Source organism: Ligilactobacillus equi DSM 15833 = JCM 10991, from assembly GCF_001435735.1.
GTDB classification, from domain to species: Bacteria; Bacillota; Bacilli; order Lactobacillales; family Lactobacillaceae; genus Ligilactobacillus; species Ligilactobacillus equi.
Map to the genome: position 1 here is coordinate 1 of NZ_AZFH01000067.1, position 57,671 is coordinate 57,671.

Annotated in this window: 57 protein-coding genes (1 of these 57 running past the window's edge); 18 read left to right on the forward strand and 39 right to left on the reverse strand. The window is 39.2% G+C overall.

Features of this window, described 5'->3' with window-relative positions; translation table 11 throughout:
* A partial coding sequence (locus FC36_RS12475) for a hypothetical protein (RefSeq protein WP_235805806.1) occupies positions 1-251 on the forward strand: 251 nt, incomplete at its 5' end.
* Positions 252-326: 75 nt separating this feature from the next.
* On the opposite strand, the gene FC36_RS05670 is transcribed toward FC36_RS12475, so the two are convergent.
* Positions 327-1,322, reverse strand: coding sequence for a nucleoid-associated protein (locus FC36_RS05670; protein ID WP_056986761.1), 996 nt, complete (start codon positions 1,320-1,322; stop codon positions 327-329).
* Positions 1,323-1,480: 158 nt separating this feature from the next.
* Between FC36_RS05670 and FC36_RS05675 the strand changes: the two genes are divergently transcribed.
* The 4 genes from FC36_RS05675 to treR all read left to right on the forward strand — a co-directional run bounded on the left by FC36_RS05675 (position 1,481) and on the right by treR (position 6,073).
* On the forward strand, positions 1,481-1,729 hold the full coding sequence (locus FC36_RS05675) for a hypothetical protein (protein ID WP_023860392.1): 249 nt from the start codon (positions 1,481-1,483) through the stop codon (positions 1,727-1,729).
* Positions 1,730-1,826: 97 nt separating this feature from the next.
* Positions 1,827-3,941 carry an AAA family ATPase gene (locus FC36_RS05680; RefSeq protein ID WP_056986762.1) on the forward strand — a complete coding sequence of 705 codons (2,115 nt, stop codon included), beginning with the start codon at positions 1,827-1,829 and terminating at the stop codon, positions 3,939-3,941.
* Between the two features lie 175 nt (positions 3,942-4,116).
* On the forward strand, positions 4,117-5,079 hold the full coding sequence (locus tag FC36_RS05685; protein ID WP_023860390.1) for a ribose-phosphate diphosphokinase: 963 nt from the start codon (positions 4,117-4,119) through the stop codon (positions 5,077-5,079).
* A gap of 250 nt (positions 5,080-5,329) precedes the next feature.
* Positions 5,330-6,073, forward strand: coding sequence for a trehalose operon repressor (treR, locus tag FC36_RS05690; protein ID WP_023860389.1), 744 nt, complete (start codon positions 5,330-5,332; stop codon positions 6,071-6,073).
* Positions 6,074-6,110: 37 nt separating this feature from the next.
* On the opposite strand, the gene FC36_RS05695 is transcribed toward treR, so the two are convergent.
* The 7 genes from FC36_RS05695 to FC36_RS05725 form a co-directional block, all read right to left on the reverse strand.
* Positions 6,111-7,184, reverse strand: coding sequence for an ABC transporter substrate-binding protein (locus FC36_RS05695; protein ID WP_025020422.1), 1,074 nt, complete (start codon positions 7,182-7,184; stop codon positions 6,111-6,113).
* Positions 7,181-7,996 carry an ABC transporter permease gene (locus FC36_RS05700; RefSeq protein ID WP_023860387.1) on the reverse strand — a complete coding sequence of 272 codons (816 nt, stop codon included), beginning with the start codon at positions 7,994-7,996 and terminating at the stop codon, positions 7,181-7,183. Before FC36_RS05700 ends, FC36_RS05695 begins: the two co-directional genes overlap by 4 nt.
* The gene (locus FC36_RS05705; RefSeq protein WP_023860386.1) at positions 7,986-8,801 is read right to left on the reverse strand and encodes an ABC transporter permease; all 816 of its coding nucleotides are present in this window, start codon (positions 8,799-8,801) and stop codon (positions 7,986-7,988) included. Before FC36_RS05705 ends, FC36_RS05700 begins: the two co-directional genes overlap by 11 nt.
* Positions 8,802-8,804: 3 nt before the next feature.
* On the reverse strand, positions 8,805-9,890 hold the full coding sequence (locus FC36_RS05710) for an ABC transporter ATP-binding protein (protein WP_025020421.1): 1,086 nt from the start codon (positions 9,888-9,890) through the stop codon (positions 8,805-8,807).
* Between the two features lie 206 nt (positions 9,891-10,096).
* Positions 10,097-10,912 (reverse strand): hypothetical protein, encoded by an 816-nt coding sequence (locus tag FC36_RS05715; protein WP_025020420.1) that lies wholly within the window; start codon positions 10,910-10,912, stop codon positions 10,097-10,099.
* Between the two features lie 89 nt (positions 10,913-11,001).
* The gene (locus FC36_RS05720; RefSeq protein ID WP_025020419.1) at positions 11,002-11,940 is read right to left on the reverse strand and encodes a hypothetical protein; all 939 of its coding nucleotides are present in this window, start codon (positions 11,938-11,940) and stop codon (positions 11,002-11,004) included.
* 38 nt (positions 11,941-11,978) lie between these two features.
* Entirely contained in the window at positions 11,979-12,611 is a 633-nt protein-coding gene (locus FC36_RS05725) for a hypothetical protein (RefSeq protein WP_025020418.1), read from the reverse strand.
* 402 nt (positions 12,612-13,013) lie between these two features.
* Between FC36_RS05725 and FC36_RS05730 the strand changes: the two genes are divergently transcribed.
* Positions 13,014-13,475: a LytTR family DNA-binding domain-containing protein gene (locus FC36_RS05730; RefSeq protein ID WP_025020417.1), complete on the forward strand. Its 462-nt coding sequence runs from the start codon at positions 13,014-13,016 to the stop codon at positions 13,473-13,475.
* Positions 13,476-13,478: 3 nt separating this feature from the next.
* On the forward strand, positions 13,479-14,159 hold the full coding sequence (locus FC36_RS05735) for a LiaF transmembrane domain-containing protein (protein ID WP_023860380.1): 681 nt from the start codon (positions 13,479-13,481) through the stop codon (positions 14,157-14,159).
* 181 nt (positions 14,160-14,340) lie between these two features.
* On the opposite strand, the gene FC36_RS05740 is transcribed toward FC36_RS05735, so the two are convergent.
* The 6 genes from FC36_RS05740 to rsmG form a co-directional block, all read right to left on the reverse strand.
* Positions 14,341-14,925, reverse strand: coding sequence for a DJ-1 family glyoxalase III (locus FC36_RS05740; RefSeq protein ID WP_025020416.1), 585 nt, complete (start codon positions 14,923-14,925; stop codon positions 14,341-14,343).
* Positions 14,926-15,017: 92 nt separating this feature from the next.
* Positions 15,018-15,752, reverse strand: a complete 735-nt coding sequence (locus FC36_RS05745) for a DUF1129 family protein (protein WP_023860378.1) — start codon at positions 15,750-15,752, stop codon at positions 15,018-15,020.
* Positions 15,753-15,763: 11 nt separating this feature from the next.
* The gene (gene ychF / locus FC36_RS05750) at positions 15,764-16,864 is read right to left on the reverse strand and encodes a redox-regulated ATPase YchF (protein ID WP_023860377.1); all 1,101 of its coding nucleotides are present in this window, start codon (positions 16,862-16,864) and stop codon (positions 15,764-15,766) included.
* A 21-nt stretch (positions 16,865-16,885) separates the two neighbouring features.
* Positions 16,886-17,074: a DUF951 domain-containing protein gene (locus tag FC36_RS05755; RefSeq protein ID WP_025020414.1), complete on the reverse strand. Its 189-nt coding sequence runs from the start codon at positions 17,072-17,074 to the stop codon at positions 16,886-16,888.
* A gap of 5 nt (positions 17,075-17,079) precedes the next feature.
* Positions 17,080-17,868 carry a ParB/RepB/Spo0J family partition protein gene (locus FC36_RS05760; protein ID WP_025020413.1) on the reverse strand — a complete coding sequence of 263 codons (789 nt, stop codon included), beginning with the start codon at positions 17,866-17,868 and terminating at the stop codon, positions 17,080-17,082.
* A gap of 17 nt (positions 17,869-17,885) precedes the next feature.
* Positions 17,886-18,623, reverse strand: a complete 738-nt coding sequence (gene rsmG, locus FC36_RS05765) for a 16S rRNA (guanine(527)-N(7))-methyltransferase RsmG (RefSeq protein WP_023860374.1) — start codon at positions 18,621-18,623, stop codon at positions 17,886-17,888.
* Positions 18,624-18,906: 283 nt separating this feature from the next.
* Here rsmG and FC36_RS05770 point away from each other — a divergent pair, with 283 nt between their 5' ends.
* Positions 18,907-19,611 carry a hypothetical protein gene (locus tag FC36_RS05770; protein WP_023860373.1) on the forward strand — a complete coding sequence of 235 codons (705 nt, stop codon included), beginning with the start codon at positions 18,907-18,909 and terminating at the stop codon, positions 19,609-19,611.
* Between the two features lie 196 nt (positions 19,612-19,807).
* On the opposite strand, the gene FC36_RS12255 is transcribed toward FC36_RS05770, so the two are convergent.
* The 4 genes from FC36_RS12255 to adhE form a co-directional block, all read right to left on the reverse strand.
* Complete coding sequence (locus tag FC36_RS12255) at positions 19,808-19,945, reverse strand: hypothetical protein (RefSeq protein WP_164478243.1); 138 nt, start codon at positions 19,943-19,945, stop codon at positions 19,808-19,810.
* A gap of 41 nt (positions 19,946-19,986) precedes the next feature.
* A complete protein-coding gene (locus FC36_RS12605; RefSeq protein WP_263640275.1) occupies positions 19,987-20,109 on the reverse strand; it encodes a hypothetical protein in 123 nt (40 codons plus the stop codon).
* Positions 20,110-20,160: 51 nt separating this feature from the next.
* Positions 20,161-21,981, reverse strand: coding sequence for a glutamine--fructose-6-phosphate transaminase (isomerizing) (glmS, locus tag FC36_RS05775; RefSeq protein WP_035191419.1), 1,821 nt, complete (start codon positions 21,979-21,981; stop codon positions 20,161-20,163).
* 225 nt (positions 21,982-22,206) lie between these two features.
* Positions 22,207-24,879, reverse strand: a complete 2,673-nt coding sequence (gene adhE / locus FC36_RS05780) for a bifunctional acetaldehyde-CoA/alcohol dehydrogenase (protein ID WP_056986763.1) — start codon at positions 24,877-24,879, stop codon at positions 22,207-22,209.
* Between the two features lie 313 nt (positions 24,880-25,192).
* Between adhE and FC36_RS05785 the strand changes: the two genes are divergently transcribed.
* From FC36_RS05785 to FC36_RS05810, 6 genes are all read left to right on the forward strand, one after another.
* Positions 25,193-27,247, forward strand: a complete 2,055-nt coding sequence (locus FC36_RS05785) for a BglG family transcription antiterminator (protein ID WP_025020412.1) — start codon at positions 25,193-25,195, stop codon at positions 27,245-27,247.
* Between the two features lie 125 nt (positions 27,248-27,372).
* The gene (locus FC36_RS05790) at positions 27,373-29,166 is read left to right on the forward strand and encodes a PTS mannitol transporter subunit IICBA (protein ID WP_023860369.1); all 1,794 of its coding nucleotides are present in this window, start codon (positions 27,373-27,375) and stop codon (positions 29,164-29,166) included.
* A 17-nt stretch (positions 29,167-29,183) separates the two neighbouring features.
* The gene (locus FC36_RS05795; protein ID WP_023860368.1) at positions 29,184-29,627 is read left to right on the forward strand and encodes a PTS mannitol transporter subunit IIA; all 444 of its coding nucleotides are present in this window, start codon (positions 29,184-29,186) and stop codon (positions 29,625-29,627) included.
* 2 nt (positions 29,628-29,629) lie between these two features.
* On the forward strand, positions 29,630-30,760 hold the full coding sequence (locus tag FC36_RS05800; RefSeq protein WP_025020411.1) for a mannitol-1-phosphate 5-dehydrogenase: 1,131 nt from the start codon (positions 29,630-29,632) through the stop codon (positions 30,758-30,760).
* A gap of 102 nt (positions 30,761-30,862) precedes the next feature.
* Positions 30,863-31,240: a hypothetical protein gene (locus FC36_RS05805; protein ID WP_025020410.1), complete on the forward strand. Its 378-nt coding sequence runs from the start codon at positions 30,863-30,865 to the stop codon at positions 31,238-31,240.
* Entirely contained in the window at positions 31,230-31,916 is a 687-nt protein-coding gene (locus FC36_RS05810) for a DUF805 domain-containing protein (RefSeq protein WP_056986764.1), read from the forward strand. Before FC36_RS05805 ends, FC36_RS05810 begins: the two co-directional genes overlap by 11 nt.
* A gap of 97 nt (positions 31,917-32,013) precedes the next feature.
* On the opposite strand, the gene FC36_RS05815 is transcribed toward FC36_RS05810, so the two are convergent.
* From FC36_RS05815 to jag, 6 genes are all read right to left on the reverse strand, one after another.
* The gene (locus tag FC36_RS05815) at positions 32,014-33,429 is read right to left on the reverse strand and encodes a basic amino acid/polyamine antiporter (RefSeq protein WP_025020407.1); all 1,416 of its coding nucleotides are present in this window, start codon (positions 33,427-33,429) and stop codon (positions 32,014-32,016) included.
* Positions 33,430-33,563: 134 nt separating this feature from the next.
* Positions 33,564-33,824 carry a PspC domain-containing protein gene (locus tag FC36_RS05820; RefSeq protein ID WP_025020406.1) on the reverse strand — a complete coding sequence of 87 codons (261 nt, stop codon included), beginning with the start codon at positions 33,822-33,824 and terminating at the stop codon, positions 33,564-33,566.
* A 19-nt stretch (positions 33,825-33,843) separates the two neighbouring features.
* Positions 33,844-34,863, reverse strand: a complete 1,020-nt coding sequence (locus FC36_RS05825; protein WP_025020405.1) for a DUF4097 family beta strand repeat-containing protein — start codon at positions 34,861-34,863, stop codon at positions 33,844-33,846.
* Between the two features lies 1 nt (position 34,864).
* Positions 34,865-35,476 carry a DUF1700 domain-containing protein gene (locus tag FC36_RS05830; RefSeq protein WP_023860363.1) on the reverse strand — a complete coding sequence of 204 codons (612 nt, stop codon included), beginning with the start codon at positions 35,474-35,476 and terminating at the stop codon, positions 34,865-34,867.
* Positions 35,473-35,790, reverse strand: coding sequence for a PadR family transcriptional regulator (locus FC36_RS05835; RefSeq protein WP_025020404.1), 318 nt, complete (start codon positions 35,788-35,790; stop codon positions 35,473-35,475). The genes FC36_RS05830 and FC36_RS05835 overlap by 4 nt, the downstream gene beginning before the upstream one ends.
* A 147-nt stretch (positions 35,791-35,937) precedes the next feature.
* Positions 35,938-36,699 carry an RNA-binding cell elongation regulator Jag/EloR gene (gene jag, locus FC36_RS05840; protein ID WP_025020403.1) on the reverse strand — a complete coding sequence of 254 codons (762 nt, stop codon included), beginning with the start codon at positions 36,697-36,699 and terminating at the stop codon, positions 35,938-35,940.
* A gap of 146 nt (positions 36,700-36,845) precedes the next feature.
* On the opposite strand from jag, the gene FC36_RS05845 reads away from it, so the two are divergent.
* Positions 36,846-38,759 carry a M13 family metallopeptidase gene (locus FC36_RS05845; RefSeq protein ID WP_025020402.1) on the forward strand — a complete coding sequence of 638 codons (1,914 nt, stop codon included), beginning with the start codon at positions 36,846-36,848 and terminating at the stop codon, positions 38,757-38,759.
* 5 nt (positions 38,760-38,764) lie between these two features.
* Positions 38,765-39,412: an HD domain-containing protein gene (locus tag FC36_RS05850; RefSeq protein WP_035187809.1), complete on the forward strand. Its 648-nt coding sequence runs from the start codon at positions 38,765-38,767 to the stop codon at positions 39,410-39,412.
* 39 nt (positions 39,413-39,451) lie between these two features.
* Here the strand turns inward: FC36_RS05850 and FC36_RS05855 are convergent, their stop codons facing one another.
* The 10 genes from FC36_RS05855 to FC36_RS05900 all read right to left on the reverse strand — a co-directional run bounded on the left by FC36_RS05855 (position 39,452) and on the right by FC36_RS05900 (position 49,365).
* Positions 39,452-39,979: a GNAT family N-acetyltransferase gene (locus FC36_RS05855; RefSeq protein WP_025020400.1), complete on the reverse strand. Its 528-nt coding sequence runs from the start codon at positions 39,977-39,979 to the stop codon at positions 39,452-39,454.
* 6 nt (positions 39,980-39,985) lie between these two features.
* Positions 39,986-40,717: a DUF475 domain-containing protein gene (locus FC36_RS05860; RefSeq protein WP_035191416.1), complete on the reverse strand. Its 732-nt coding sequence runs from the start codon at positions 40,715-40,717 to the stop codon at positions 39,986-39,988.
* A 171-nt stretch (positions 40,718-40,888) separates the two neighbouring features.
* Complete coding sequence (locus tag FC36_RS05865) at positions 40,889-42,010, reverse strand: PTS sugar transporter subunit IIC (protein ID WP_023860356.1); 1,122 nt, start codon at positions 42,008-42,010, stop codon at positions 40,889-40,891.
* 363 nt (positions 42,011-42,373) lie between these two features.
* A complete protein-coding gene (locus tag FC36_RS05870; protein WP_025020399.1) occupies positions 42,374-42,763 on the reverse strand; it encodes a DUF956 family protein in 390 nt (129 codons plus the stop codon).
* 23 nt (positions 42,764-42,786) lie between these two features.
* Positions 42,787-43,701: a PTS system mannose/fructose/sorbose family transporter subunit IID gene (locus tag FC36_RS05875; RefSeq protein WP_023860354.1), complete on the reverse strand. Its 915-nt coding sequence runs from the start codon at positions 43,699-43,701 to the stop codon at positions 42,787-42,789.
* Between the two features lie 20 nt (positions 43,702-43,721).
* On the reverse strand, positions 43,722-44,531 hold the full coding sequence (locus tag FC36_RS05880; RefSeq protein WP_025020398.1) for a PTS mannose/fructose/sorbose transporter subunit IIC: 810 nt from the start codon (positions 44,529-44,531) through the stop codon (positions 43,722-43,724).
* A 15-nt stretch (positions 44,532-44,546) separates the two neighbouring features.
* A complete protein-coding gene (locus FC36_RS05885) occupies positions 44,547-45,533 on the reverse strand; it encodes a PTS sugar transporter subunit IIB (RefSeq protein WP_023860352.1) in 987 nt (328 codons plus the stop codon).
* Positions 45,534-45,574: 41 nt separating this feature from the next.
* Positions 45,575-46,072, reverse strand: a complete 498-nt coding sequence (locus FC36_RS05890; RefSeq protein WP_023860351.1) for a PTS sugar transporter subunit IIB — start codon at positions 46,070-46,072, stop codon at positions 45,575-45,577.
* Positions 46,073-46,074: 2 nt separating this feature from the next.
* Entirely contained in the window at positions 46,075-46,458 is a 384-nt protein-coding gene (locus tag FC36_RS05895) for a PTS sugar transporter subunit IIA (RefSeq protein WP_023860350.1), read from the reverse strand.
* Between the two features lie 153 nt (positions 46,459-46,611).
* Positions 46,612-49,365, reverse strand: coding sequence for a sigma-54-dependent transcriptional regulator (locus FC36_RS05900; RefSeq protein ID WP_025020397.1), 2,754 nt, complete (start codon positions 49,363-49,365; stop codon positions 46,612-46,614).
* Positions 49,366-49,530: 165 nt separating this feature from the next.
* Between FC36_RS05900 and FC36_RS05905 the strand changes: the two genes are divergently transcribed.
* On the forward strand, positions 49,531-50,523 hold the full coding sequence (locus FC36_RS05905; protein WP_025020396.1) for a WxL protein peptidoglycan domain-containing protein: 993 nt from the start codon (positions 49,531-49,533) through the stop codon (positions 50,521-50,523).
* 104 nt (positions 50,524-50,627) lie between these two features.
* Here FC36_RS05905 and FC36_RS05910 read toward each other — a convergent pair whose 3' ends face one another.
* Complete coding sequence (locus FC36_RS05910) at positions 50,628-51,125, reverse strand: hypothetical protein (RefSeq protein ID WP_023860347.1); 498 nt, start codon at positions 51,123-51,125, stop codon at positions 50,628-50,630.
* Positions 51,126-51,198: 73 nt separating this feature from the next.
* Positions 51,199-53,289 (reverse strand): putative ornithine decarboxylase, encoded by a 2,091-nt coding sequence (locus tag FC36_RS05915; protein ID WP_082614596.1) that lies wholly within the window; start codon positions 53,287-53,289, stop codon positions 51,199-51,201.
* A gap of 116 nt (positions 53,290-53,405) precedes the next feature.
* Here FC36_RS05915 and FC36_RS05920 point away from each other — a divergent pair, with 116 nt between their 5' ends.
* Positions 53,406-53,624, forward strand: coding sequence for a hypothetical protein (locus FC36_RS05920; RefSeq protein WP_025020395.1), 219 nt, complete (start codon positions 53,406-53,408; stop codon positions 53,622-53,624).
* 23 nt (positions 53,625-53,647) lie between these two features.
* Here FC36_RS05920 and FC36_RS05925 read toward each other — a convergent pair whose 3' ends face one another.
* The 3 genes from FC36_RS05925 to FC36_RS05935 form a co-directional block, all read right to left on the reverse strand.
* A complete protein-coding gene (locus tag FC36_RS05925) occupies positions 53,648-54,760 on the reverse strand; it encodes an aminotransferase (RefSeq protein ID WP_025020394.1) in 1,113 nt (370 codons plus the stop codon).
* An 18-nt stretch (positions 54,761-54,778) separates the two neighbouring features.
* Complete coding sequence (locus tag FC36_RS05930) at positions 54,779-56,248, reverse strand: amidase family protein (protein ID WP_025020393.1); 1,470 nt, start codon at positions 56,246-56,248, stop codon at positions 54,779-54,781.
* Positions 56,249-56,322: 74 nt separating this feature from the next.
* Positions 56,323-57,671 carry the 3' portion of a PilZ domain-containing protein gene (locus FC36_RS05935; protein WP_023860342.1) on the reverse strand. The gene runs 739 nt beyond the window's last position, so the window shows 1,349 of its 2,088 coding nt (coding positions 740-2,088); its start codon lies off the right edge, out of view; the stop codon is at positions 56,323-56,325.

Below are 57,671 nucleotides of genomic sequence, written 5' to 3' on the forward strand. Positions count from 1 at the left end.
GATTTTCACCTCCTTTAGTACAGTTATATTATAACAAAATATACTCAATTACACAATGTGGGGGCTGTGGCAGAAAACAAAAAAGGATAAATATCTATATGAATGTTGAACTTAATGATAGCTTGAAAATACAAACAATCAAGGAACATTCATCTGTTTCAGAGATATTATCTAAATTAGCTAAAGAATATTTAGAAAAAAACAAAATAGCTCTTACGAGCTATCGAGTGGAGCTTATATCCCCCCACTAAAGTAGGGGGATTTACGCTCCTTTTTCATTAAAAATCCTCAGTTCACTTCGGAACCGAGGATTTTTCCTTTTTCGATTAAAATGAGTTCTTGATGGAGTCAATATTGCGTAAGACTACTTCTAAGGAACCGTCTTCTTGGTTAATAAATTCAATCACGTCTTTATTCTTCAATAATTCTACTGGCACCGTAATTTCAATACCATTATCTAGTTTTAATTTTTGTTTTTGATACTTTTTTTCAAAAATAGGCGCATTGGCTGTTACATCAACTTGTTTGGCCATCTCTTTTTTATCTAATTCTGCTAAAAATTCCTGCTTAGCTGTGTAATTTTCTTTAAAAACTGCTTGGGCTAGGGCTTCATTATTAATCTGCCCTTCATTGCCAATTCCTTCGTAAACTACTGTTTGGGCTTCCGCTGCCACTTCATAAGCCGGCAGGTCATATTTCTCAGCCACACTCTTAAGGGCTTTTTTTACAGCATTAATTTCATCACTAGTCTTAACTTGTTTTTCTTTAACCTCAAGTACATTTTCTTGGAAAGACCAATTACCTTGAACGTCCTTGTATTTGCGGTCACGTACGAAACAAGTTTTTTGGTCTTTGATAATAATTCCTGTGTTCAAAGCCTGGGTAGGTGCGGGTAAAATAGCCTCATTCTTTTGAATTTTATTAACCACTTGATTATTATCATCATAATCCACCAAGTGCGTGTACTTAACAGAATAGTCTAATTTTAACATCCCCACATAATTAGCACCCATTTGGTCGACAGCTTCGATAAATAGCATATCTCCTGTTGGAACTTCCTGCCAACCCGCTAAACTCTCAAAGACGTGCTGAGTTAATTGCTCTGCCCTCATTAAAAAGTTATCTTCATCTGAAGCTAAATATAAAGCTGGTTCACTTTGTTCTACCCCAAAAGTAATGCATTCACTTTTAAGAAATTTTTCCACAATTTTTTGTACGTATTCTTGCACCAAATGTTCACGCAAAGGTAACTCTTTTTGCGAAAAAACTGCACTATTGATATTTTTATCCATAATGTTAATGACAGCATGTGTAATCTCCATAATAAATTCCTTTCAAATTTGATTCGTGATTCTATTTTACTGGATTTTCGCTATAAAGGCGAATTTAATCCACCGCCAAAATTTTTTCAAAAATCATCATTTTACACTTGTGATATATCACAAATGTGGTATAATATAAATTGTAAGAGGTGAGAATGATGAAAATCGATATCAAAACCTACTTAGCTGACCAAGATTTAACTATCTATCAGGTTGCTAAAATTTCAGGTTATGGTTACACCACTTTACACAAGTCCTTCAATAAACCGCAAAGCAATGCCACTTCGCTGAATTTACGTGATTTGGATGCATTGGCTAAGGCTCGCCATCAAGCTATGTGGCAAGTCTTAAAGGAACTTGAAGAACAGTATCTGCAACTCGAGGCGGGTAACCAGCTAAATAAGTAAGACAGTCCGTATTTGTTTGTTAGTCACTAACCTTCATTTAGGGGCTTTTTAGCACCCGTCATACCACGAAAACTAATAATTCTAGGAGGCATTTATTATGGCTTACACTAACGATCCTTTTAACAACATGGATGACATCTTCAACCACTTAATGGGCAACATAAACGGCATCAACTCTGAACGACGTTATTTAATTAACGGTCGTCAAGTTACTCCGGAAGAATTCCAAGAGTTCAGACGTACCGGAAATTTACCTACCCAAGAGACCAGTCAAGAAGGTAAAACAAATGCTATCAAAACTGATGGAATCTTAGCTAAATTAGGGCGCAACTTAACCCAAGAAGCACGTGAAAACAAGCTTGACCCAGTTATTGGTCGCAATCAAGAAATTCAAGAAACTGCCGAAATTTTGGCGCGACGCACTAAGAATAATCCCGTTTTAGTCGGTGACGCTGGGGTCGGTAAGACGGCCGTCGTCGAAGGGTTAGCCCAAGCGATTGTTCACGGTGATGTCCCCGCTGCCATCAAGAATAAGGAAATTATTGCCATTGACATTTCCAATCTTGAAGCTGGTACTCAGTATCGGGGTTCCTTTGAAGAAAATATTCAAAACTTAGTTAAAGAAGTTAAGAATGCTGGCAATATTATTCTCTTCTTCGACGAAATTCACCAAATTCTAGGCGCCGGAGGTATGGGCGGTGATAATGGTTCTAAAGGTTTATCTGACATTTTAAAACCCGCCCTTTCTCGAGGAGAAATCACTTTAATTGGGGCCACAACCCAAGACGAATATCGTAACACCATCATGAAAGATGGCGCTTTAGCCCGGCGATTCAATCAAGTAACCGTTAACGCTCCAAGTGCGGAAGATACTTTCAAGATTCTCCAAGGAATTCGTGACCTTTACCAACAACACCACAATGTTGTTTTAAATGACGATGTTTTAAAGGCCGCGGTGGATTATTCCATCCAATTTATTCCCCAAAGAAGCTTGCCTGACAAAGCAATTGACTTAATTGACATGACGGCCGCACACCTAGCTGCTAAGCACCCTGTCACTGATGTTAAAGCTTTGGAAGAAGAAATCGCCCAACTCAAAGTTCAACAAAACGATTTAGCTCAAAAAGAAGACTATCAGGGAGCAGCAGAAGTCAAAACTAAGATTATCAACCTTCAAGCACAAATCGACAATAATCAAGATCAAAGTAAGGTTGTCGCTACACCTGAAGATGTGGCCCAAGCCGTCGAAAGACTAACCGGGATTCCTGTTTCTAAATTGGGAGCTAGTGACATCCAAAGACTCAAGGATATGGGCAAACGTCTAGCTGGCAAGGTTATTGGCCAAGACGAAGCCGTCCAAGCAGTAAGTCGTGCTATTCGCCGTAATCGGGCTGGCTTTGATGAAGGTAACCGTCCAATCGGTTCCTTCCTCTTTGTGGGACCCACCGGAGTCGGTAAAACCGAATTAGCTAAGCAATTAGCCTTGGATATGTTTGGTAACAAAAATAACATTATCCGCTTAGACATGTCCGAATACAGTGATTTAACCGCCGTTTCTAAATTAATTGGGACCACCGCAGGTTACGTCGGCTACGATGACAATGCTAACACTTTAACAGAAAAAGTAAGACGTAATCCTTACTCCATTGTCTTGTTGGATGAAATTGAAAAGGCTAACCCTCAAGTCTTAACCTTGTTACTGCAAGTTTTAGATGATGGCCACTTGACTGATGGGCAAGGCAACCAAGTCAACTTCAAAAACACCGTGATCATTGCCACTTCTAATGCTGGTTTTGGTAATGAGTCCTTGAACGGTGACCCACATGATCAAGCCTTAATGGACCGACTAGCCCCCTACTTCCGTCCTGAATTCCTCAACCGCTTCAATGCGATTGTTGAATTCTCCCACCTAAGTAAAGCAGACCTCAAGCAAATCGTTGACCTCATGATTAGCGATGTTAACCAAACCTTAGCCAAGAAAGGCCTAGATTTAGTTGTAACTGACGAAGCTAAGGATTTCTTGATTGAAGAAGGTTACGATGAAGCCATGGGAGCACGCCCTCTACGGCGGGTTATTGAGGCTCAAATTCGTGACCAGGTTACTGACTTTTACTTGGACCACTTAAACGTTCAACACCTCAAGGCTGAAATGCAAGCCGGTAAATTAGTCATTGTCGAAAATCCGCAAGCAACAAATCATCATGCTGCCTAAAGCAAGTTATTCTGTCCCGCTGTTCATGATAACAGCGGGATTTTTTATGCTAAAACCGAACATTTTACTGCTTGGCAAAACTTTTTAGTCTCTTATCTTGAATTTTACCTGGGAAATTGACTATAATTAAAGTTGTAATAACGCACTTACTTTTTATTCTTAGAGGAGCCGTAAAATGCAAGAAAATAACGGAATTAAATTATTTGCGCTTAATTCTAACCAAGAATTGGCCCAAAAAATTGCTGCTGAAATGGGCGTCCCTTTATGTGACGCCTCAGTTAAACACTTTAGTGATGGAGAAATTCAGATTAACATCAACGAGAGTGTGCGGGGAAATGACGTTTTTATCATTCAATCAATCAGTGATCCAGTTAATGAAAATTTGATGGAATTAATGATTATGATGGATGCTTTACGCCGAGCCAGTGCTGGTTCAATTAACGCTATTGTACCTTACTTTGGTTACGCACGCGCCGATCGGAAAGCACGTTCTCGGGAACCTATCACTGCCAAGTTGGTTTCAAACTTCATTCAATTGGCTGGTGCTGACCGAGTAATTACTCTCGACCTTCACGCTGGTCAATTACAAGGGTTCTTCAATATTCCAGTAGATCACTTAAAGGCTATCTATCTTTTAGCTGACTACTTCTTGGGTAAGAAAATCGATGAAGATGTCGTTGTAGTTGCTCCTGATCACACTGGAGTTAAGATGGCCCGTAATTTAGCACAATTCCTCAAGGCTCCAATTGCCATTGTCGACAAGCGTGACTCTAGTCGTCTCTTAAATCCCGAAAACACCATGGTGATTGGGGATGTAGCTGGTCACAAATGTATTGTCTTCGATGATATGATTGATACTGGTGGTAAGATGGCTGACGCTGCCATGGCACTAAAAAACGCTGGGGCTACCGATGTCTACGCTTGTGCCACCCATGCCATCTTTTCAGCCAATGCAGTAGAAGAATTAAAGGCTTCTCCATATAAGGAAGTTATTGTTACAGATACGATTGAAATTCCTGATTACAAACGTTTTGATAACTTAACTGTGCTTTCAACTGCCCCACTCTTCGCTAAAGCGATAGATTTAATTTACAACCACCAGTCAGTTGACTCACTTTTTCCTAAATATGCCGATTAAAAAATTACTCTAAAGTTTGAAAAAACACTAGAAATTATTGCTTTTAAGCATAATTTCTAGTGTTTTTTTATGATTATCATTTTTAAATTCATCGAAAAATCATGTTTCCTTGCCTCTTTTTAATATTTAGACTTGTCTACCATTTAGACTTAAAAGGCGACTATCGCAAGCCCTAGTCCAAGAAAAACTTGTATGCTTATTTTTTTTTGCTATAATAAAATTAAAACTTACGTAATAAGGGGTTAAAAATATGGCGACTCTATCCAAACAAGAAATTATCGCACAAGATATCGTGCAAAAAATTAAATTCAAACAATATAATCCTGGTGATTACTTACCTTCTGAACACCGACTATGTGAACTTTATGGTACTTCACGAGAAACAGTTCGGAAAGCCCTAGCTCAGTTAACTTCTCTAGGACTTATCCAGAAAATCCGTGGTAAAGGTTCTCTAGTCCTAGACATGCAAGACTTTACTTTTCCTATCTCTGGGATAGTCGATTTCAAGAAACGTGACCAATCTTTGGGGCACAAAGGTAGCATTGAAGTCTTAAATTTAGAATCACGGATTATTCCAGACGATTTTTCAGGTCATCCCCTTGAAGAAGCTGGTAACTCTGCTTACTGGACTGAATACTTACGTTACAAAGACGATGTTCCTGCCGTTTTAAACCAAGAATTTCTTTTCAAGACCTTCGTGCCAGAAATTAAAACCGAAGATGTTTCTAACCTATACAAGTATTTGGAAGAAAAACTTGAATTAGTAATTTCCTATTCAACCCGTGAAATTACGGTCGAAAAAGCCCCGGCAGACGTCTGCAAAATCTTAGAATTAACAGAAGGCGACTACGTAGCTGTTATTCGTAGTATGTCTTACTTAGACAATACGAGTCTCTTCCAATTAACCACTTCTTACCAACGCCCTGATAAATTTAAATTTATCGACTTTGATCGTCGGAAAAATGCTGCACGTAGCAAAAAGAATGCTGAATAAACTAAAAAAGACAGGCAATTGATGTCTGTCTTTTTGCTTACTTGCGATACATCTTTAATTCTAAGAAGTAATCATTGTATTTTTCAACCCAGCTGGGACCTAAATCTTTATAAACTTCCATCTTGCTTAAAGCTTGCTTAGTTGGATAAAATTGCTTATTAGCAGTTACTGATTTAGGCAGTAACTTTAAAGCTCCAGTATTAGGAGTTGAATAACCCACATACTCCGCATTAGCAGCTGCATTTTCCGGTTCTAACATAAAGTTAATAAAGGCATAGGCACCTTTTTTATTTTGAGCACTTTTGGGAATCGCCAGATTGTCAAACCACAAATTGGTGCCTTCTTTTGGTAAGACATAGTGAAGATGATCATTTCTATCTAGCATATCCACCGCCTCACCAGAATACGTTACCGCCACATTGGCCTCACCGTTAGCCATATACATTTTAATTTCATCAGCGACAATAGCTTTGGCGTTAGGCATCAGCAACTTCAACTTCTCATAGGCTTGATGAAGATGGTAACCGTTGGTGCTATTTAACGAATAACCTAAACTCGTCAAACCAATCCCCATAAATTCTCGGGCACCATCAATAAACATGATTTGCCCGCGGAATTTTTGGTTCCATAGCTGATTCCATGATTGAAAATCACTAGCTTGGTAGACCTGATCGTTATAGACAATCCCTAAGGTTCCCCAGAAATAAGGAACCGTATACTTATTTTGTGGATCAAAACTTTGATTCAAGTAAGAACTACTGATATATTTCAGGTTTGGTAACTGCCGATGATCCAAAGTTGACAACAAATGAGCTTTTTTCATTTTTTGAATCATGTATTCACTGGGCACGACAACATCATAGTTCGTACCTCCTTGTTGTAACTTGGTGTACATAGCTTCGTTAGAATCAAAAGTTTCATAATTCACCTTGTAACCCGTTTGTTTTTCAAACTTGGTAATTAACTTGGGATCAATATAATCCCCCCAATTATAAATATTTAAAACCTTAGCATTTTGATTGCCACTGGTCTTATTAAGTTGATAAACACCTAGCCATAGAATACCGATCAAAGCAACAATTCCTATTATTAAGGTCCGTAAACGTTTCATAGCTTACTTCCCCCCTTCTTAGTTTGTCGGTCTTTACTAATGAAGTAGTAACCCACCACTAATAACAAGGCAAATAGGAAAACTAAGGTACTCAAAGCATTAATCTCTAAACTAACTCCCTGCCGCGCCCGCGAGTAAATTTCCACAGCTAAAGTTGTAAAGCCGTTCCCCGTCACAAAGAAGGTCACTGCAAAATCATCTAGAGAATAAGTGAACGCCATAAAATAGCCGGCGATAATTCCAGGCGTTAAATACGGTAGTACAATTTGGGTTAAAGTTTGCCAATTATTGGCCCCTAAATCATAGGCCGCCCAAACTAAAGAATCATTCATTTCTTGTAAACGTGGTAAGACCATTAGCACAACAATTGGAATTGAAAAGGCCACATGGGATAATAACACTGTCAGAAAGCCTAATCTAATACCACCGATTAGTGAGCCTAAAGCCGTAAACAAAATTAAGAAACTTGCCCCAATCATCACATCCGGTGACACCATAAGCACATTATTTAAGGAAAGTAGTAGATTCTTACTTCGACTATGCTTTAGGTAAGAATAGTACAACGTGCCAAAGACTCCGATAAGTGTTGCCAGGAGTGCAGATAAAAAGGCCAATAAAAAAGTTTCGAGCAAGATAATAATTAAGCGCGTATCTTCAAATAGCTCCGCAAAGTGGACCCAAGAAAAGCCACTAAACTTTCCCATATCTTCCCCTTGGTTAAAGGCATAGAATATTAAGTAAAAGATTGGTAAATATAAACTCACAAATACTAAGGTTAAGTAGACTTTCGACCATAAGCCCTTATTCTTCATTCTTTGGCCCCCCTTTTTTTCTTTCTCCAGTTAGCAACATGACTAGCACCATGGCAAGGATTAAAATTACGCCAATGGTAGCACCCATACCCCAATTTTGAGTCACCAAGAAGTGTTCTTCAATCGCTGTTCCCAAAGTAATCACCCGATTTCCTCCAATTAAACGGGTCAGCATAAAGAGTGATAAGGATGGGATAAAGACAGACTGTACTCCACTACGCACCCCACCTAAAGACAAGGGAAAAATTACCTTCCAAAAAGTTTGGAATTTATTGGCTCCCAAATCTTGAGCTGCTGCAATAAAGGAATCATTTAATTCTTCTAGGGCATTAAAAATCGGCAGGACCATAAAAGGAATTTGAATATAAGTAGCTACTACGATAAAACTCACATCCGTAAAAAGGATTTGTTTGGGGGCAATCCCAAAGAAAGCTAAAAAATTATTCAAACCGCCATGAATACCAAAAATACCAATAAAAGCGTAGGCTTTTAAAAGTAAATTAATCCAAGTGGGTAAAATGATTAACAGCAACCATAATTGTTTGTGTTTGAGTTTAGTCAAAAAATAGGCTGTCGGATAAGAAATTATTAAGGTTACTATCGTAATTAAAAAGGCATACCAGACCGAATTGAAGGTCATCAGTAGATACTTCAATGAGCCAAAATAATTGGCATAGTTAGCTAATGTAAAATGACCAGCGGTATCTAAAAAAGAATACCCAAAAACCAAAGCCAAAGGTGCAATCACAAATAGCCCTAGCCATAAAAAATAAGGGATTGCAAAAAATGTCTGCATTTTCTTCATGGGCTAATCCTCATAACTTTCAAGCCGCGCATCGAAATCCGCTTCTGACTCGTTGAAGCGCATAACATGAATATCCTCGGGCTCAAAATTCAAACCATAAGTTTTTCCTGGCACGGCTTTACGCGTCGAATGCACCATCCATTCATTACCATCCTGATCCTGACAAATGATTTCATAGTGAACTCCTCGGAAGAGTTGTGTTTGTACCTGAACGGTTATTTTCCCTGCTTCCACCATCGTTAACGTTAAATCTTCCGGACGTAAAACAACTTCCACTGCTTCATTAGGGCGCATCCCCCCATCCACACAGGCAAAATTGTGTCCAGCAAAGTGCACCAGCTCATCGCGCACCATTGTAGCTTTAACAATGTTACTTTCTCCAATAAAGTCAGCCACATAATGGTTGATTGGTTCATCATAAATATCAACCGGACTACCACTTTGAACAATATTACCGTTATTTAGGACAAAAATTTCATCACTCATGGCTAAAGCTTCTTCTTGGTCATGAGTCACAAAAATAAAAGTAATCCCGAGTTTTCTTTGAAGATTCCGCAACTCGTATTGCATTTCCGTGCGTAACTTATGATCCAGAGCCGAGAGCGGTTCATCCAAGAGTAAAATTTTGGGCTCATTCGCTAAGGCGCGCGCAATCGCTACTCGCTGTCTTTGTCCCCCAGACATCTCATTAATTCCACGCTTTTCAAAGCCAGCTAAACGAACCATCTGTAAAGCTTCCTTGACTTTGGCATCAATTTGATCAGCTGGTAATTTCTTAATTTTCAATCCAAAAGCCACATTTTCATAAACATTCATGTGTGGGAATAAGGCATAATCCTGGAAAACCGTATTAACCTGACGCTTATTGGCCGGAATATGATTAACCTTTTGCCCTTGAAAATAGACATCTCCTTTGGTTGGCTCTGAAAAACCTGCGATTATCCGTAAAATGGTTGTTTTGCCACATCCAGAAGGTCCTAGTAAGGTATAAAATTTACCCTCCTCGATATCAAAACTCACATTCTTTAAAACTGGCTGTCCGTCATAATTTTTGACAACATTCTGAAATGAAATAATTGGCTGTTTCAAAATCTAACCCCCTCGTTTAAAAGCCGTCAGCGTGCGACTTTTCTCCGATTTTATTTATTTTGTCATTATTGACTACCAAATAATTTTACACATTTTTCTTATAATATGCTAGCAAAATCTCCATTACTATAGTTGTTAGTTTAAATTACGTTGCTACTTAAATTTAAGCCAAAAAAGCCTCGAATCACAAGACTCAAGGCTTAAAATTATTCACTTTGACTTTGCGCACTAGCTTGGCTTTCCGCTTTGGCTTGGGCTTCTGGATTGGTTAAAGCTTGTATCATAGCTAAACCAGACTTGTAGCTCGTGGTTTCTAAAGTGTAAACCACCTTGCCATCATACCATTTGATTTGACTTCCATCATTGTCAAAGCGTAAAACCCCTTTGCCATCAATAGATGGTAAACCATTTTTTGCCACATTAGTAGCTACCTTATTTGCTTTTTTAGTAGTACTATTACCAGCACCAATAACGATACTCTCCCACTTTGCACCAAAATTCCACCGTAAAGTTTGTCCGCCAGCAGCTTTAGTAATTACCGCTGGTTGGTTGTTTTTTAAGTATTGGATTTTGCTACCTAATTTTTTAGTATCAATTGTTTTAAAGCTCACTGCTGCTTTAGCTTTATCGACACTATCGTAAGTTTTCTTAGTTAAAGTAGCATACGTTTTAGCCCCCTTTAACTTATCAGTGTTAAAGTTTTGCATTTCTTTGGACTTGCTATAATAAACTTTAAAATTATTTTGGTCTCCTTCATAGCGTATATTGATTTTTTGCTTTTCGCCTTTAAAACCAACCACTTGAGGGTAGATATCATAACCTAAATTATGACGTAATAGGTAGTTAAACTGGCCCAAACGTTCCCGATTAGTCTTCCCCGAGATTCGAACTTCTCCACTGTAATCAACTGATTCTTGCGCGGCTTCAGTATTAGCATTACTTTCATCGTCAGCTTTAATCACACTCGTCGTCAAAGTTAAAGTGGCTAAAGCGGTAACCGCCATCCCCATCCATTTTTTCATACTCCAAAAAACTCCCTTATTTTTCTTTTTCCACTTTAGTATAGCATTTTTTAAAAAAAAGACCTACGCTTTCACGCAGGTCATAAGAATTATTTAACACTCATCGCAGCTTGACTGGCTTGAGCTAGGCTATCAGCTGTCACATGGTAAACTTTGCTACCTTCTTGCCAAGATAATTTAGCACCATTCGCCATGTAATCTACTACCCCAAGACTAGTTTGAGGCTTAGTTACATTAGCAACAGCTTGAATTTTTTCAGCTACATTAGCGTCGCTACCATCAACCACACTGGTGTGCACATTAGCATACCAGTTGCCAGTTTGCCAACTGTAGTAACGTTGGCCTGCTCCGGCATCAACACTGACTGTTTGACCAGCAATATTTTCTACAGGCAGACCAGTCGTATCAATCACATTAGCCTGAAGATTAGCTTGAGCTTCACTGGCACTACCGTAAGTCGTCACACTCAAAGAAACCAAAGGTACAAAATTAGGATCTGCATTTAATTCTGTAGCAACACTGCCTAAGCCGTAAGTCACAGAGTAATCATTGCGGTCACCATTGATACTTGCATTTAAGATGCGGCCACTTGGTACGTCTATATTACGAATCAAAGGTATATCGCCATAAATTTGACTAATAGCTAAATTATTTTGACTCAAACGATCCTGAGCTAGCGTTTCAGCTGGCTTAGGTGCTTGTACCTGACTACTTACAGCTGGTCCTTGAGCAACACTACTTGAAGAAGCTGTCTTAGCATTCGTATTAGTGTTTACCTGACTTGAGCTTATCTGACTGGAATTTGCCTGACTTGAACTTACTTGACTAGAAACTTGATTGCTAGTTTCTTTAGATTTTTCCTTTTGACTACTGTTCTTACTTACTTTGGAGCTCGAACTCTTTTTTACTTCGCTAATTGTAAATTCGGAACTTTGCTTGTCCGTAGTCACTTTATTAGCAACCATTGTTCCGGCTGCTAAGGTGGCTAAAATTCCACCAGTTACAGCAATTTTTTCCCAAAGTCTCATGATAATCACCCCTTAAGGTCAACTTTAACTCCATCACTTTATTGGAGTGGTGTTAATTGTCCATTTTCAACGGTGTAAGTAGCAATCACTGGATCAACAGCAGAATCAACATTCATTCCAGCTGCTGCCATCTTAGTGTGATTTTCTCTTACTTGAATTAAGTTACCATCCTGGGTAACTAATAACATTTCTTCACTGATACCGCTTTCTTTCGTAGTTTGGCTAAGTGCTTGGTCCACATAGCTGTCTTCACTCTTAGCTTGCGGAGCCACTGGAGCAGACATCGCCACTGAAGAAGTAGTTTCTTGTGAAACGGCTGAAGCAGCTTGAGAAGTTGCTTGACTAGAAGCCACTGGCGCTTGCACCTGTGCATTAGCTACGCTAGTGTTACTTTGAGGGCTTACTACTTGACTAGAACTAGCTGGGCTCTCAACGCGACTTACGGCACTTGAATTTTGATTACTTTGCACTTTAACTTCAGCATCTTTAATACTTTCCTTAGCACTGCTCTTCTTAGCTAATCTGTGACTACTACTTGAGCTTACCACCAGGCTACTTGGAGTAGCTTGCATGTCACTACTTTGGTGATGGCTTTCAAGACTTGCAGTTGCCCCAGCGCCTAAAACCAACATCCCTGCTACCGTTGCACCAATCTTTGTCCATAGTCTCATAATAAATCCCTCCTAAAAATTTATTTTTTCAATCACTTACGGTTGTTATCAACCTTTCCACACTTTAATATTACAATATTGTAACAAAAAAATCAAGTTGCTATTTCTTAAGATTTAATTTTAAAAAAATTTATCTGTGCACACGCTTACTTTATTGTTTTATAAGGAGTTTATTTTTATATAAAAATATTACAAATATTACAATAACTAATTTATACTACTGTGTAATTTGTGTTAAGAGCCTAAATTTTATTCAAAGAACAGATTTCCCCGTTACAAACTTATTAAGAAAGTTTTTGCTAAAAAAAGACCGCTTAGATACTAAAAATTACCACTTAGCATTTGAGACTTTTCTTTTTAAAACTAATTAGATACTATTAATCATGTGGGGAGGGAAGAGCAATGAAAAAAGTTAGCATTCAAATAGACCAAGAGTTAACTGAAGATGAAATCCTTGTTAGAATAAACGATGCTAAACTAGACTTTGATGCCTTGCAAAAGGTGATTAAAAAAGAACTACAAAGGCAAACTAAAGGACAAAAATTGCGTTTCCTCCAAGGTGAACGTCAGATATTCCCGAAAATTTCTGAAATTATCTTTTTCCAGACTCAAGAAGGAAAAGTCCACGCTCATAGTACAACCGAAGAAGCAGAAGTTAACTTGAAACTATATGAGCTCGAAGAAATATTGCCAGAAAATTTCCTACGTATTTCCAAGTCAGGAATTGTTAACGTTGATAAAATTTATGCCTTATCGCGAAGTTTAACTGGAAATTTACTAGAGTTTCGTCATAGTCAAAAAAGCATCTATGTTTCACGCCGGTATTTACGCATGTTAGAAGAATTGATGGAAAAGAGGTTTTAATCTATGAAAAACAAAAATATTATTGGTGGAATTGGCTTCATTTTAATTGCTTTAGCTCTCTTATTAGGAGATATTAACCTTTTTCCTAATTTAAAACTCAATTTGTGGGAACTATTAGCTAGTCTGCTATTAGTTATGGGACTCTTAGCTAGAGAATATTGGGTTGGTATTAGTGGTTTAGCTTGGTTGGGTTATTTAATACAAAAAGACTATCATTTTTATGAAATTACACCAACTACTATCTTCGTTGTCATTATGTTATTAGGAATTGGTTTTAGCATGATTTTTCGAAATACCGAAAGTTCATTCAAATTCAGCAAAGAAAAGGTAAAAATGAGTCATCACGGTCGTTCTGAAGATTATGCCAACTTATTTTCTTCGACAACTCACTATCTTGATGACCAAATCAATGATCTCGACATTGCCAATTTCTTCGGAACTTCTAAATACTATTTTGATACCCAAACACGTGACCAAGCCATTACTGTCGATTGCGTTAATCTTTTTGGAACTACCTTATTTTATGTTCCTGAAAATTGGAATATTCGTGGTAATATGATTTCAATTTTTGGTTCAGATAATGTTATTGCTAACGAACCAGCTACTAAGAATGGACCAATCCTCCAAATCAACGGTGCTAATTTTTTTGGCTCTGTTCGAGTAATTCTATTAACTGAACACTAAGAAAAAAAGATACCTGAAAAAATTTTATAAATCAAAAGTCTTGAGAAATTATGTTCTAAAAGCATTGATTTCTTAAGGCTTTTACTATTATTATTTTCCCACCCCTTTTTGCACATTTATGATTTGTGATTAACATACGGTGCAAAATGAAAAGAAGATGACCAATGCCATCTTCTTCACTCTAATCATTAATGTGTGCTTGTAAGAAGGTATACAGCATTCCTTCTTCTAGACTTTGGGTTTCAATTCCAAGCACTTGTGCAATTTGATAAGCGTAAGCCAAAGCTGTCGCCGGGCCTCTACTAGTTATCACCTTTTGTTTTTGATCCACAATCACTAATTGATCATCATGGAAACGTGCTTCTTTGACTTGATTAGCCACTTCTTGATCAATTTCAGGATAAGCTGTGTAGTCCGTATCATCCAACAAACCATTTTTCGCTAAGGCTTTGGGACCGGCACACATCGCCGCATTCCATTTTCCAGCTTGGTGACGTTGCTTTAATAAATCACCTAATAGTTCACTATCGCGTAGGTAATCCGCCCCAGGCAACCCCCCAGGTAAAACAACCATATCGTAATCTAAGAGACTCGCATCTAAAAGTCTATCTGCTTTAAATTTAATTTGGTGACTCCCTGTTATTTCTTGACCGCTTAGTCCTACAATATCAACCTCTTGACCCAATCGACGCAAAACATCTACTGGGGTCAATGCTTCGATTTCTTCACAACCATTTGCACATACGACTGCGATTTTCTTTGCCATTCTAAAACCTTCTTTCTTTTTTTCTATTATACAATGATTTACCGAAAAAAAAGCAAAAAGCCTGCTTCAAACTGAAACAGACTTCTTTAAATCTAGAATGTTACCCGCTTAAAACCAAGTTTCTGCTTGAGGTAGTAACGAACCCCGAAACCAATAATAGCTAAAATGGTGTAAGCAATCGGACTTAAAGTACGGTTAAATTCTGTTGGAACTAACATGACTAAGTAGTAAGCCACTAACCACACGATAATCAAAGCTCCGGTGGCCCCAAACATCTTCAACCACTTGTGCTTAGATGCTGCCATCTTTTCTGGTGATAAAGCCGTGTAGAAGTAAGCCAAACCAGTCCCGGCCACTACGGAAGTTACCAATAACGTTAACCAACCATTAGCTTGAGTATTGATACTCTTTTGGTCGAAGAAACCTAACAGAGCGTACATTACACAGAATAAAATCAACATAATCAAACCATTATCTAGTGCTGTCATCCAGAATGGTTGGGGCTTGTTGGCTTCAGCTTTAGCGGGAGCTTCTACTAATTCTTTGACTTTTTCAGTCACGGGTCCGTAAAGCTTATTGGCTACGACCCCGTTTTTTTGTTTTTCTTTTAGTTCAGCCGTCATTTCTGCCACAATTTCTGCTTGACGTTCACTAGGCAAATCCGTCTTAGCCAAAGCTTTTTGGAAGTGGAACATGTAGTCGGCATTCTTGTTAGTTAATTCACTGGTTTTAGCTTGCTTTTGAACAGTATATTGAGCCACTTCTTCTTTGCGAACTTCAGCTTGTTTTTGACCGGCAGCTTCATTTCTTGGTTTCTTATCTTCCATCACAATCGCTCCTATACGTTAAATCTAAATTCAATAATGTCACCATCTTGAACTTCATAGTCCTTACCTTCAAGACGTAAGCGTCCGGCTTCACGCACGGCTTGGATGCTACCATATTTATCCAAATCATCAAAGGACATGGTTTCGGCCCGGATGAAACCACGTTCGAAATCAGAGTGGATAACCCCCGCAACTTGTGGGGCCTTCATACCTTGCTTAAAAGTCCAAGCTCGCGTTTCTTTACCACCAGCCGTGAAGAAAGTTGCTAAACCTAATAACTTGTAAGAAGCCCGGATCAAGCGGTCTAAACCTGACTCTTCTACACCCAAGTCTTCCAAGAAGAATTGGCGTTCTTCATCATCTAATTCGGCAATTTCTTCTTCTGTCCGTGCAGAAATGGCTAAAGCTTGAGCACCTTCACTTTCAGCAAATTGCTTTACTTCCTGGTAGTACTTACTTTGTTCTGGGTTAGCCATATCGTCTTCGGAAATATTAGCTACATATAAAACTGGTTTGGAAGTTAATAAGAATAAACCTTTAACAATCTTAGTTTCTTCCGGAGTAAATTCAATAGAGCGAACCGATTTACCAGCTTCTAGAACGGGCTTAATTTTTTCCAATACATTAAATTCAGCAACTGCAGCCTTATCCTTAGTCCGCGCCACCTTCTTAACCCGTTCGTAACGCTTGTTTACCGAGTCTAAGTCGGCCAAGATTAATTCCAAGTTGATGGTATCAATATCTTCTAAAGGCGCCACCTTGTTAGCCACGTGGGTAATATTTTCATCATCAAAGGACCGTACCACGTGTACAATTGCATCTACTTGACGAATATTTTCCAGGAACTTGTTTCCTAAACCTTCCCCCTTGCTTGCACCCTTCACAATTCCAGCAATATCCGTAAATTCAAAAGTGGTGTGAACTAATTTTTTAGCCGGGATTAATTCATCAATCCGTGCTAACCGCTTATCAGGAACTTCTACCATCCCTACATTTGGTTCAATAGTCGCAAAGGGGTAATTAGCCATTTCGGCCCCTGCCTTGGTAATTGCGTTAAATAATGTTGATTTACCTACGTTAGGTAAGCCAACAATTCCAGCTGTTAATGCCATAATCTTCTTCCTTTTCTTTGTTTAATTTTCTGCTTTTTCAAGTACTTTCTTAATCCGCTTATTAAAATCCCGCCGGGGCATCATCAAAATACGGTCACAACCAGTACACTTAATCTTGATATCCATCCCCATCCGAATAATTTGCCAGCGATTGGTCCCACAAGGGTGAGGCTTCTTAGTTTCAATAATATCATGTAAATCGTAATCCATCTTGCTTACCTTCCTTCCAATAATTCTAATAAACGATTAAAATCAGCGACTGAAGCATAACTAATTTCTATTTTACCACCCTTTTTTTGTGGTATTAGTTTAACTTTCGTCCCTAATTTTTCTTCTAAAATCCGTACCGCCTCTGCTTGATAAGAATCAGTCTTTGAATTTGATTGTGCTTTTGTCTTTTTGACATCTGGTGGCATTTTAACTACTTGGTCAATTTGCTTAACAGTCAACCCACGATTGACAATTTCTTGGGCCAAGTGATCAATTTTTTGAGCATCACTAACCTTTAATAAAGTTCGCGCCTGTGCATAAGATAACTTACCCTCATGCAAAAGTCGCTTGGTTTTAGACGGTAACCCCAAAAGTCGTAAGTAGTTGGCAATATAGGGCCGAGATTTCCCTAATTTTTGCGCCAATTGCTCTTGGGTTAAATTCAAACGCTCAATTAATTCTTGATAGGACTGGGCTTCTTCTAAAGGACTAAGGTTTTCGCGTTGTAAATTTTCCAAGATAGCGACTTCCATCATCTCTTGATCATCCATAGAGCGAATAATGGCCGGAATAGTCGTTTTACCCGCTAATTCACTAGCTCGTAACCTTCTTTCCCCAGCAATTAATTCATAACCAAAAATTTGGGACTTGCGCACTAAAATAGGTTGAAAAACCCCATTTTGGGCAATAGACTGAGCTAATTCCTCCAATGCTTCAGAACTAAAAACTTTGCGGGGTTGATAAGGGTTAGGACGGATATCTTCAAGTGCCAGTTTATGGACTTCTTCGGACATAGTCAACTCCCCCTCATTCACTTGCTAACTTCACCTAAAGGTTGCTTAGCCGGCGTACCAGCCTTGCGTGGGTACTTCTTAGGAGTAACAGCGACCTTGTCAATGACCACGATATGCCTTTCATCCCCCGTTTCAGGTAAGGTTGATTCAAAGTCGGCACTGACCTTCCCTCCTAAGGTTTTAATAGCCACTTGGGCATTATCCATTTCTTCTTGGGTCTTTTGGGCCTTTAAAGCAATGAAACGACCATTAGGCTTGACTAAAGGCAAGCACAATTCACTTAAAACAGACATCCGCGCCACGGCCCGCGCCGTTACGACATCGAAACTTTCCCGGAATTCAGATCGCTTACCGGCGAATTCTTCAGCACGAGCGTGATAGAAAGTCACCCCATCCAAACCTAACTTAGCTGCTAATTCCTTTAAGAAATTAATCCGCTTGTTCAAAGAGTCCACAATCGTAACTTCTAAATTGGGATAAGCAATTTTCATAGGAATAGAAGGAAAGCCCGCACCAGCGCCCACATCACACAAAGTTAATTTTTCTGTCTGTAAATCTTTAATTGTTAAGGCCGGTAATAAAGAGTCGTAGAAGTGTTTTAGGTATACATCGTTTTCAGCAGTAATTGCCGTTAAGTTTAAATTTTTGTTGGTTTCGACTAAAAACTCAAAATATTGGGCAAATTGCTCCATTTGGTGGTCGCTCAGCTCCAAACCTTGAGCAGCTAAAACCTGACGAAACTGTTCTGGTGTCATTTTTTATCCTCGATTATCATTCATTTTCAACATTTTCTCTGCCATAGCAGATTTTTACAATCATTTATAGTTTACGGGAAATAGCCGGGAATTACAAGGCCAGCAACTCTATCATACTTAGGTTTTTCCTTGATTTTTACCACAAAAATGCTACAATAAAAGTGAAGATAAGGAAAACGTTTCCTTATCCTATAATCTCCCCTAAAGTCACTTCCACAAAAAGAGCCGGGCGGACCGGCTCTTTTCATATTACAATAAAAAAACAAAATAGAAAGTAAAGACAATGCTCAAAGTTCACACAATTACCGACTCAAATTTTTTACCAACCATTGAAACTTATCTGAATTTAAATTACGGGAATTCCCCTGACCAAATCCTCCATTTACAGACTCTGACCACTAACCAGAAAAAACATCAGCCTTTCATTCTCCTCGTGCGGAGCTGTAACCAAGAAGCTTGGCCTTTCGATGCTTTTAACTCTTTGGTACAAGCTGGCTATGCTTTAGCTTATTTAGAAGTCAGTGAACATGATTTACAAGCTAACTACAAGATTAAAACCGCTACCCGCTGGCTACTGTTACACGCCTACCAGTACGGTTTAGATCCCTTCCGTTATCTTTTAGTGGGACTTGATTTCCAAGCTAATTCAGCCGTCTTAATGGCTCTTTTAAGCACTAATCACCAAGTCTTTAGTCAAGAAGACGTGCGGGTCAGTCCCCTCCATTATCGTGGCGGAGCCTTCTTTGGTGGCTGGGATGATCTTCAAGGTACCAAACTTTTTGAAAATCTCGATATCCGCAAGGTTCCTGACTTGTTTTTGGTTCAGAAATCAAGCGCTTATCCCAAAGACACGACTAACTTACTAGCACAAAAGACTGATGTTACTGTCTACCAACTTGATGAAATTTGTGCATCGCAAGTCGCTTTAACACCTTATCTCATATCCAAATTCAAAGCTTTTTGCCAAAGTGCTTTTAAGAAAAAATAATAATTAGACTAGAGCTCGGGGGTACCCCTCGAGCTTTTTCGCACAAAAAAACACCACATGTGCACCATAGTGGGCCCATGTGGAGCAATTCTTTATTCAATTAATTGAACTTAATCTTAGGTCAGATTCCCACTCGAGTTAGAATCCTTTACGGCCTAAAATCGAGCTCCACGTGGTTGACACCAAGTGGACCTAATTATTTAGCTTGGTCAGCTGCATCGCGTTCCTTCAAGAAATCAAGCACTGCTTTGTGTTGTGCACGACGCTTCTTAACGTTACTTGAGTTAACTGGGCGACGGTCGTTACCGACACCAACGTGTGTGTTTTGTGACATTGTTATGCCTCCCTTCTATTTAATCCATGCATTTATTAATTTTATACAAAAACTGCAATTTTTTCAAGACTTTTCAGTAAATTTCTTAGCTGAGGGTCAGAATTATTTTCACAACCATTATAGCCACAATCCAGCGGATAATGATAATCCCCAGAATAAACCATAAAAAAGTACCCCCTCACAAACGGAGCGGATACTTTCGGTTTCATTCTTCTTTATTCAACGGTCACACTCTTAGCCAGATTACGAGGCTTATCCACATCATAACCGCGTTGTTTACTTGTGTAGTAAGCTAATAATTGACCTGAAACCACAGAAACAAGTGGCGTCAATAATGGGTGTACTTCTGGCAAGACAATTTGATCCTTATCAGTAGCTAAACCTTCAGCTGCAATGCTGATGACGTTAGCTCCACGAGCCACCACTTCTTGCACATTAGAGCGGGTATGAGCTGCTGTCTTAGGATCTGTGATAATCGCAATCACAGGAGTTCCTTTTTCAATCAAGGCAATCGTACCGTGCTTTAATTCACCAGATGCGAAACCTTCTGTTTGCACATAAGAAACTTCCTTCAGTTTTAAGGCTGCTTCTAAAGCAACATCATAGTCGATTCCTCGACCAATGTAAAAGGCGTTACGAGTTGTGCCTAAAACATCAGCAGCTAGTTTTTCTACTTGACCCTTTTCATCAACTAAAGCTTGCATCCCATTAGCAACCTTGGTCAATTCACCTGTCAAGTCAAAGTTCTTTGCTACTTCTAAGTCCTTATCTTGACCCATGGCTTTAGCTAAGATTGCTTCAACTGCAATTTGACCTGTGTAGGCTTTAGTTGAAGCCACAGCAATTTCAGGACCAGCATGTAAGAGTAAGGTGTAGGAAGCTTCCCGTGAAAGGGTAGAGTTTGGTACGTTCGTAATGGTCAAGCTTGGGTAGCCTAACTTGTTAACATTTACCAATACTTCACGACTGTCGGCCGTTTCCCCACTTTGCGTTAAGAAGATAAAGAATGGCTTTGCAGACAACAATGGCATATTGTAAGCAAATTCAGAAGCTACGTGCACTTCAGTTGGCACACCGGCTATCTTTTCGAAAAGTTCCTTACCTACTAAACCAGCATGGTAAGAAGTCCCAGCCGCCACAATGTAGAGACGGTCAGCGGCGTTGATGGCATCACGTAAATCCTGGTCAATTAAAATGTTACCAGCTTCATCGAAGTACTTTTGTTCCAAAGTCCGCATAACCGCAGGTTGTTCGTCAATTTCTTTTAGCATGTAAAATTCGTAAGCACCTTTTTCAGCGGCAGAAGCATCCGTGTCTACATGGAATGGGGCACGTTCAACCTTGTTACCTTCAGCATCTTCGATATCAACTGAAGCTGGCGTAATAGTTACGACTTCACCATCAGCGATTTCCAAGAAGTCGTGGGTTACATTTAACATGGCCATCGCATCAGAACATACCACGTTAAAATCTTTACCAACCCCAATTAAAAGTGGACTCTTGCGCTTAGCCACGTATAAAGTGTGGTCCTTAGCTTGACTATCCATTAATAAGAAGGCATAGGAAGATGAAGTGTCGACTAAAGATAATACCTTCTTAAAGGCAGCCTTGGCGTCCATCCCTTCCTTAGCGAAGTGAGCGATTAATTGTACAATAACTTCGGTATCAGTTTCTGACTTGAAGTTCACATCAGCTAAGTATTCAGCCTTCAATTGCGCAAAGTTACCAATCACACCATTGTGAACCAAGTAAAAACGACCATCTTCAGAAACGTGAGGGTGAGCGTTATCACGACTTGGTACCCCATGAGTCGCCCAACGAGTGTGCCCAATCCCTGTTGAACCATGCACATCATCACCAACTTCTTGGCGTAAATCAGCAATCCGACCTTTTTCTTTTACTAAGTAGTTTTGACCATCCTCAGCAGAGACGAAGATTCCGGCTGAGTCATAACCACGATATTCTAATTTTTCTAAGCCGTGTAATAAGATTTCCGTCGCATCTTGGCGACCAGTTACCCCAACAATTCCACACATAATGTTGTCCATCCTTTTTTCTTAAGTTTTTGTTTCATTTTCAAAATTGGTCTATTAAATCTTATCGAATCAAAATCCGATAACAACGCTAATATACACCCCTAAATATACCATGTCAAGTAACTTCATTTAAAATTGGTCTATATCTATTTTTAAAAATTAAGTCCAAGCACAAAAAATTGTGAGTGCCCTCTTTTTACGAGAACTACTCACCATTTTAGCTATTTAGAATAGATCGATTAATAGTTGACGAATCTCAGTCAAACGTGGTTGCCGTGGGTTAGCTGGGGTACATTGATCATTGTAAACCAAGTCCACTAACTTATCCAAAGCACCATCGAAGTCTGCCTTTGATACCCCATTTTCAGAAAGCTTAGTTTGCACATCTAAAGCTTCCATTAAGGATTGGATCTTCTTGCACAACGCATCTACTAATTCCGCGTCGTTCTTTCCTGTTAAACCTAGGGCACGAGCAATGTCGGCGTAGTCCTTTTGAGCCCGGTAAACTTCGTAACGTGGGAAAACCGAACGCTTAACTTGTCCATCAACCCCATTAAAGCGGATAACAGGTTGCATTGAAATTGAGATTGCCAAACCATGTGGTAGGCCGAATTCCCCACCTAACTTGTGAGCTACGGAGTGGTTAATTCCTAAGAAAGCATTGGCAAAAGCCATCCCACCTAAAGTAGCAGCATAGTGCATGTTTTCGCGAGCTTGTTCCCCTTCTAAAGTAGGGTTTTGTGGGTCATACTTATAGGATGCTTCCAAGTTTTCAAAGACTAACTTGATTGCTTGTAAAGACCATGGACGAGTTAAATCAGATGCCATCACTGAAACATAAGATTCTAAAGCGTGAGATAAAGTATCTAAACCAGAAAGCGCAACAGTTCGCTTAGGTACAGTCATCACAAATTCAGGATCAACAATAGCTACTTGTGGTGTTAATTCGTAGTCAGTCAATGGGTACTTCACATGAGTCTTATCATCAGTAATTACGGCATATGGTGTCACTTCAGATCCTGTCCCAGAAGTGGTTGGAATTGCAAAGAGACGTGTCTGAGTTGCGTGGTGGAACTTCACAATCCGCTTTCTAATATCAATGAATTTTTGTTGCAAGCGGGTAAAGAGTTCACTTACTTCTTCATATGAATCCAAGAAGCCTTCTGCTTGATCAAGAGAATATTCGTAGATATAACGCGCAATCTTAGCCGCATCGAGAGCAGAACCCCCACCTAAAGCAATTACGGTATCTGGTTTAAATTGCTTCATTTGTTGTGCAATTTCAATTGATTGACCTAAAGTTGGGTCAGGACGTACTGTACCATAAACGGAAGTTACAACTTTATTTTCCCGTAGCGCCAATTGAGCAGTCACAGTGTCGACAAAACCAAATTGAACCATTCCAGGATCAGCAACAATTAAAGCACGGTTAATATCTTCAGTTTCATCTTGCAAGTAAGTAATCGCATTCTTTTCGTAGTAAATTTTTTCTGGCAAACGTACCCATTGTGGGCGGTTACGCCGCTTGGCAACTGTTTTCACGTTCATCAAATCCTCCGTTGATAGGTTGTGTGACAAGGAGTTCTTGCCCCATGAACCAGTTCCTAAAGTCAAACTAGCTTTCAAAGCATCAGTGTAAATATCACCAATCCCCCCGATGGAGTCTGGTTGGTTTACTAAGACCCGCGCCGCTTTAACTTTATCACCAAATTCACTGATAAATGGATCAACTTGAGAACCAATTTGAATAGCAGCATTGTGACCGGCACCTTGGTAAGCTAGCAAGGCAGACACAATCTTAATTCCATCTTGACGATCCTTTGCTTTATAAACTGACAAGAGCGGAGACAACTTTTCAGAAGATAACTTTTCACCAATATTTTTAGGGTCTAATTCAAATAATAAAACATCTTTCCCGGCTGGTAATTCGACACCAGCATGTTGGCAAATCCAACTAGCAGACATCCCGGCTACCGGGCCATTAACGCCATGCTTATCATTGAAGACAAAATCAGCTAATTTTTGGTAATCAGCTTTTGGTACTAAGTAAGCACCTTTCGCTTGCATTTTAGCTAACCATTCATCGTAGATTGGCGCTTCAACCACTGCAGAGTTTTCAGTTGCACAAATCATCCCATTGTCAAAACGCTTGGATAATAAGAGGTCTTCAACCGCACGGTCAAGGTAAGCGGTGTGATCCACATAGACGGCCCCATTACCGGCTCCAACCCCCATAGATGGATTCCCAGACTTCAAGGCCGCATTTACCATGCCAGGACCACCAGTCGCTAAAATTGCAGCAATCTTAGGATTTTGAATCAAGGCGCTAGTATTTTCAAGCGATGGCTTATCAATCCATTGAATAATATTTTCTGGTGCCCCGGCCTTAATTGCTGCATCATATAAAATTTGTGCAGCATGCGCAGAACACTTAGTAGCCTTAGGGTGGAAGGAGAAGACAATCGCATTACGAGCCTTTAAGGCTACCAAAATTTTAAACATCGTGGTTGAAGTTGGGTTCGTTGTTGGCACAATCCCTGCCAAAACCCCTAAAGGTGCCGCAATTTTTACTTGGCCATTAACTTTATCCTCACCAATAATTCCCACAGTCTTTTGGTCTTTAATTAGGTTGTAGATATTTTCAGTCGCAAAACGGTTCTTAGTATCTTTATCTTCCACAACTCCACGGCCTGTTTCATCAACGGCTTCGTGAGCTAATTCCAAAGCTGCTTCCGAACCAGCTAGGGCCATAGCTGCAACAATTTTATCAACTTGTTCTTGTGAAAAAGTTGCAAAAGTTTCTTCAGCCACCAATGCTTTATCAACCAATTGACCTGTGTAGGCTTGTGCTTGTTCTTGTGCTGTTAATTCAGTGTTCTTGCTTTCTTCTTTAACCATCAGGGTTTCCTCCTAAAATTATTACCAAACAGAGATTTACTTTCTTGAAACTCACTTGTGATTTTCTTCACTTATGATAATAAGCCCCTTTTTCAAAAAAATCAACCTCTTTTTGTGAAAAAAGTTCAATGAAATTTAAGAAGATTTATATATGTGAATGTTATTCAGTTCAAAAGTACCCTTCCCAGAATGATGTTTCCGTTTACAAAAAATATTATTTTTGTGATTTTATTCACCAAATTTTTCCGTCATTTTCTGTTATTTAATCGCTTTCTTGGTATAATATTAGTGAATAAGAAAGGAGCTTTTAGCTATGGTTTTGTTAACCCAAAGACAACAAGAAATTTTACACGCTATTATGACAGCTACCAACGGTATTGGCTCACATGATTTAGAAAAGTTAACCGATATCAGTCGACGGACCCTTTATCGTGAATTGGCGGATTTAAAATTTTTCTTACAAAACCAAGGCCTTAGCCTGGAAAATAAACACCGCCACTATCAAATTACTGGTGACCCAACTTCCTTGACTAAATTACAAGCTCAATTACAATCCACTACCAAGCCAACCATCACTAGCAGTCAACGGCATAATGCTATCGGAGCAATTTTACTACAAAGGGACGAACCGTTAAAAATTGCCAGTATCGCCCTCGAACTGCAAATTAGCGAAGGTTCCGTGCAACGTACTTTAGATGAGGTTGAAAAGCAATTAGCTAATTATGAATTAACCTTAATTCGTAAAAAAGGGTACGGTATTCAAGTTCAAGGCGATGAAAGCCAAAAGCGACTTTTGCTTTGCGGAATCTTGCTTTCGGAAATCAATGAATACACGTTTATGAAGTATCTAGATTCTAACCAAACAACTAGTGATAACTTCTTTTTAAGTTTATTAGATAAAAATTTACTTCTCCTCTGCCGACACGCACTAAAACCTATCCTTGATTCCGTAGCCCTTAATTCAGACCAACAAATGATTCAACTCATCATTTTATTTAGTTTAGCCATTTCTTGCGGGGGGCGCGGTCATCATCTCAAGGCACAACCTGCCGATAACCATGTTCTCGCCTACCAAGCCAAAGTTGCGGAAATTGTTAAGACTTTACCTGCTAAATACCAGGCTAACATCACCTTCCAAGACATTATTTTCTTGGCCCAACAAATCCAGGCCACAGATTATATTCCTTTGCAATTCAGTCTGGATCGTGATCAATCTTTTACTATTACCGTTCAAGTGCAAAGTTTTATCCGAGAAGTTTCGGAAAGGTTTGGACGTGACTTTCAAAATAGCCCTAGTTTTTTGCGACGTTTGACCAAACATATCTTCAATATTAGCCAGAAGAATATCCAACAACTCCCCAACGCTAATATCGAAACCTTAACGGCACTTGAAACTGACTACCCGAAACTTTTCTCTGCCATTCAATTTGCCTGGCAGAAACATTTTGGACAAATCCAGCTTTCACAACCTGAATTTCAGCTCCTACTCCTATATTTTGCTAATGAATTTCAACGCTTGAACCAAAATAGTCTCAGTGCCCTGGTCATTTGTGAAAATGGTATTAGTGCGTCAGCCATGCTCATAAGTCAATTAGAAAAAGAATTTGGTGAATTTAAAAAGATTACCCCCCTAAGGGTTTCAAATCTAGCTACGACTAACCTAGATGAGTATGATATTATTCTCTCGACCCTTAAATTACCAGGTTTTAAGCACGAATATCTCTTGGTTAGCCCTTTGATTACTCGCCAAGAAAGACAAATGATTCGCTCGGCTCTGGCAGAGTTACAACCGCAAAAAAAAGCCGAGATTACTCCTATTGTGCAACACACCGCTTTTGAACTTCTTGCTAAAGAAACCAATTTCTTCGACCGAGCCAAGGATCTCTTAGCTTTGACTAGCTTGAGTCAGCTCAACAACCAGGATCTCGATTTAAAAGCTAGCATTGCCTTAATTAGCCAACAAATTCCTACACTTATTACGACTCAAGTAGATGAGATTGGACAGGCCCTCTTTAAGCGTAGTCAATTGGCGCCAATTGCCCTTCCTAATTCTCGGATTGCTCTACTGCACACCAGTAATCCTCACATTAGACACTGTTATTTCAGTATCTTTGATCTTAAAGAACCTCTCACCATGATAACCATGGACCAAGAATCAACTCAGGTCAGTCGTTTCCTATTAATGCTAGGTCCCACCGACATGGATGAAAATCAAAGTAAACTTATGTCCTTAATTTCTAGTAACATTATTCTTAACCAAGATAATTTACGTCTTTTTGAACAGGGGAACCTTCATGAAATTCAAGACAATTTAGCTCAAAGGTTCATTGAATACTCGCAAAAAATTATTAAAGATCACCAAAGCTAGGATTTTATCCTAGTTTTTTTATTTTGGCACAATTTACTGTGCCAAAGTGCCATTTTCATTTTATTGTAACCGTTTAATGAATGCGCTAACATATACTTGTAGATAATAAAAGGAGGAAAAAGACGATGGATAACACAAAGTCAAAATCTTCATTTAAAGCGAAGATTCAAAAGCTTGGTACTAACCTTTCTAGTATGGTTATGCCAAACATCGCAGCGATTATCGCCTGGGGGTTAATCACTGCCTTATTCATGAAGAGCGGCTGGATACCTGTTGCGAAAATTGCCGAATTAATCACCCCTATGCTTAATTACCTATTGCCATTATTAATTGCCTACTGCGGGGGCCGGTTAGTCTACGAAGAACGTGGGGCCGTTGTCGGGGCCATTGCTGTGATGGGGGTTATTGTCGGAGCCGACATTCCAATGTTCTTAGGAGCTATGATTATGGGACCTCTTGGTGGTTGGTGTATGAAGAAATTCGACCAACTCTTCCAAGAAAAGATTCGTTCCGGTTTCGAAATGATTTACAACAATTTCTCCGCCGGAATTATTGGGATGTTACTAGCCATCTTAGGAACTTACATCGTTAACCCATTGGTTACCGCCGGAAGTAACTTCATGGCTAAAGGGGTTGACTGGATTATCTCCATTCACATGTTACCTTTAGCTAATATCTTCATCGAACCAGCCAAGATTTTATTCTTGAACAATGCTATTGGGAACGGGATTTTAGTTCCTTTAGGGGTACAACAAGCTGCCACTGCTGGCAAGTCTGTTTTATTCTTACTCGAATCTAACCCTGGTCCTGGTTTAGGGATTTTATTAGCTTACATGTTCTTTGGTAAAGGTTCATCCAAGGCTTCTGCTCCTGGGGCAGCCATTATCCAATTCTTCGGTGGGATTCACGAAATTTACTTCCCATACGTTTTGATGAAACCAGCCTTGATCTTAGCTGCCATTGCTGGTGGGGTCAGTGGAACTTTCACCTTCCAATTATTAGGTGGTGGTCTTAAAGCTGCTGCTTCACCTGGTTCTATCATTGCTATTCTTTTGATGACCGCCAAAGGTGCTTACTTTGGTGTTATCGCTGGGGTTTTAGTTGCAGCTGTAGTTTCTTTTGCAATCGCTGCTATTATTTTGAAAGCCGATAAGTCTGAAGACGACGACTCTTTCGCTGAAAAGCAAGCCCAAATGCAAGAAATGAAAGCTGAATCTAAAGGTCAAAGCGTTATGTCAGCTCAAGCAGCCCAAACTTCCGTAGAAAGCTACCGTGATGTTAAAAAGATTATTTTCGCTTGCGACGCTGGGATGGGATCTTCTGCAATGGGGGCTTCTCTCTTACGCGATAAAGTTAAAAAGGCCGGCATTGAAAATATATCTGTCACAAATACAGCCGTTAACAAATTGCAAGACGAACAAGGCCTTTTAGTCATTACTCAAGAAGAATTAGCTGAACGGGCTGCTGAACGGACGCCAAGTGCTATGCACGTTGCCGTCGATAACTTCTTATCTAGTCCACGTTATGATGAAATTGTGGCTAACTTGAAGGCCTTAACTCAAATTGATAGTCAATCAGCTACTGAAGAACAACCAAAGAACCAAAATTCAACTGACAATGTTGATAATATCGATGTAAGTAAAGTTAAAGAAGTAACTTATGTTCGTCACGACCAACACGTCGGAACAGCTACCATGGCCGTTGCTTCACTACAAGCTTTAATGCATAAAGCACAAAAAACTACCAAAGTTACCGCCACTGCTATTGACGATATCCAAGACGATGCTAGTTACTTAGTTGTGGCCACACCAGAAGCTGCTAAGAACTTGCGTTTACGCTACACTAATTTACAAGTCTTAGTCGTTGACAATTTATTAACTTCTGACCAATACCCAGCTTTGGTTGACAAATTAAACTAGGAAAGCGGTGAAATGAAATGGAATTACAAAAAGATATGATTACGTTAAATGCCCAAGCAGCCACTAAAACCCAAGCTATTCGCATGGCTGGTCAGCTCTTAGTTGATGCTGGTTGCGTGGAACCTGAGTACATTGACTCCATGATTGCCCGCAATTCCGACGTTTCCACTTACATGGGGAACTTTGTCGCTATTCCTCACGGTACCGATGAAGGAAAAAAGTTTATCAAAAAAACCGGAATTTCTATTGTCCAAGTTCCAATGGGGGTGGACTTTAGCGCTGACGACTCCGATGAAGCTAGTGTGGTAACGGTAGTCTTTGGTATCGCTGGTTTGAACAATGAACACTTGAGCATTCTCTCCCAAATTGCCCTTTTCTGTAGTGATATTAATAATGTGGCAAAATTGGCTGATGCCCAATCAGAAGAAGAAATTATTAACTTATTGAAAGAGGTTGAATAAACATGAGAAAAGCAGTTCACTTTGGTGCAGGTAACATTGGTCGTGGTTTTATTGGAGAAACCCTAGCCGCAAATGACTTTGCAATCGACTTTGTTGATGTTAATGAAACAATCATCGATGCATTAAATCAACGCGGTGAATACACAATTGAATTAGCTGCCGATGGCCAAGAAAAAATTCATGTTGCTAATGTTGACGGAATTAACAATGGCAAGGACCCTGAAAAGGTCGCCCAAGCTATCAAAGATACTGACTTAGTAACAACTGCTATCGGTCCTAAAATTTTACAATTCATTGCCCCATTAATCGCAGATGGTATCAAGTTGCGTCAAGCTGCAGGTAAAACTCAAACGCTTGATGTAATTGCCTGCGAAAACATGATTGGTGGTAGTCAACACCTTAAAGAAGAAGTTTACAAGCACTTGGAAGGTGAAGCTAAAGACTTTGCTGATCAATACATCGGTTTCCCTAACGCAGCTGTTGACCGTATCGTACCTTTACAAAAACATGATGACCCCCTCTTTGTTTCCGTGGAACCATTCAAAGAATGGGTTGTTGATGAAAGTCAAATGGCTAATCCAGACCTTAAATTAGAAGGCGTACACTACGCTAGCGACTTGGAACCATTCATTGAACGTAAACTTTTCTCAGTTAACACTGGACACGCTACCGTCGCTTACACGGGTCAAACTTTAGGTTACAAGACTATTGACGAAGCTATTCAAGACGAAAAAGTGCTTAACCAATTAAAGCGGGTCTTAAAGGAAACAGGTGACTTGTTAATCGCTAAGTGGGGCTTTGACCGAGCAGAACACGAAGCTTACCAAGCTAAGATTATTTCTCGTTTCCAAAACGCCTACATCTCCGATGACATCGCTCGCGTTGGTCGGACACCAATTCGGAAATTAGGTTACAACGAACGCTTCATTCGTCCTATTCGTGAAGCTAAGGGTCTAGGCCTTTCCTACCAAGCCTTACTCGAAACAGTTGGGATGATTTTCAAATTCGACCAACCAGAAGACGAAGAAAGTCAAAAGCTTCAAGCCATGCTCAAGGAACAACCTCTAGCTGATGTGGTTAAAGAAGTTACCGGCTTAACCTTAGTTGATGAAATTACAAAAGTTGTTAAATAATTTCTCTAAGGCGCCTTACGGGGCGTCTTTTTGTGTGCTTACTATCTAAGCTTGTTGTCATAGAAAAGATAGGTTAGAATATGAATACAGGAGGAAAAAATTATGAAAGAAAAAATTCTTAACTGGATGTATGCTTTAACTACATTCCAATTAGTTATCTATTTATTAGGGTTCTACAACTTTGCGGCTAAAATTACCAACCATGCACCACTTTTCTCCAGTGATTTGGACACCCTCTCTGGGATTTTCTACTGGTCTTTACTCAGTATGGTGTCGGTTGTCGGGATTGTGCTTGCAAGTTACCTTGTCTTTAAGCACTTTTTCAAAAACAATGTGGGTTTAGTCCTCAGCATCATCGCATTTGCTTCACCACTGATTTTCATGCTTTTCTTAATCATTCCCGCAACATTTTGTCTTTTAGCCATTATCTTCTTAAAAATTAGCGTCAGCGATGAGGGTGAAGCTCATTATGAAAACTAATAACAAAACTGAAAAAGTTTCCTTCAAACAAGCTTTTATTGATTACTGGAAAGGTTACGTCGATTTCCAAGGTCGAACAACACGAGCAGGTTACTGGTGGATGCAATTAACTTTTTTCTTATCGGGTTTGGTTTTTATCGTAATTATTTTCAGTCAAGTAGCTATAAGCGATTCAATAAATGACGATTACGAAACTGATATAGCAATAATGGTTTTTCTCGCAGTTATACTTTTAACTTGGCTAGTTTTATTTTTACCCTCTTTGGCACTAACAATTCGGCGCTACCGCGATGTTGGCCTACGGGGGCGTGGTTTCTTGGTATTTTTAGGCGCACAAATTATTCTAAATATTTCAATTTTTGTCGAAATTGTCAATGTTTTCGATAATTTCGACACCGATTTTAACTCACCCCTATACTCGGTCGGCATTTTGGGCATAGCATTGATTAACCATCTCATCAGTATTGCCCTCTTAATCTTAACTTTACTTCCAAGTAATCAACTCACCATCAGTCCTGAGAGTAACGGTTTTATGAAGTTCTTCTTACGTACTAAGGAAAGTGAACTTGATAACAAAGTAATTAACACTGATTCTTTGGTAATCACCACTCCAAGCAACGCACAAATAACTATGTCTGAAGAAAATTCTTCAAGTACAACTGATAGTGATAGCTAAATAACTAAAAATAGCATAATAAAACCGCTAGAAACCATCAACAGCACTTATTACATGATGATTTCTAGCGGTTTTACATTGAGGAAAGGCTTTTAATTTAGATAGTAATTATCCCCACGCAAAGACCAATTAAAGCAATCAAAGCCAAACAAGATATTATCGCCATCCAACCTTTTTCCAATTTGGTTAAAGAACGATTTTCTTGCCGACAAACCTGGTCAAAGAAATAAAAACCAGGTATAAAAGCAATGGTAATCAACCATAACTCTTGGAGACCAGCCAGTAAAATGGCCGTTAATTGAAAAATACTGGCCCCAACTCCAATCACCGTTTGGCCCCACTCGCGATTTTGCCATGAGTACTTCACCTGGTATAACGTAACCAAAAGATAACATAGCATATAAGCTGACGTACACAAGGTGTAAGCAAAGGTGTAAGCCTGACTGGTAAATAACATAGATAAGACAAATACTGTCTGCATAATCCCTGCAATTACCAAAGAAAAGGTTGGCGCTGCGTAATTATTAAGTTTACCCCAATATTGAGGTAACAAGCGATTTTGTGTCATTAACGTGGCCACTTCTGCAGGTAATAAGGTCCAAGATAACCACGCTCCACCAACCGAAATGATCAAGCCTAAATTGATAAGATTAGCCCCCCATTTACCAACAACAGCTTGCAACACGTCCGCTAAGGCAGGCTGCCCTCCTTGAGCTAGCTGTGCTTGACTAAGTACTCCGTAAGGCAAGATTGAAACTAACATGTAAATTACCAACAATGCCAACAGGCCAAGGTAAGTAGCCTGATAAGCGTCATTCCGGCGTTTAGCTCGATTAGCTAAAACAGTGGCTCCTTCCACCCCAACAAAAAGCCACATCATAACCATAATACTCCCACGTACCTGATCAAATAGACTACCTTCTTGAGTTTTTAGATTCGTAGTCACCTTTAGCCAAAAATTTTGGTGAAACATCTCCAATTTGAAAGCCAAAACCATTGCTACCACAAAGACGAATAACGGAATTAACTTACAAATCATGACCACTGTATTAATCAGAGAGGCACTTTCTACCCCTCGGTTAACTAATACAGTTAGTAACCAAATGCAAACTATCGCTCCCAGAACCGAAGCAACATTTTGACCATTACCGAAAAGTGGAAAAAATTTTCCTAAAGCACTCATCATCATGGTGGCCAAAGCAATATTACCAATTCCAGCAGCTAACCAATAGCTCCAACCACTGATAAAACCTGCTAAACGTCCAAAACCAGCTTGGGCAAAAACAAAAAGTCCGGCATTCAAATCATCCCGCTTTCGCGATAAATTTAACAATGACATCACAAAAAAGAAAACACCTAAACCGACAATCCCCCAAGCAATCAGAGCTGGACCTCCACTAGCGACACGCGCCAAATCACTGGTAATTCCAAAGGCTCCAGCACCAATCGAAGAAGAAATAATTAGAGCAATCAAGCCCAATTTACTAATGCCCTTTTCTTGATTATTATTCATTTTCTAAACTTCCTAAATCTAAATTACTTGATACAAATAGTAATTTTACGGGAGATAGCTATAAAATACAAGAATATTTATTCAAATCTAAGCAAAAAAGAATCCTCTTGCCAGGATTCTCATTACCATATTATTTACTTACCTTTAGGTTTAAATTCACCTTCAATAATCGTTTCGTCTTCTTCACGATTGTCATCGTAACCTGCCTTATCAGGCATAACCATGGCAGCAACTACATAAAGTAAAATTCCTAAAAAAACATTCCCTGGAAAAATTATTAGTACCGCCCCCACTAAACGAGTTAAGGTTTTTTCCCAGCCAAAGTACTCGGCAATCCCACCAAATACCCCGGAAACAATGCGATCATTAGACTTCATCAATTTCTTTTTAGCCATAGTTTTTTCCTCCTTAATTTTAATTGACATGAATATCGCCTGAATCAGCAACTAATTCAAGTCGATTAGCTGCTTGAACATTTTGGACTTGTTTACTTGAACTAGGTTTTCCAAATAAGAAAACATCACCATCTATACTGCGCGCTTGATAACCATCGGCTTTAGTCTGGCGACTGGTTAAATCTCCATCTATACTGTGTATTCGGTAGACACCAGTTACGTGTAAATTATCTGCCATTACATCACCATCACTCGTGGTTAAGTGACCAGCAGTGACTTTTACCCGACTCAACGTCGCATCACCATCATTCAACTTGACATCCATATTTTTCAAATCACAATCCTTAACTAACATGTCACCATCACTTATATTAATTTTACTGTCAGCTAATTTTGTCTGATACAAATCTAAATCACTATCAAGTACTTCCAAGTCTACTTGGTTTAAATTAGAATTATGAATATCTAAATTCCCCACTGTAGTCCTAATTTTTCCTTGTTCAAAATTAACTTTATCTAACTCGACAGAGCCACTACGTAAAGCAACTTTTCGGCTACTAATTTCTTGAATACTTAATTTTTCGCTGTAACCAATGTAACCAATCTTTAAACTATCCAATTTTACATTTTTGGGAACCGTCACAGTTACTTGTTTATCATCTATATCATGTGCGTAATCACTCGTAATTCCATGATTAATGTCTACTAGCCAATGACTAAAGAGGTCTTTTTTATTTTGATTAATCTGCAATGTACCATTGTCGACTTGGTGAGTAAGATCTCCCTTAGCAAAGCCATAACTTTCTATTTTATACTGATTTCCTTGTTTAATTTGGATCCTAGCATCTACATTTATCTCTAGTTTTTGAAACTCTTTTTGTGTTAAAATACGCTGACCTGATTTTTGATTATTTTCTCGCACCTTTACTTTGTAATTAGTTACTTCTACGGGCTTATTTCCCCCTGAAACCAAGCCGTTCACAAGTAAACATGTGCCAATTACTAATAGGCCTAAAGCAGCAACTACTGACTTTTTCATCTTACTTGCCCCCCTTCACTTTCTGAGCTTGTTGTCGCAAATAACGTTTGCGACGGAAACGACGCCAACCTCGACTTAATAAGCTGACTAACCACTTCAAGCCATAACTAGCAAGAATGAAAAATCCTAAACACAAGAAAGCTAGACCTAAGTAAAAAGTTCCTACTGCTGTTTGACTAAACAAAAGACTTACACCAATATAAAAAGTTACTACAACAGCAATTATCAACGCTAATAAAATACCTAAAATAGCGATTGTTACCCCAAAGAAAAGCCCTACTCCCCCACCAATAATACCAACAATTGCCGGTGAACAAACTATAATAGCTAAGACGATTAATGTCCATTTTAATAAACGATGTTTACCAATTTTAGTAGTGATTTCTGAGCGAGTTGAAGTCTTTGAGGGATTATTTACATCATAGTCTGTCATAATTTTTTCAGCTAAAATCTGTGGCTCACCGAAGCGCGCGCTTATTTCTGCTTCATCAGTTAAACCAGCATCAGCAATTAACTCACTATAATATTCAAGTACATCATCACGCTCTTCAGAATTTAAGCTGACTAAACACTTTTCTAACTCCACTAAATAACGTGCTTTTCCCATCATCATTGTACTTGCCCCCCCTTAAACACTTGATCTAAACTTTCTTTAAATTGATCCCACATATCAATAATATCAGCTAAATGCTCTTGACCAGCTGGAGTAATTTGGTAATAACGACGGTTACGTCCCTCGTAAGGCTGATCATATGTGGTTAAAAATTCATTTTTCTTAAGGCGTCGTAAAACGGGATACATCGTAGATTCCGAAACTGAAATAGCTTTTTGCATATCTTGTGTTAGAGCATAGCCATAATAATCTTGGCGGTCTAATAGCGCTAAAACCATCCCATCGAGCAGGTCTGCACTTACTTGAATCTTCATTTTCATTTTACCTCCTTATCATATCTTCAATTATATTATACGACATATAATATAGTTTCTGCAATATTTTTTTATTTAGACTTCGTTTTGCATAAACACTACACTAAAATACCGGGAACGCCAATGGCTCCCGGTATCTTGATAATATTATTCTTTACATGGCGCAATTGTTACGTAACGATGTGGTTCTTTTCCATGAGAATTGGTTTTTACTTCCTGGTTTTTAGCTAAAGCAGCATGAATTATTTTTCTCTCAAAAGCAGGCATCGGATCCAAACTTATAGCTTGATTTCGGTATAAAACCTCATGGGCTGTATTTTGAGCTAGGTAGGTCAAAGTTTCTTGACGATGTTGCCGGTAATCTCCTACATTTAACATGATCCGCAAATGAGTACGGACTTCTTGTTCTAAGTAATCTTGAGCAAGAGCTTGAAGAGCATTTAAAATTTTTCCTCGTTTACCGATTAAAAGTCCCGCTTGATTAGTACGAAAAGTATACTTGGCTTCACTACGACTAACCTCTAAGTCAATTTCAGTCTTAATGCCCATCTTTTGAGTTACTTCAGCGAGGTAATCTCCCACTAATAATAAGGCATCTTGGAGTTGTGCCTCCCTTTGTTTCCGTTTTGAAAGACGAATCTCCTCCATAGTGGGGGGAAGAGTCTCTGAAACATGAAGTTCAGATGTTTCATTTTCTATAGTTGTAGTTATCTCTTCTGTTCGAGTATTATCCCCATTCGATGTGGGCTCAAGTAGATTTAATTCAACTACCGCTTCTTTTTTAAAAAGGCCTAAAAAGCCGCTGCTTTCACTTTGAATTACTTCAACTTTTACTTCTTGTCGTTTAACTTTTAAATCTTCTAATCCACGAGCAATTGCGGCTTGCACATTCTTAGCTGTGTAACGCAATTCATTCACCACCTTAAATTTTTTCTCAGCGTTAAAATTATAACATATTCTATAACCTTTTAGGCTTTCATAAAACCTTTAATTCCCGATTTTTATTTGGTTGGTGGTATAATGAGGCCATACTTACATTTAGAAAGGATGATTTGATGCCAAAATTTCCAGTCAATGAAGCTTTAGAAAAAGATGATCTTTATTTAGCCGTGAATGGGGCTTGGTTAAAAACTGCCCAAATTCCCGCTGATAAGTCATCAACCGGGGGATTTGCCGATTTAGCCGACCAAATTGAAAAAATTTTAATGAACGACTTCGCAGATTTTGACCTAGGAAAGCAAACAACTACCGATCCTTACTTCGCCCAATTCATGAAATATTATCGCTTAGCTAATAACTTTGACAAGCGCGAAGCCGATGGTTTTAAACCTGCCCAAGCTTTTTTAGATAAGGTTCGCAACCTCAAAGATTGGACTGATTACCAGGATAAGTTACCTGATTTAATCCTAAGTGGCTATACCTCGATTATTCCTTTAAGCCTTGACCCTGATATGAAGAATACCCAGAACTATGCCCTCTATGCAGATGTTGCGCCCTTAATTTTACCAGATAAGACTTATTATCAAGCCAATCACGAACAAGCTGAGGCCCTTTTAGAAGTTTATCGCCAGATGGTCACTAAACTTTTAGATTTAGCAGAATATGACGCCCAAGCTGGACAAGACTTACTAAAAAAGGCCCTTGACTTTGACCGGCAATTAGCACCACACCAAAAAGATAGTACCCAAAGAGCTGATTACACGAAAGCTTATAATCCTTATTCTTTAACAGATTTTGCTGAGTTCTCCCAAGTTTTAGATTTTAAAGCCATAATCGAAAAGCTCCTAGGATCTTTACCTAAGAAAGTAATTGTTACTGAACCAGAATATTACCAACATCTCGATGAACTTTTGACGCCGGAAAACTTTGCTAACTTCAAGGCATGGCTTGAAATCAAGAGCTTATTGGCAGTTAGTCCTTATTTAACTGATCAAGCCCGCGTAACCGCAGGCCTTTACTCCCGTGCCCTTTCCGGTTCTAAGGAAGCCATGAACCCCCAAAAAGCTGCTTACTACCTAGCAAGCAATCAATTTGACCAAGTAGTTGGACTTTATTATGCCCATAAGTACTTTGGACCCGAAGCCAAAGCTGACGTTCACCACATGGTTGAAAAAATGATTAGTGTCTACAAAAAACGCCTCTTAGCAAATGACTGGCTCAGCCCTGCTACTAAGCAAAAAGCCGTGGTTAAGCTCAGCACTTTAGGCATTAATGTTGGTTATCCAGAAAAACTCCACCCACTTTATACCAAATTTGTGGTCAACGAAAATCTAAGCCTCTTAGAAAACGATCTTAATTTTACCAAAATCGCCCTTACTGAACACTTCCAACGTTTCGGCAAAGAGGTCGACCGTACACGTTGGGGCATGCCTGCCCATATGGTCAACGCTTACTACAATCCTTCTTTTAATGTGATTGTCTTTCCAGCGGCCATTTTACAAGCACCTTTCTACAGCCTCAAACAATCAAGTTCCGCTAATTATGGTGGCATTGGAGCTGTCATTGCGCACGAAATTTCACATGCCTTTGATAATAACGGAGCACAATTCGATGAATTCGGAAATCTTAACAACTGGTGGACTAAAGAAGACCTCGCCCACTTCCAAGAGTTAGCTCAGGCTATGATTAAACAGTTCGATGGTCTAGAAACCGAAGTCGGCAAGGTTAATGGTAAACTCGTTGTTTCTGAAAATATTGCCGATGCCGGTGGTCTGTCTTGCGCCTTAGAAGCTGCTAAAGGCGAAGATGGGGCTAACCTCAAAGAATTCTTCGAAAACTGGGCTCGTATCTGGGGAATGAAATCTTCTCTTGAAAGACAAAAACTCCTCTTATCTATCGATGTTCACGGACCACATGTCCTCCGAGCTAATATGCAACCCAAAAATTTAGACGATTTCTACACTACCTTTGATGTCCATGAGGGAGATGGTATGTGGCTAGATCCTAAAGACCGGGTTAATATTTGGTAAATGCCATGAGTAATTTAACTTTAATTCGCGACTTTGCTCGCCAAAAATTAGGAGCCGATAAAAGTGGCCATGCTTTCGATCACCTAGAAAGAGTTGCTCGAACTGCTAAATATCTTGCGCAAAAAGAGGGCGCTGATCTCTTCCAAGTCCAAGCTGCTGCCTACCTTCACGATGTCATTGATGAAAAAATTGTTGCTAATTCTAAAGAAGCGCTGATTGAAGTACGTGACTTTCTACGAGGCTTAGACTTAGAAGCCACTATAGTTGATGATTTACTTTATACTATCGACAATATGTCTTTTGCTAAAACATTGACTGACCGAGAAGTTAAGCTCAGTTTATCCGGCCAAATTGTCCAAGATGCTGATTGGCTCGACGCCATTGGAGCAATTGGAATCACTCGTGCTATTTACTATGGAGGACGCCATGGTGAAACCATTTATGACCCCAAGCAACCACCACGAGAAAATCTTTCCTACGAAGATTACCGTAATTTAGCCGACGAAACCATTATTAATCATTTCTATGAAAAGTTGCTTAAAATTAAAGATCAACTTAATACGTCCGCAGCTAAAGATATTGCCACTCACCGGCAAAACGTAATGCTAGACTTCTTAGATGAATTTAAAGCTGAATGGCGAGCCGAACACTAAATAACAAAAAAGCACGATTGATGAAATCGTGCTTTTTGTTTAAAGTTCTTTAATTAAAAGGTCTACCATAATCTCATGGCCTAATTTCGTGGGAGCTACAAACTCGGCCCCCTTAGTAAAACCAATCTTCCTAAAGAAGGATTGGGCTTGGTCCAGACTCTGTGCATTAGCGAGTTGTAGAACTTGATAACCTTCTCGTTTCAAAGTCGAAAACAAAGCAAGCATGAGTTTTTGCCCCCAGCCATGCCCTTGTTGTTTTTTTGCAACCATTAAAAGTCCCAACCACACTTGATTAACTTGCGGATAGTTAAGGACCAAATCCATCACCGCCACTAAATTTCCATCTTGATAAAAACCAAGATAAAACTTTTGCGCCTGCCTAGCGCCCTCCGGCAACAAGGTCATTTCCGCAGCAATTTCCGCAAGCGTCGGCACCTTAGCTTGGAAGGTTTGATGGTAAGTATGGTCTTGGCTTTGTAACTGCCATACCGTTTCGGCAGCTCGAGGAGACAATTGCTTAACTTTTAAACTCGACCCTAAGAAAAATTGTAATCTATCCAATAACATCCTGACCTACTTTCGTTGGCGGAAGTGGTGAACAAAGACCGTCAAGGCTAAGGCCCCTAAGACAACTACCCCAAAGAGTGCAGCTGGAATTTCAATATCAATCATTGGAATCGTTAAGAAGAGCTTAATAGCAATTAAAGCAATTAAAATGTAAGCTGTAACTTCTAATTCAGGTACTAAGTCCATTAATTTCATGATAACTTCTGCAATTCCCCGCATCGCTAAAATCCCAATCAAACCACCAATTAAGACAATTACCGGATTTGGTGAGATCGCTAAAGAAGCTAGGACAGAATCGATTGAAAAGACGATGTCCATCATTTCAATCGACACGACAACCGACCAAAAGAGCGGTAAAATTCGCTTTTTTTCTTTCTTTTGCTTCTGTTTATGCGCAGGACGTAACATATGATAAAAGTGGTTAATGGAAAGATACATTAGATATCCCGCTCCCAATACCTTAATTTCCCAGAAATTGATAAGGTAAACACCTACCCCAATTAAAAGGAAACGGAAAATGTAGGCTCCCCAGATACCGTAGAACAAAGATTTTTCTTGTTCCGCTTTGGTAGGTAGTTTTTGTGTTTGGGCTGCTAAAACAATCGCATTATCCACGGATAAGAGACATTCAATTAGCACCAAAGACAAGATAATTAACCAATCTTGACCTGAGGTAATTACAGTGCGCCAATTTTCTACATCAAAAAAAGGGCTATATAAGTTTTGTAAGAGTGACACTAATAAAATTACTTCCTTTCAATCCTGTATGGATTTAATATTTTTATTTACAAAAACTATCACCAGATCGCCAGGCACTTTGCCCAGTCACTTTCAAAAATTAGTTTACCACAAGCAAAATAAAAAAAGCGAGTCATTCAACTCACTTTTACAGATTATTTACAAAGGATTTTAGATGATATTCAACTTCAATTCGTTATCACGTACCATCCCCGCTTTTTTCATTACTTGGAATAATGCTACAGAAATTACCGCTGGAGCAACCACTCCCCATAACATATAGGCAATAAATTGACCACTACCTTGTCCCCAGAAGTAGATTGGAGCAATAAAAGAGTTCATACCTAAACCACCAACAGTATAAGAAGCACGCAGCCCCGAAATAACAGTCGCTAATGGAGCACAAACGATTGCAGCTACCATTGGAGGCAATAATTGCCATGGATTGATAATCAAGTTAGCAAATTGAAGTTTCGGTGTTACAACAAATTGAGCAATATTAGCACCAATAGTATTTTGTCTATATGACATAGCTGTAAAGCCTACGAATTGAGCTGTTGTTCCAATGGCTGCAGCCGCTGCGGAAATTGGATCTAAGGTTAAAGCTACGGCTAAAGCCGCCGAAGATGCCGGGGTCATCAAGAACAACGCCCATACAGCTGAAATACACATTGAACCAAAAATTGTATTCACTTTAATTGACTCGGCAATCCAGGCACTCATTGCAGTCAAGGCCGGCGTCACAACAGCAGCTAAACCAAAGCCTACAAAAGTTCCCACAAAGGTTACAGTCAAAGGTACTAAAACCATATCCAATGGTGTCTTACCAGACATCCACTTTCCTAACAAGGTTGCTACTAAGGCTGCTGCCACCGCTGATACCGGTTGACCAGTTGAAAAAACTGGGTTACCAACGACAAGGGCGTGTGAGGCCCCACCAACCGATTGGATAGCAGTCGCTTTTCCGGCAGCTTCCACAAAAGAAACGGCATTAGCCGCAACAGTTGCAGAAATCATTGATGAAAAAGTAACTAACGTTGTAACTTCTAATTGTGAAGCCACCGCCACCCCTAAAGCAGGTGCTAATAATGCTTGAGCCAAGGTACCAGCTTCATAAAGAGGTTGCCAATTTACAAAGCCCGCAATGGTTTGCATCAATAACCCCATCCCTAAAGTTACTAAAATTGAATTAGCAATAGCTGCAGAAATATTGTAGGCATATTCCTTAACTGTTTTCTTAGCTTCTTTTGTATCAACCATATTTCGACTCATTGTTTGTTCCATCTCATCCATCTCCCTTTTAATTAAAATGAAAAAAATCTAATCAAAAAACCTGGAATTTTAAACTCCAGGCTGGTACTTCTCAATTAGTCGCATGTTTAATTATCAATTTGATTCCCTATTTGACAATCTAACCTGGAGTATTCATATGTTCTAAAGCTAATAAGACTAATAATGACTACAATGTTTAGGTTAATAATTGCTTGTAACATAATGAATACCCCCCCTTTCTTAAAAAGATTCTTATTTTTCTTTCATGTTTTTAATCTTAACATCTTTTTTTAATTTTTCAAGTTTTTTTTCAGATTTTTTTATTTTTTCTTGATAACCAAAAAGCAGGTATCAAAAACGACACCTGCTTCTTAAAATATTACATTATTCGGCTTTTGATTTTTTGCGACCAAAACGGCGCTTAAGATTACGACGCAAAACTTGAAAAAAGGAAAGCGAGCTAACAATGTTTTCCGCTCCTACATACTCACGCACTGCACGTAAAGTTCGCTTAGGGTTGCGCGTCGCGAAGCTAAATGTACCATTCTTTTTCGTACGTAGCGCAAAACGCGGAATCCACTTGCCTTTAAATAAGACTTCAGCAATGACACAGTCAACTTCGTCCCAAGGAATTTGGACATAATCTTGTGGGTCACGATCATTATAGAACTCAAAGCCCTTATCACCAATCATAATTTTGCCATACTTACCTAAACCTAGATAAGAGGTCCCAGCAACCACCAAATCGACCTTTGTATTAATTGACTGTACCATTTTCTCTCCTCTTTTCTAAAAAATTACATTAAACCAATAACGTGGAAGACAACCCCAACAACAAAGATACCTAAGATAATGATGATTGGAGAAACTTTCTTCTTTAATAACCACATGCAAAGGAAAGTAAGAAGAAGGGCAGCCAAACCAGGAATCAATTGGTCTAAGTTATCTTGTAAGGTAGTAACTTTAACCTTGTCTAAAGCCATACCACTTGCTTGTTGTGTCAAGGCTTCCTTGATACCCATTGGACTTGAAGCAATTTTATCCCAATCGATGTATGCACCTTTTGAGTAAGTTGTCTTTGAAACAACAGCTGTAAACTTCACTGTTACCCAGCGTTCAATCAGAGAACCTAAAACAAACATCCCCATCATGGAAGCTCCACGAGTAACCATTTGTAAAAGACCACCAGATAAGTCTTCGGTAATCTTTGAACCGGCTTTGTAACCAAATTCTTGTGTGTACCACATAAAGGACCAACGAATAATATTCCATAATACAAAGAACAAAATAGGGCCTAAAATGGAACCACCCAAGGCAAGTGAAGCACCTAAAGCACCTAACATAGGACGAATCGTAAACCAGAAGACTGGGTCACCAACCCCGGCTAGAGGTCCCATCATACCAACTTTAACCCCAGAAATGGCAACATCATCAACTGGTGCACCATTAGCTCTTTCTTCTTCAAGGGCCAAAGTAACCCCTAAGATAGGCGAAGCCACATATGGGTGAGTGTTAAAGAATTCCAAGTGACGAGTTAAGGCAGCCGCCCGGTCTTCTTTAGTTTTGTATAATTTCTTGATGGCTGGAATCATTGCGTAACACCATCCACCGTTTTGCATACGTTCATAGTTCCATGACCCTTGAATAAAGGTTGAACGCCATGCAACTGCTAAACGATCCTTTTTAGATAAAGTAACTTTGTTATCAGTCATGATTAATTCCTCCCTTTATTTTAGTAGTCATCCAAAATGTCACCCAGTGGATCACCAGTATTTGAGCTGGAACCACCTTTACCGTTACCTGAACCACCTTTACCTTCAAGGGTTAAGTACATTAAAGTAATAGCAACGGCAATTGCACCAATAGCAATCAAGGTTAATTCTGATAAAGCGGCAATCGCAAAACCAATAATGAAGAATGGCCAAACTTCACGGTTAGCCATCATGTTAATAACCATGGCGTAACCAACGGCCACAACCATACCCCCACCAATGGTCATACCATCTGTTAACCAAGCTGGCATTGATTGGAGGAAGGCACGTACGGCTGATGATGGAATAAAGAGCAAGGCAGCTGCAGGAATGGCAATTCGCAAACCTTGTAAGCAAATAGAGATAATTTGCCATAATTCAATTTTCCGGTAGTCACCTTTTTCAGCGGCTGCATCCATAATGTGTACAATAGGAACTTCAATTGTCCGCACTAACATTGTTAAGAATAAACCTGCAACAGCCAAAGGAATCGCAATAGCAATGGCAGAACCAACACCCTTAGTACCTTGACCACCTAAAACTAAAATAATAGCAGATGCAACTGAAGCTAAAGCAGCATCAGGAGAAACAGCGGCCCCGATGTTAGCCCAACCCATGGCGATCATTTGTAATGAACCACCTAAAACAATCCCGGCAGTTAAATTACCGGTTACAAGTCCAATTAACGTACAAGCTACTAATGGTTGGTGGAATTGGAATTCATCCAAGATACCTTCCATCCCAGCTAGAAACGCTACGAGGACAACTAAAATCATTGAAATAACAGACATGATTTATCTCCTTTCTTACATTCCCAGTTCTTGACGCGCTTTGTTAACAATATTGTCCATATTGTCTTTGCTATCTGACGGCACCTTACGTACATCGAAAGTTACCCCTAAACTCTTAAGCTTGTCGAAAGTTTCAACGTCTTCTTTACCTAAGGAAAGTACCTTATTAACAGCGACCTTCCCCTTAGAGTGGGCCATCGAACCAACATTCAATTCCTTAATGTCTACGCCACCTTCAATAGCACGTAAAGCATCTTCTGGAGTTTCAAACAAGACTAAAGCCTTTGTCCCACCGAAACGTGGGTCTTTAGCGACTTGAATCATCTTATCAATTGGTACTACGTGAGCTTTAACTCCTGGAGGAGCAGCTTCAATAATCATGCTCTTACGTAAAGCATCTTTTGAAACGTTATCTGAAACAACAATAATCCGGTCTGGGTTAACCGCTTTTGTCCAACCAGTCGCAACCTGACCGTGTAAAAGACGCGTATCGATTCGTGCTAAACCAATTTTAATCTTACCATCTCCGATAACTGTCCCTTCTGGAATCTCACCAGTTGGTTGGTTAGCTTGAGTCTCGGCTTTAGGAGCCTCCTTAGGTTGTAAGTCCTCTGGCTTCACCTTCACTCCATCTTTAGCAGTTTCAATAATATGTTCCGCAATTTCTTGAGCGGATTCCATTGAGAAACGTGAAGCATAGGCTTCGATTACCATTGGTAAATTCATACCGGCAACAATGGCCCATTTATCTTTGTGGGCTTCAAAAAGGTTGTTGGCTTGGTTGAAAGGTGTCCCTCCCCATAAGTCAACTAAGAATAACACTTGGTCATCAGAGTCAAAACCTTTGATGGCTTCTTCCATCTTGGCTCTCACATCATCTGGACCTTCATTGGGCTTTAAAACCACAGCGGCAACATTTTCTTGTTGACCGAAAATCATTTCACCTGATTGGTAAATACCTTCGGCAAAACCACCATGGCTCGCAAGGATAATTCCTACCATGAGTCTTCCTCCTTTATAAATCTAACAACAAACACACTGTTTTAGGAAACTAACTTCTGTTCTAACAAGACTTTCCACAAATCTTTTTTGGAATCGCTAACAACTTTTCGGATATCGAAGCTGATGTTTTTTTTATGCAACCAGGTCAAAACTTCAATATCCCCCTCGTCAACTGCAATGGTATCAGTTACCATTTTCTTACCGTGCTGATATGAAAGTGAACCCACGTTAACTTCTGAAAGGCTAAAACCTCCTTCAACTAAACGCTTGGCATCTTGGGGTGTTTCCACCAGTATCATAACTCGCATACCGGCAAATCTTGGATCCTGATTTAAACGAATCGCACGTTCTACAGGAATAACATTCGCCTTCACCCCCGCAGGAGCGGCATTTAAAATTAAAGTTTTCCGAAAACTATCATGTGCGACAGTATCCGAAACGACGATAATTCTTTCAACCTTACTATTACGAGCCCAAGAAGTCACAACCTGTCCGTGTAAAAGTCGGCTATCAATTCTGAAAACTGAAATGTCAAACATATTTATGCCTCCTCATATGCTTCAATCGCTTCGCGACCAATCGTCAAGAGATACTCAGTCTCAATGTCTTGGCGATTGCCATAACTTTCAAGCAACATAGCTAAGTTCACGCCCGCTAACAATTGATACTGACTCGGTTTTTGTTTGACAAACTTTTGGGCGGTCATAAAAGGCTGTCCACCGTATAAATCTGTTAAGAAAAGGACTTCTTGTTGGAGCGAAAGTTTGTTTAAAACAGTGGTAAACTTTTTTTCTAAGTGAGTTGCATCTTCGTCCGCTAAGTAATCAAGCGCATAAACGTCGTCTTGCTCACCAAAAATAATAAAAGATGATTGCATTAATTCATGAGCTAAACGTCCATGACAAGCGATAACAATGGCAAACATTGGTCAACCTCCCTAAAAAAACACTTTACACTTTTTATATAGCAAATCCCGTGCCAACTTTTGTGTATCAGTCATAATTCCTACAATGGTAGCTTTTATTTTAAACAAACAAAATAATGATACACTAAAAGTAGTGTATCATTACTCTTTGTATTACTTTTTCAAAACTTGTGTATCATATATCTGGGTTAAATAATACAATTCAACTTCAGACAAGGATATTCTCAACTCTTCTGCAAAAAGCTGACTCGCTGCAGCTACTAGCTGATAACTTGGTTCTTGCTGACATTGACGTAAATCTACTTCCGGTACGGTTAATTCATTCCCTAATAGCGACCGTTCACACGCCCCCCCTAAATGTATAATTAAATTGGTTCGCGTTGCATTTGAAATTTGATGTTGCCCTTTATCTTCTAGATAATCACAAAAATCCCAAAATAACTTACCCACCTTAACTGGATTTAAAAAAGTCACCGTCTTCGTCAAATAAAGAATCGCAGCATCTCGTGTTAATTCATGATTTTTTTCCATTGGAAAGGCTACTTGTTCTTGCCCCATTAACATTTGAATGAAATTCTCTCCATTACCACGCATCAGTTCTTCTAATGACATAAAGGGAACTTCGATTTCTGGCCGAACAATTCCCGTAGTTGCAACAATCTGATACTGACTTGTTAGTTGGGGTAACTTTTCGGGTAAATCGAGAATTGAACTCGTTACAACCTGAACGTCATCAATTAAGTTATCAATTAAGATTTCCTCTAACATCCCCTTGATTTTCTCAGCAGTCCCTACCCCTGTCGCACAAGTTGCCAAAATAACTTTCGGACGTTGGTCATTTTGTGAAGCTACTGTCATTTTAGGCCGTGAATAGCCACGAAACTCTTGAAGCTCTCCATATACCGCTTCTAGCGGAGCATCAACCAAGGAAGTTTTGCGGGCAGCTTCTAAGACTAAAGCCGTGGTGACAAGATCGAGGGTCTTGACTTCGACACCTGTGCGTCGACTCAAATCATCACTAAAAGTACTCAAAGAACCCATATCAACTAACAAAATAACTCCATTACCCTGATCAACTTCGGTTATCAACTTGGCAATTTCTTGAAAAGCAGTCTTAGGACTCATATCCAAGTCCATATCAAAAGCACGTAGATTTCGCACTTGTAATAAGCGGGTTACAACTTCTACCATAGAACTTGCCGTAGCAGTTCCATGAGCTGCCACAACCACCCCAATTTGCCCCTTTTTTTCCGTTGTCTTTAGTGAAACTAGTAGTAAGACTAGATAGGATACTTCTGATCCAGGCACAGGAATTTGATACTGTTGCATAATTCTCCGAGCAATTTTTTGAGCAACTTCTTGTTCTTTTGGATAAATAGCTACCAAAGATTCTAAGTCTTGACGACTTTGTCTTTCGGCTTGGCCATTTTGGGCGCGCTTGATAAAAGAAGAAATATGTAAACTCAAAGCATAAAGAAAATTATTATTCAAGGTATAATTTTCTTGCTTGAGTTCCACCATAATTTCCTTTGTTAGCTGAATAATTTCTTCATCAACCAATTCATTAAGATGTTCTTCGGCTTGCGAGTCCTCTGCCTTGTGGTAAAAACTTTTTAAATGTACGTTAATATCAGTTAGAATGAAATCATTAATTGCTTTTTGATCAAGCCCCTCATCCTTTAAAATCTTAGCTTTATCGCCAATAATTTCATACAAATTATAAGGCGGTTCATAGCTATCTGTTGATGTGAGTTTAGTCGTTTTTATTTGCGGATCAATTTCCATTACTGGCTGGAGTAATTGCGCTAATTTTCCCAATTCTTCTCGATTATCAGCTAAATGCGACAATCCTGCTTTAATTTGCGGTGGTAACTGTTCAAAAGTTAGATGAATGTCACGTCCACCTTGATTAATATTATCTAAGAAACCTTGAGCACATACTAGCTGGAGATTAGACTTAAGTTGTCCCACATTTCCAAAAGTTACACTCCCCAATAAAGCTTGAACCACATTTTCATCGACACGCAAGGTTTTATGAATCCGACTCGCTTCTAGTGAAAATAAATATTTCATTAGCTGTAATCTTTCACTAACAGGTCTTTGTTCAAAAGATGGCATCGTAATAATAATGGGGATTCTTCGTACAAAAGTTGCTAATAAAGAACTTTTAGGATCTTCAGTAGTCGCACAAACAATGCGTACATCGGCTTGGTGATCCTTGTTAGTTTCACCTAAACGACTGTAAGTTCCATGATCCATTAGATAGAAAATCATTTCTTGCCCTTCCGGAGGTAGGCGGTGAACTTCGTCTAAAAAAAGAATCCCTCCTTCAGCTTCTTGAATCAAACCCGCATGATTTTCTTCTGCTCCAGTAAAAGCCCCTTTAATGTAACCAAATAAATGAGCCATTAATAATTGAGGATTATGGGCATAATCAGCACAGTTAAAGGTTACCAATGGCTTATCAGCTGCAATTACTTCTTGATTACGCGCAAATTGAGCCATGGTATTAGCAAAGTAAGTTTTCCCCGAACCAGTTGGTCCTGTTAATAAGACATTCAAGCCTTTCGGTGGATATAATAAAGCTGCCTTTGCCTGATCAACTTGAGTCTTTAGACTGCCTTTAGAGCCAATCATTTCTGAAAAAATATCATTATTTGAAACCGTAAAATGTTTGTATGTAATGGATTGAGATTTAGCTTTAGATATTGTTGGAATATCATTTTCTTTTAAAAAGTATTTCACAGGTCGCCCACTACTTTTAGCAATGATTTTTTCACGAACTAAATCATTTAAAACCTTACTCACATTAGGGCGCGCTAAGGTTAAAGCCTCCGCAATTTGACTAGTTGTCAAACTTTCTCGATGGGCTTGTAAATAGGCTAATACTCTTTCTTTTCGCTTCATTATTTTTCGTCTCCTATTACTTCGGCTAATTTCTCCAAATTTTGCTCACTTCTGATTATACCTTAACATTCTTCGCAATTCGAATAATTAGTCATGTCTTTACATGATTTTTAGCTTATAATAAGTTGAACAGTTAATTTAATCATATTCACGAGGTGTTTTTCAATGAAAAAGTTCTTTTATCTATTTTGTATGGTAGTTGGTAGTCTTTGGCTACTCTTTTTTCCTCCTCAAGTTGCGGCAAACTCAACAGCTTTTACGGTTAGGACTCCCATGCCTAGCAATTCATACCATAACAAAGCTAACTCGCTTAATATCTTACTTCAAAAAAATCAAAAACAAACTATTAATGTTACCATCCGTAACCTAACTAATGATAAACAAACCTTGAGTGTCGCGCCCCGCACCGGCTACACCAACAATCTAGCCAGGATAGCATATAACTTAAACGATGTTTCTAAAAAAACTAACCCCACGATTAAACTAGGGGAAGTCCTGACAGGACCCAAAACTATTACGCTCTTGCCTTCACAAACTAAAATTGTTAAATACTATATCACTATGCCCAATAAGAATTATCAAGGAATTTTAATTGGGGCTCTATACTTTCAAAATATTAAAACAGCAGATAAAAAGAATGCTGCTGACAAAATTCACAAGGTCACCTTAAGAATTAATGTCCGTAACCAAAAGTCCAAAGCCACGACTGCAAATTTAAGCGTTAAGAATACAACTCTTACTGTAAACCACTCCAAGAATGATTCACCCGCCATCAAGTTAACCTTACAAAATGTGACTGTTGAAAAACTCAGCGGAGCAACCTTGACTACTAGTCTTTCACAAAACGGTAACGTTCTTTATCAGCAAACACGAAAAAATCGGACTATTGCTCCTAAATCGACTTTTGATTATTTTCTTAACTTAAATAACCAAAAAGTCAAACCTGGTAACTACCAACTTGAATTTAAAGTAATTACTAAGAATCGGACTTGGAGGTACTCAACTCCCCTAAAAATTTCTAAAACTCAAGCCACTAAAATAAACCAAACAGCCACTATCCAAAATAATGATAACCTGCTTTGGAAATTATCACTCATGGCAATAATTATCATAATATTTTTAACTTACTATCGGCCCTATAGACGAACTCAACGCTAAAATGCCAAGCTTCGCATAACGCCGATTCCTCTTTGATTACAAAAATAGGTTTAACAAAAAGTAGCTCACTTCACTTTGAGAGCTACTTTTTCAATAATTTGTATCTAACCGACTTTTTTGTAAACTGTGACTAAGGCACCTTTGTTGCCAGCATGCCCAAATTTAGCTAGGGCATTATCTGTCGCGTTATCCCAGTCCATGAAATCTTCTTCACCTTCCCAAAAATTCAGCATCATATATTCAAAATTATGTTTTTCGGATTTAGTAATAATTGTTGAATCTAGACCGAATGGGCGGGCATCCTTCCTGTCCCAACTATCAACAATAGAATGGAAAACCTTTTGTTCCTCATTATCCAAAGTTAAGTAACGCATTTCTAAAAGTGCATCCCAGTTGGAAGTAGTAAAATTAAACTTTTGATAAACTTGGTAAGACAAACCACCCTTGAAAATCGATTCCTTACCTGATACATCTAGCAACATAAAACGACTTTCCGTACTAACTGACCGATATAATATCATTTGTCTTTCTGAATATTTCTTTTGAATTTCCCTTAAAGTTGTTTCTGGACCAAATGTATAATGAATTTCTCTAAATGACATTTTTCCTCACCCTTTCCACGTAATTCAAGAAAAACGTTTTCATAATTATTATAACATGCTTTCAATACTTACTTTAATTTTTTAACCAAACTTCTGCCATAATCTTTTTTTGGCCTTGCTCATCCACTTCCTGGTAAACACCTTGAATTTCAGGATCAAAACCTGGGAATTTTTCTTGAGCCCCAATTAAAATTTTAAAATAATCGATGTCAATTTCCTGCCATTTTTCCCCAGGGGCAACGATGAAGACTCCCGGTGGATAAGGTAGAGCTCCTTCAAGCGCAACCCGTCCCAAAACCTGATCAAGACTTACAAGCTCACTTTGATTTTTAAGGAAAGCCACGTCAGCTTCTTTAGGTAAATGCGAATAGTCTTGGAAAGTTTGTTTTAAGAAGAGTGCCTTTTGTAATTTAAAAATCTCATGTTCGCGATAATAATTATGGATTTCCTGACATAAGTCAGCCAAACCATAACCATAATAACGCGTCTTATATTCTTCATAAAGTTTCGGCATCACTTCGGCTAAAGGTTTATTTTGTTTATAAGCTGTTTCAAAATCTAACAGGGCCTTTAAGAGACGCTGCATTTCTTGTGGTCCTTCTCCAGGAGTCAACAGGTACAAAGTTGAATATAAATCAGATTTTACTGGGATAATTCCCTGTGAACGGAGGTAAGTTCCCACAACTTGCCCAGGAATTCCCTTATCTTGATAACTTTGGCTAATATTATCCACACCAAGCGAAGAAATTGTAATTTTCAACGGACTCAAGACCACTTCCTTGGCTCCGGCTAACTCAAAGCCATGCCATTTTTCCTTAGGATCAAGGCGCCAAGATGCTAAGTTATGAGCTAACTCAGAGGTGGGGATATCTTGCCATAAATGTTGCCCGACTTTTACAGGAACCAGTGGCTTGAAAAGCTCACTTTGCGCCAATAATTGCTTACGAAAATCAATTCCTAAAGCGAGAGTTTCTTCCCACCAACTTGAATTAGCTGGTGAATTGGCCAAGGCAGCATTCATCACTAATGAAGAGTATATTGGGTAAGAATAACTCGTAGTTACATATTTTAAATAAGTGTGGTTAAAATGTTTATGATCAACATAGCGAGCCTGTCCCTTAATATGATGATCCTTTTTCAAAATTTGCGAAGCTTGCCCCATCCCAGCTTGTTGTTTGTGAATTGATTGTGTGACCAAAATTCCCGGATCATCGGGACCATAATTTATTTGCAGCGGAGAAAGGTCTTTCAAAATTTCAACAAATTGTTCATATCCTCCCCAAGCGCAATCAAACAAAATATAATCACAAAGATGACCAAGTTTTTCAATTAAGTAACGCGCATCATAAAAGACGCCATCAAAAGTTTCAAGCTGTAGAGCCGCTAATCTAAAAGGACGCTTAGCTTGAGCTCGTTCAGGATCAACCTTGGCAATTTCTTGACGAATATAAGTTTCGTCCAAAGCTGCATCAACGATAGGACCAATTAAACCTTGGGCGTTACGATCGGTTGGCAAATAAACAGGCTTCGCCCCTGTCATTACTAGGGCACTATTATAAAGAGATTTATGATTATTACGGTCAAATAAAACTAAGTCACCTTCCCCCAATAGGGCATTAGCACAAATTGTATTGGCACTCGTTGTCCCATTAGTACAGAAATAAACCTTATCAGCATTAAATGCACGAGCAGCCTCTTGTTGGGCCAATAAGGGGGTTCCGGCATGGGTCATCGTATCTCCTAACTCAGGTACAGTATCACTTGTATCAGCCCGCAAAAGATTATCTCCCATAAACTGGTGGTAAATCACCCCTGCCGGGTGTCGGTCATAGTATTGGCCATTATGGTGTCCTGGCGTCGTAAAGGAAACTGGTTTTTGATTAGCGAAGTTAATTAAATCGCGAATAAATGGCGGTTGAACTTGTTGCTCATATGTATGAGCCTCCTGAGCGATCCTAATAGTATCTGTCGTAGTTAAAACGGGTAAGGGTAGTTGTAGCTGTGCGGAAAATTTTTGCCCTAGAAGCTGACTTTCTTCACTTGCATCTACGACTACAGCCGCTAAAGTTGCTGGATTTAGGTTAGCTGTTAATTCAACCACTTGCCAGTCTTTAGGTACACACGACCACAAAGCTTTGGGGGCCGCAATTTTTAAATAATGCATCATTTAACTCCTCATCTAAATTTATAAACTTACTTAACATCTTCATCCCTACACACGAACTTGCGAAGGTCTTTCTTTTGGTGGTATGATTTAAAGAAAAAGCAAAGGAACTAAGCATGTCACGGGTTATCTTTTTAGGGATTATTGCCTTAATTTTCTTAGGTGACGGTCTTTACCGCGCCTTTGATTTATATCGTTATTACCAAAAAGTCCAAAAACAAGCAGTGAATTTTTCTAAAGGTGTAACCATTACCCAAACACTTATTTGCGTAATTCTTCTGGTGGTTGGTATTATTTTGACCACCGGGACAATACGTATGTTCTTGGCACTTTAAAGACAGGGGTGGCCCCTGTCTTTTTATTTACCCGCCAAAAATTCCCCTAAACGCTTGAGTCCTTCTTTTAAAACTTCAGGCTGACAGCAATAACCTAAACGTGCGTAACCTGGTTTATCAAAGGCACTTCCGGGTACTAAGAGTACTCCTTTTTCTTGGAGTAACTGACGACAAAATTCTGTATCACTTTGTATCATCTCAATTTTAATAAAAGAGGTAGAAACTCCTTGACCACCAACAAGACTTACCCTTGGTTGAGTTTCGAGCCATTCTTGTACAGTTGCCATATTTTGAGCCATAATTTGACGATTACGAGCCAAAATTTTATCTTTGCATTGAAGCGCTAAAACTGCTAAAGCATCATTGATTACCCCACCGCAGATGGTAGTGTAATCGCGATACTTACGAAATAAATCAGCAATTTCACGACTAGAGGCTGACCAACCAATTCGTAAACCTGGCAACGAATAAGTTTTAGATAAAGAATTAATGGAAATTCCCTTGTCATACAAATCAACCACTGGACAGTAATCCGTGGCTTCTAAAGGCTGATAAACTTCATCTACTAATACATATGCATCAACTTTTTTAGCCAAAGCCACAACTTCTTCCAACTGCTGACGATTGAGATACGTCCCCGTAGGATTATTAGCATTGTTCAAGGTAATCACTTTGGTTTTTGAAGTAATTACTTGTGCTAACTTAGATACTTCAAACTCCCAAGCATTTTCTTCTTGCAACTCAATAAACTTGACTTCAGCACCTAAAGATTTAGGGAAATCATATAATTGCTGATAACTTGGTCGCATGGACACTATCTCATCTCCTGGCTCAACTAAAGCCAAGAGCGCTAAAAAATTCCCGCCAGTTGCACCATTCATTTGTAAAACATTATCCGGCGCAACATTTTGATAAAGTTGACTAACCGCTTGCTTAAACTCCGGAGAACCTTCAATCCAGCCGTAGTCTAGTGGGGTTTGCGCTAGGTGACCAAAAAATTCTTCGCTAGTTGTTCCTGCCAGCGTCATTAATTCCTCTAAAGTTAATGCCGCAATTGAACTTTGCGAAATATCGTATTGGGCACTTTTTTCCCATTTATTAAGCCACGCCTCAACTTTAAACTCTGGTAATTCCATAACCTATCCCTACTTTTCCTAAAATTTGTTATTTTGATAAACTGGTGGTAATTCAAACTGTCCTGCACTTTCAAAAAGATGCCCTACCTCAAATAATAAGTCTTCTCGGCCCTTAGCTGCCATAAACTGAACTCCAAGAGGTAATTGCGCTTGACTTAGATGTGTGGGCAATGAAAGGGCTGGTTGGCCAGTTAAATTTGCTAACTGGGTGAACGGACTAAATGACAAAGACTTCTCAAAAACGTTCTCAATTAGGCGTCCTCTTTCCTTGACATCCAAATCCTGAATCGCATAAAGGAGCGCAGCATCGGTCTCCATCGACAACTCCTCTAACCTAGGAGCCGTTTTGGCTGTTGTGGGTGTCAAATACAAGTCATATTCCGTTAAGAAATCCTCCATTGTCGCCGTTGCAATATCCCACGAGTTAAGAATTTGAGTATATTCTCTAGCTAAAATTTGGTCACCATACCTAGCTAACCCCCAGGTCAAAGCTTCAACTTGAGAAGGTTGAATTTTAGAACCTCGTTCCTCGAGGTCGGCAAACATAGCAGCTGTTTCAGCCCCATTCATCGCATAATATCCGCGAATTAATTGGCGCCCATCAAGTTTAGGTGTCTTTTCTTCTACTAAAAATCCTTGCGCTTCCAAAAAATCTACTGCCTCTTTAACCGCTTGTACAGCCGTGCTTGATACTTGGCTTCCCACTGGTGACTGTGTTGAAAAAGCTACCTTAAGTGGGCGTTTTTCATAACTATCTTCTAATACATGTATCCATTCCGTTTGCGGAGCTTGATAGGGGGCGATATTTTCCGGGCGACGCAGGGCATAAAAAAGTTGACGTGTATCCCGCATGGAAACTGTTAACGCAAAATTAATCGACGCTCCCTGCCAAGAACGCCAACTTCCAGGCCCCACTGGCATTGTACCACGAGTTGGTTTGAGACCAATTAATCCGCAAAAGGAAGCAGGAATCCGAATTGAACCACCACCATCACTCGCTAAAGCCAAAGGGAACATCCCCGAAGCGACACTAGCGGCTGCTCCACCACTAGAACCTCCCGGACTATAGGCTTGATTCCAAGGATTTTTAGCATGACCATAAAGGACAGAATCGGTAATATTTTTAAAACCGAACTCGGGAGCATTACTAACACCAACGGGAACAAGCCCCGCCTCTTTAACCATCCGAATAAAATTGTTATCATTTTGAGCGCGACTGCCTTTAAGTAATCGTGATCCGTTAGCATTATCTAAGCCGCGACTATCTTGACCCAAAGCTTTAACTAAAACCGGCAATCCGTAAAAAGGACGCTCGAAACGATCATTTAACTGTGCGTAATTTTCCCGGCCAATTTGACTACTCCAGTCTACCACAGCATTTAAATGCGGATTTAGATTAGCTACTCTCATTTGAAATTCTTGTAGTAATTCTTCAAACGATAGTTCTTGACTTCGTAATAAATCTGCGTAATAACTTGCATCTTTAATCATCTAACCCCACCCTTCAAATTTAACTTTATTATAACATGCCAAAAACACCTCTCCAAAATGGAGAGATGTTCTTAGTCAACAAATTTGATACCAACAAACTGATAGTTATCATCACTTTGAAGCCAACGAATTTCACCTAAACGCCAGGTCTTATCTACCTTGACTTCAATCAAACTCTTAGCTTGTAGCATCTGTCTTTTTTCTAGACGTAAGCGACAGCCATGATTAGATATATCAAGCATCACCGCTGTGAATGGAATTTGACTTATGCGGTAGGAAACTTCTTGATATTGCGCAATCCGCAAATCCTTACGGTTAGGTTCTTGCTGTTGTGTCTCCTTAACCATTGTCATCGGTTGAGCATACGTCATTTCAACTAAATAACGGTATTGGTTTAAGTCAATATCACTAAAACGCAACCCTAAAGTCCGGTTATCTAACCACATCGTTTCAAAAGCTAAATTTAATCCATCTACCATTAGCCAACCATTCCCATGAGAATAACGACTACGCGTTTCTTGTTTTTGGCGACTATCTTCAAAACGAATGCGGGCTCCCGTTTCATTCCAATTTAAAATCCGACCAGCAACTGTCCCATCAAAAAAACGAACTTGACACTTTTTATCACTCTTAAATCGTTCTGCTCGCCGATAACGCGGTTGTTCAATGAATAAAAAGAGGGTTAAGCCTAACAAAATTAGGTTATAGAGCAACCAAACTAATAAAAACCAAGACTGAACAGAAGACAAACGCATACTTACATGAAAATTAAGTATAACCAGGGCAAAAATCATAAGGACTAGCATTACTATTTGGAACCACACTTTTCGCCACTGCAGACGACTTTTCATGTTCAAATCCTTATGCAAAGTTTGATACGATGCCGCTTTTTTCGCTAAATATACTTTAATTTTTGCCCAAAAAACTTGAGGACTAAGTGCCGTTTCATAAATACTGTCACTATAAAAACTTTGAAACGACCGGCCATAAGCTAAAAGTACCAAGCCGGTGGCTACCAACGCAGGTAAACCAAAGGCTACCAGCCAATTATAATTAACCGGAATAGTAATACCTAAAAAAGTAATCACTACTGGTAATAGTAAGAAAGTCAAACGTTGCCAGGCAAAACTCCAAAAGTTCTGCAATTGCCCATACGCTTTTTTTTGTTTACGATTTAACTGACTGTAAGTTCCTTTAGAAAGATGTCTCCGCGCATAACTATCCCGAAAAGCTTCATACTGTATTCTTTGCGCCAACGTTACTAGCGATTCGGCTGCTAAGCCATTTAACAGTTTTCTGGCCAAAAAATTACCTTGGTAACCGGCTGCTTGTAAATTAATCCCCACTCTTAAATCACGTTGATGCCAATCAAAAGCACTTTGGCGTAACGCTTCCGTTACATACAAAGCATCATAGCCAT

Coding starts and splice junctions, on each gene's coding strand:
- FC36_RS05670 (WP_056986761.1), bottom strand. CDS start 1,322: ATGGAGATTACACATGCTGTCATTAACATTATGGATAAAAATATCAAT.
- FC36_RS05675 (WP_023860392.1), top strand. CDS start 1,481: ATGAAAATCGATATCAAAACCTACTTAGCTGACCAAGATTTAACTATC.
- FC36_RS05680 (WP_056986762.1), top strand. CDS start 1,827: ATGGCTTACACTAACGATCCTTTTAACAACATGGATGACATCTTCAAC.
- FC36_RS05685 (WP_023860390.1), top strand. CDS start 4,117: ATGCAAGAAAATAACGGAATTAAATTATTTGCGCTTAATTCTAACCAA.
- treR (WP_023860389.1), top strand. CDS start 5,330: ATGGCGACTCTATCCAAACAAGAAATTATCGCACAAGATATCGTGCAA.
- FC36_RS05695 (WP_025020422.1), bottom strand. CDS start 7,184: ATGAAACGTTTACGGACCTTAATAATAGGAATTGTTGCTTTGATCGGT.
- FC36_RS05700 (WP_023860387.1), bottom strand. CDS start 7,996: ATGAAGAATAAGGGCTTATGGTCGAAAGTCTACTTAACCTTAGTATTT.
- FC36_RS05705 (WP_023860386.1), bottom strand. CDS start 8,801: ATGAAGAAAATGCAGACATTTTTTGCAATCCCTTATTTTTTATGGCTA.
- FC36_RS05715 (WP_025020420.1), bottom strand. CDS start 10,912: ATGAAAAAATGGATGGGGATGGCGGTTACCGCTTTAGCCACTTTAACT.
- FC36_RS05720 (WP_025020419.1), bottom strand. CDS start 11,940: ATGAGACTTTGGGAAAAAATTGCTGTAACTGGTGGAATTTTAGCCACC.
- FC36_RS05725 (WP_025020418.1), bottom strand. CDS start 12,611: ATGAGACTATGGACAAAGATTGGTGCAACGGTAGCAGGGATGTTGGTT.
- FC36_RS05730 (WP_025020417.1), top strand. CDS start 13,014: ATGAAAAAAGTTAGCATTCAAATAGACCAAGAGTTAACTGAAGATGAA.
- FC36_RS05735 (WP_023860380.1), top strand. CDS start 13,479: ATGAAAAACAAAAATATTATTGGTGGAATTGGCTTCATTTTAATTGCT.
- FC36_RS05740 (WP_025020416.1), bottom strand. CDS start 14,925: ATGGCAAAGAAAATCGCAGTCGTATGTGCAAATGGTTGTGAAGAAATC.
- FC36_RS05745 (WP_023860378.1), bottom strand. CDS start 15,752: ATGGAAGATAAGAAACCAAGAAATGAAGCTGCCGGTCAAAAACAAGCT.
- ychF (WP_023860377.1), bottom strand. CDS start 16,864: ATGGCATTAACAGCTGGAATTGTTGGCTTACCTAACGTAGGTAAATCA.
- FC36_RS05755 (WP_025020414.1), bottom strand. CDS start 17,074: ATGGATTACGATTTACATGATATTATTGAAACTAAGAAGCCTCACCCT.
- FC36_RS05760 (WP_025020413.1), bottom strand. CDS start 17,868: ATGTCCGAAGAAGTCCATAAACTGGCACTTGAAGATATCCGTCCTAAC.
- rsmG (WP_023860374.1), bottom strand. CDS start 18,623: ATGACACCAGAACAGTTTCGTCAGGTTTTAGCTGCTCAAGGTTTGGAG.
- FC36_RS05770 (WP_023860373.1), top strand. CDS start 18,907: ATGCTCAAAGTTCACACAATTACCGACTCAAATTTTTTACCAACCATT.
- FC36_RS12255 (WP_164478243.1), bottom strand. CDS start 19,945: ATGTCACAAAACACACACGTTGGTGTCGGTAACGACCGTCGCCCAGTT.
- FC36_RS12605 (WP_263640275.1), bottom strand. CDS start 20,109: ATGGTTTATTCTGGGGATTATCATTATCCGCTGGATTGTGGCTATAAT.
- glmS (WP_035191419.1), bottom strand. CDS start 21,981: ATGTGTGGAATTGTTGGGGTAACTGGTCGCCAAGATGCGACGGAAATC.
- adhE (WP_056986763.1), bottom strand. CDS start 24,879: ATGGTTAAAGAAGAAAGCAAGAACACTGAATTAACAGCACAAGAACAA.
- FC36_RS05785 (WP_025020412.1), top strand. CDS start 25,193: ATGGTTTTGTTAACCCAAAGACAACAAGAAATTTTACACGCTATTATG.
- FC36_RS05790 (WP_023860369.1), top strand. CDS start 27,373: ATGGATAACACAAAGTCAAAATCTTCATTTAAAGCGAAGATTCAAAAG.
- FC36_RS05795 (WP_023860368.1), top strand. CDS start 29,184: ATGGAATTACAAAAAGATATGATTACGTTAAATGCCCAAGCAGCCACT.
- FC36_RS05800 (WP_025020411.1), top strand. CDS start 29,630: ATGAGAAAAGCAGTTCACTTTGGTGCAGGTAACATTGGTCGTGGTTTT.
- FC36_RS05805 (WP_025020410.1), top strand. CDS start 30,863: ATGAAAGAAAAAATTCTTAACTGGATGTATGCTTTAACTACATTCCAA.
- FC36_RS05810 (WP_056986764.1), top strand. CDS start 31,230: ATGAAAACTAATAACAAAACTGAAAAAGTTTCCTTCAAACAAGCTTTT.
- FC36_RS05815 (WP_025020407.1), bottom strand. CDS start 33,429: ATGAATAATAATCAAGAAAAGGGCATTAGTAAATTGGGCTTGATTGCT.
- FC36_RS05820 (WP_025020406.1), bottom strand. CDS start 33,824: ATGGCTAAAAAGAAATTGATGAAGTCTAATGATCGCATTGTTTCCGGG.
- FC36_RS05825 (WP_025020405.1), bottom strand. CDS start 34,863: ATGAAAAAGTCAGTAGTTGCTGCTTTAGGCCTATTAGTAATTGGCACA.
- FC36_RS05830 (WP_023860363.1), bottom strand. CDS start 35,476: ATGATGATGGGAAAAGCACGTTATTTAGTGGAGTTAGAAAAGTGTTTA.
- FC36_RS05835 (WP_025020404.1), bottom strand. CDS start 35,790: ATGAAGATTCAAGTAAGTGCAGACCTGCTCGATGGGATGGTTTTAGCG.
- FC36_RS05845 (WP_025020402.1), top strand. CDS start 36,846: ATGCCAAAATTTCCAGTCAATGAAGCTTTAGAAAAAGATGATCTTTAT.
- FC36_RS05850 (WP_035187809.1), top strand. CDS start 38,765: ATGAGTAATTTAACTTTAATTCGCGACTTTGCTCGCCAAAAATTAGGA.
- FC36_RS05855 (WP_025020400.1), bottom strand. CDS start 39,979: ATGTTATTGGATAGATTACAATTTTTCTTAGGGTCGAGTTTAAAAGTT.
- FC36_RS05865 (WP_023860356.1), bottom strand. CDS start 42,010: ATGGATGAGATGGAACAAACAATGAGTCGAAATATGGTTGATACAAAA.
- FC36_RS05870 (WP_025020399.1), bottom strand. CDS start 42,763: ATGGTACAGTCAATTAATACAAAGGTCGATTTGGTGGTTGCTGGGACC.
- FC36_RS05875 (WP_023860354.1), bottom strand. CDS start 43,701: ATGACTGATAACAAAGTTACTTTATCTAAAAAGGATCGTTTAGCAGTT.
- FC36_RS05880 (WP_025020398.1), bottom strand. CDS start 44,531: ATGTCTGTTATTTCAATGATTTTAGTTGTCCTCGTAGCGTTTCTAGCT.
- FC36_RS05885 (WP_023860352.1), bottom strand. CDS start 45,533: ATGGTAGGAATTATCCTTGCGAGCCATGGTGGTTTTGCCGAAGGTATT.
- FC36_RS05890 (WP_023860351.1), bottom strand. CDS start 46,072: ATGTTTGACATTTCAGTTTTCAGAATTGATAGCCGACTTTTACACGGA.
- FC36_RS05895 (WP_023860350.1), bottom strand. CDS start 46,458: ATGTTTGCCATTGTTATCGCTTGTCATGGACGTTTAGCTCATGAATTA.
- FC36_RS05900 (WP_025020397.1), bottom strand. CDS start 49,365: ATGAAGCGAAAAGAAAGAGTATTAGCCTATTTACAAGCCCATCGAGAA.
- FC36_RS05905 (WP_025020396.1), top strand. CDS start 49,531: ATGAAAAAGTTCTTTTATCTATTTTGTATGGTAGTTGGTAGTCTTTGG.
- FC36_RS05910 (WP_023860347.1), bottom strand. CDS start 51,125: ATGTCATTTAGAGAAATTCATTATACATTTGGTCCAGAAACAACTTTA.
- FC36_RS05915 (WP_082614596.1), bottom strand. CDS start 53,289: ATGCATTATTTAAAAATTGCGGCCCCCAAAGCTTTGTGGTCGTGTGTA.
- FC36_RS05920 (WP_025020395.1), top strand. CDS start 53,406: ATGTCACGGGTTATCTTTTTAGGGATTATTGCCTTAATTTTCTTAGGT.
- FC36_RS05925 (WP_025020394.1), bottom strand. CDS start 54,760: ATGGAATTACCAGAGTTTAAAGTTGAGGCGTGGCTTAATAAATGGGAA.